Source organism: Azospirillum sp. UENF 112521, from assembly GCF_058780665.1.
Window position 1 is genome coordinate 867,501 of sequence record NZ_JBSNCI010000004.1, and the last position, 57,671, is coordinate 925,171.

General features: G+C 68.1%; 43 protein-coding genes (2 of these 43 cut by a window edge). 23 read left to right on the forward strand and 20 right to left on the reverse strand.

What is annotated here, in order from left to right:
- The 9 genes from asnB to ACWPN8_RS24445 form a co-directional block, all read right to left on the reverse strand.
- Positions 1–2,012, reverse strand: partial view of an asparagine synthase (glutamine-hydrolyzing) gene (asnB, locus tag ACWPN8_RS24405; protein ID WP_492242585.1) — the 5' portion only. It extends 28 nt beyond the left edge of the window; 2,012 of the gene's 2,040 nt are visible here — the first part of the coding sequence; it begins with the start codon at positions 2,010–2,012; its stop codon lies off the left edge, out of view.
- Positions 2,013–2,098: 86 nt separating this feature from the next.
- Positions 2,099–3,685 carry a class I adenylate-forming enzyme family protein gene (locus tag ACWPN8_RS24410; RefSeq protein WP_492242586.1) on the reverse strand — a complete coding sequence of 529 codons (1,587 nt, stop codon included), beginning with the start codon at positions 3,683–3,685 and terminating at the stop codon, positions 2,099–2,101.
- A 68-nt stretch (positions 3,686–3,753) separates the two neighbouring features.
- Positions 3,754–4,047, reverse strand: a complete 294-nt coding sequence (locus ACWPN8_RS24415) for a phosphopantetheine-binding protein (RefSeq protein ID WP_109445379.1) — start codon at positions 4,045–4,047, stop codon at positions 3,754–3,756.
- Positions 4,048–4,378: 331 nt separating this feature from the next.
- Positions 4,379–5,311, reverse strand: coding sequence for a polysaccharide deacetylase family protein (locus ACWPN8_RS24420; protein WP_492242587.1), 933 nt, complete (start codon positions 5,309–5,311; stop codon positions 4,379–4,381).
- A 78-nt stretch (positions 5,312–5,389) separates the two neighbouring features.
- Positions 5,390–6,559 carry a glycosyltransferase family 4 protein gene (locus ACWPN8_RS24425; RefSeq protein ID WP_211099162.1) on the reverse strand — a complete coding sequence of 390 codons (1,170 nt, stop codon included), beginning with the start codon at positions 6,557–6,559 and terminating at the stop codon, positions 5,390–5,392.
- Between the two features lie 375 nt (positions 6,560–6,934).
- On the reverse strand, positions 6,935–8,137 hold the full coding sequence (locus ACWPN8_RS24430) for a glycosyltransferase family 4 protein (protein ID WP_492242588.1): 1,203 nt from the start codon (positions 8,135–8,137) through the stop codon (positions 6,935–6,937).
- Between the two features lie 23 nt (positions 8,138–8,160).
- Positions 8,161–9,159: a glycosyltransferase family 2 protein gene (locus ACWPN8_RS24435; RefSeq protein WP_492242589.1), complete on the reverse strand. Its 999-nt coding sequence runs from the start codon at positions 9,157–9,159 to the stop codon at positions 8,161–8,163.
- 67 nt (positions 9,160–9,226) lie between these two features.
- Positions 9,227–10,573 carry an O-antigen ligase family protein gene (locus ACWPN8_RS24440; protein ID WP_109445375.1) on the reverse strand — a complete coding sequence of 449 codons (1,347 nt, stop codon included), beginning with the start codon at positions 10,571–10,573 and terminating at the stop codon, positions 9,227–9,229.
- Positions 10,574–10,821: 248 nt separating this feature from the next.
- Entirely contained in the window at positions 10,822–12,273 is a 1,452-nt protein-coding gene (locus ACWPN8_RS24445; RefSeq protein WP_109445374.1) for an exopolysaccharide biosynthesis polyprenyl glycosylphosphotransferase, read from the reverse strand.
- An 853-nt stretch (positions 12,274–13,126) separates the two neighbouring features.
- On the opposite strand from ACWPN8_RS24445, the gene ACWPN8_RS24450 reads away from it, so the two are divergent.
- Both ACWPN8_RS24450 and ACWPN8_RS24455 read left to right on the forward strand, forming a co-directional pair.
- Positions 13,127–14,605 (forward strand): lipopolysaccharide biosynthesis protein, encoded by a 1,479-nt coding sequence (locus tag ACWPN8_RS24450; protein WP_109445373.1) that lies wholly within the window; start codon positions 13,127–13,129, stop codon positions 14,603–14,605.
- A gap of 78 nt (positions 14,606–14,683) precedes the next feature.
- Positions 14,684–15,343, forward strand: a complete 660-nt coding sequence (locus ACWPN8_RS24455) for a serine acetyltransferase (protein ID WP_492242590.1) — start codon at positions 14,684–14,686, stop codon at positions 15,341–15,343.
- A 111-nt stretch (positions 15,344–15,454) separates the two neighbouring features.
- On the opposite strand, the gene ACWPN8_RS24460 is transcribed toward ACWPN8_RS24455, so the two are convergent.
- The 5 genes from ACWPN8_RS24460 to ACWPN8_RS24480 all read right to left on the reverse strand — a co-directional run bounded on the left by ACWPN8_RS24460 (position 15,455) and on the right by ACWPN8_RS24480 (position 23,944).
- A complete protein-coding gene (locus tag ACWPN8_RS24460) occupies positions 15,455–18,007 on the reverse strand; it encodes a cellulase family glycosylhydrolase (RefSeq protein WP_492242591.1) in 2,553 nt (850 codons plus the stop codon).
- Positions 18,008–18,229: 222 nt separating this feature from the next.
- Positions 18,230–19,195 (reverse strand): class I SAM-dependent methyltransferase, encoded by a 966-nt coding sequence (locus tag ACWPN8_RS24465; protein WP_109445370.1) that lies wholly within the window; start codon positions 19,193–19,195, stop codon positions 18,230–18,232.
- Positions 19,196–19,352: 157 nt separating this feature from the next.
- On the reverse strand, positions 19,353–20,633 hold the full coding sequence (locus ACWPN8_RS24470; RefSeq protein WP_492242592.1) for an endo-1,4-beta-xylanase: 1,281 nt from the start codon (positions 20,631–20,633) through the stop codon (positions 19,353–19,355).
- 125 nt (positions 20,634–20,758) lie between these two features.
- Entirely contained in the window at positions 20,759–23,116 is a 2,358-nt protein-coding gene (locus ACWPN8_RS24475) for a GumC family protein (RefSeq protein WP_109445368.1), read from the reverse strand.
- Between the two features lie 3 nt (positions 23,117–23,119).
- A complete protein-coding gene (locus tag ACWPN8_RS24480) occupies positions 23,120–23,944 on the reverse strand; it encodes a WecB/TagA/CpsF family glycosyltransferase (protein ID WP_109452584.1) in 825 nt (274 codons plus the stop codon).
- A gap of 422 nt (positions 23,945–24,366) precedes the next feature.
- Between ACWPN8_RS24480 and ACWPN8_RS24485 the strand changes: the two genes are divergently transcribed.
- Positions 24,367–26,661 carry a helicase-related protein gene (locus tag ACWPN8_RS24485; protein WP_109445367.1) on the forward strand — a complete coding sequence of 765 codons (2,295 nt, stop codon included), beginning with the start codon at positions 24,367–24,369 and terminating at the stop codon, positions 26,659–26,661.
- Positions 26,662–26,700: 39 nt separating this feature from the next.
- Here the strand turns inward: ACWPN8_RS24485 and gpmA are convergent, their stop codons facing one another.
- Positions 26,701–27,459, reverse strand: coding sequence for a 2,3-diphosphoglycerate-dependent phosphoglycerate mutase (gene gpmA / locus ACWPN8_RS24490; protein ID WP_492242593.1), 759 nt, complete (start codon positions 27,457–27,459; stop codon positions 26,701–26,703).
- Between the two features lie 281 nt (positions 27,460–27,740).
- Here gpmA and ACWPN8_RS24495 point away from each other — a divergent pair, with 281 nt between their 5' ends.
- The 4 genes from ACWPN8_RS24495 to ACWPN8_RS24510 all read left to right on the forward strand — a co-directional run bounded on the left by ACWPN8_RS24495 (position 27,741) and on the right by ACWPN8_RS24510 (position 32,706).
- Entirely contained in the window at positions 27,741–28,142 is a 402-nt protein-coding gene (locus ACWPN8_RS24495) for a MarR family transcriptional regulator (RefSeq protein WP_492242594.1), read from the forward strand.
- A gap of 19 nt (positions 28,143–28,161) precedes the next feature.
- Positions 28,162–28,506 (forward strand): hypothetical protein, encoded by a 345-nt coding sequence (locus tag ACWPN8_RS24500; RefSeq protein WP_109445364.1) that lies wholly within the window; start codon positions 28,162–28,164, stop codon positions 28,504–28,506.
- 553 nt (positions 28,507–29,059) lie between these two features.
- The gene (locus ACWPN8_RS24505; RefSeq protein ID WP_492242595.1) at positions 29,060–31,348 is read left to right on the forward strand and encodes an ATP-binding response regulator; all 2,289 of its coding nucleotides are present in this window, start codon (positions 29,060–29,062) and stop codon (positions 31,346–31,348) included.
- A gap of 62 nt (positions 31,349–31,410) precedes the next feature.
- Complete coding sequence (locus ACWPN8_RS24510) at positions 31,411–32,706, forward strand: pentapeptide repeat-containing protein (protein WP_109445362.1); 1,296 nt, start codon at positions 31,411–31,413, stop codon at positions 32,704–32,706.
- On the opposite strand, the gene ACWPN8_RS24515 is transcribed toward ACWPN8_RS24510, so the two are convergent.
- Entirely contained in the window at positions 32,703–33,992 is a 1,290-nt protein-coding gene (locus ACWPN8_RS24515; protein ID WP_492242596.1) for a hypothetical protein, read from the reverse strand. The genes ACWPN8_RS24510 and ACWPN8_RS24515 overlap by 4 nt on opposite strands.
- Positions 33,993–34,014: 22 nt before the next feature.
- On the opposite strand from ACWPN8_RS24515, the gene ACWPN8_RS24520 reads away from it, so the two are divergent.
- The 13 genes from ACWPN8_RS24520 (at position 34,015) to ACWPN8_RS24580 (ending at position 49,780) form a co-directional block, all read left to right on the forward strand.
- The gene (locus tag ACWPN8_RS24520; RefSeq protein WP_492242597.1) at positions 34,015–34,701 is read left to right on the forward strand and encodes a glycosyltransferase; all 687 of its coding nucleotides are present in this window, start codon (positions 34,015–34,017) and stop codon (positions 34,699–34,701) included.
- A gap of 117 nt (positions 34,702–34,818) precedes the next feature.
- The gene (gene pseI, locus ACWPN8_RS24525; RefSeq protein WP_492242598.1) at positions 34,819–35,874 is read left to right on the forward strand and encodes a pseudaminic acid synthase; all 1,056 of its coding nucleotides are present in this window, start codon (positions 34,819–34,821) and stop codon (positions 35,872–35,874) included.
- The gene (locus tag ACWPN8_RS24530) at positions 35,867–36,631 is read left to right on the forward strand and encodes a cytidylyltransferase domain-containing protein (protein WP_492242599.1); all 765 of its coding nucleotides are present in this window, start codon (positions 35,867–35,869) and stop codon (positions 36,629–36,631) included. The genes pseI and ACWPN8_RS24530 overlap by 8 nt, the downstream gene beginning before the upstream one ends.
- Before the next feature lie 32 nt (positions 36,632–36,663).
- The gene (locus ACWPN8_RS24535) at positions 36,664–36,897 is read left to right on the forward strand and encodes a phosphopantetheine-binding protein (protein WP_492242600.1); all 234 of its coding nucleotides are present in this window, start codon (positions 36,664–36,666) and stop codon (positions 36,895–36,897) included.
- Between the two features lie 135 nt (positions 36,898–37,032).
- Positions 37,033–37,788 carry an alpha/beta fold hydrolase gene (locus ACWPN8_RS24540; RefSeq protein ID WP_492242601.1) on the forward strand — a complete coding sequence of 252 codons (756 nt, stop codon included), beginning with the start codon at positions 37,033–37,035 and terminating at the stop codon, positions 37,786–37,788.
- Positions 37,789–37,795: 7 nt separating this feature from the next.
- On the forward strand, positions 37,796–38,044 hold the full coding sequence (locus ACWPN8_RS24545) for an acyl carrier protein (RefSeq protein WP_109445356.1): 249 nt from the start codon (positions 37,796–37,798) through the stop codon (positions 38,042–38,044).
- Positions 38,041–39,219 carry an AMP-binding protein gene (locus ACWPN8_RS24550; protein ID WP_492242602.1) on the forward strand — a complete coding sequence of 393 codons (1,179 nt, stop codon included), beginning with the start codon at positions 38,041–38,043 and terminating at the stop codon, positions 39,217–39,219. The genes ACWPN8_RS24545 and ACWPN8_RS24550 overlap by 4 nt, the downstream gene beginning before the upstream one ends.
- The gene (locus ACWPN8_RS24555; RefSeq protein WP_109445354.1) at positions 39,216–39,992 is read left to right on the forward strand and encodes an SDR family NAD(P)-dependent oxidoreductase; all 777 of its coding nucleotides are present in this window, start codon (positions 39,216–39,218) and stop codon (positions 39,990–39,992) included. Before ACWPN8_RS24550 ends, ACWPN8_RS24555 begins: the two co-directional genes overlap by 4 nt.
- 39 nt (positions 39,993–40,031) lie before the next feature.
- The gene (locus tag ACWPN8_RS24560; protein ID WP_492242603.1) at positions 40,032–41,090 is read left to right on the forward strand and encodes a 3-oxoacyl-ACP synthase III family protein; all 1,059 of its coding nucleotides are present in this window, start codon (positions 40,032–40,034) and stop codon (positions 41,088–41,090) included.
- 200 nt (positions 41,091–41,290) lie between these two features.
- A complete protein-coding gene (locus ACWPN8_RS24565; RefSeq protein WP_492242604.1) occupies positions 41,291–43,153 on the forward strand; it encodes a flagellin N-terminal helical domain-containing protein in 1,863 nt (620 codons plus the stop codon).
- 141 nt (positions 43,154–43,294) lie between these two features.
- Positions 43,295–43,741 carry a flagellar biosynthesis repressor FlbT gene (locus ACWPN8_RS24570; RefSeq protein WP_109445351.1) on the forward strand — a complete coding sequence of 149 codons (447 nt, stop codon included), beginning with the start codon at positions 43,295–43,297 and terminating at the stop codon, positions 43,739–43,741.
- Positions 43,738–48,096 (forward strand): tetratricopeptide repeat protein, encoded by a 4,359-nt coding sequence (locus ACWPN8_RS24575; protein ID WP_492242605.1) that lies wholly within the window; start codon positions 43,738–43,740, stop codon positions 48,094–48,096. The genes ACWPN8_RS24570 and ACWPN8_RS24575 overlap by 4 nt, the downstream gene beginning before the upstream one ends.
- A gap of 64 nt (positions 48,097–48,160) precedes the next feature.
- Entirely contained in the window at positions 48,161–49,780 is a 1,620-nt protein-coding gene (locus tag ACWPN8_RS24580) for a tetratricopeptide repeat protein (RefSeq protein ID WP_492242678.1), read from the forward strand.
- A 75-nt stretch (positions 49,781–49,855) separates the two neighbouring features.
- Here the strand turns inward: ACWPN8_RS24580 and ACWPN8_RS24585 are convergent, their stop codons facing one another.
- The 3 genes from ACWPN8_RS24585 to ACWPN8_RS24595 form a co-directional block, all read right to left on the reverse strand.
- Entirely contained in the window at positions 49,856–50,035 is a 180-nt protein-coding gene (locus ACWPN8_RS24585; RefSeq protein ID WP_109450190.1) for a YdcH family protein, read from the reverse strand.
- 233 nt (positions 50,036–50,268) lie between these two features.
- A complete protein-coding gene (locus tag ACWPN8_RS24590) occupies positions 50,269–50,952 on the reverse strand; it encodes a tetratricopeptide repeat protein (RefSeq protein WP_492242606.1) in 684 nt (227 codons plus the stop codon).
- Positions 50,949–54,500: a tetratricopeptide repeat protein gene (locus tag ACWPN8_RS24595; RefSeq protein WP_492242607.1), complete on the reverse strand. Its 3,552-nt coding sequence runs from the start codon at positions 54,498–54,500 to the stop codon at positions 50,949–50,951. Before ACWPN8_RS24595 ends, ACWPN8_RS24590 begins: the two co-directional genes overlap by 4 nt.
- 175 nt (positions 54,501–54,675) lie before the next feature.
- Between ACWPN8_RS24595 and ACWPN8_RS24600 the strand changes: the two genes are divergently transcribed.
- The gene (locus ACWPN8_RS24600; RefSeq protein ID WP_492242608.1) at positions 54,676–55,887 is read left to right on the forward strand and encodes a class I SAM-dependent DNA methyltransferase; all 1,212 of its coding nucleotides are present in this window, start codon (positions 54,676–54,678) and stop codon (positions 55,885–55,887) included.
- Positions 55,888–55,896: 9 nt separating this feature from the next.
- On the opposite strand, the gene ACWPN8_RS24605 is transcribed toward ACWPN8_RS24600, so the two are convergent.
- Positions 55,897–56,799 (reverse strand): tetratricopeptide repeat protein, encoded by a 903-nt coding sequence (locus ACWPN8_RS24605; RefSeq protein WP_492242609.1) that lies wholly within the window; start codon positions 56,797–56,799, stop codon positions 55,897–55,899.
- A gap of 211 nt (positions 56,800–57,010) precedes the next feature.
- On the opposite strand from ACWPN8_RS24605, the gene ACWPN8_RS24610 reads away from it, so the two are divergent.
- Positions 57,011–57,583 carry a hypothetical protein gene (locus ACWPN8_RS24610; RefSeq protein WP_492242610.1) on the forward strand — a complete coding sequence of 191 codons (573 nt, stop codon included), beginning with the start codon at positions 57,011–57,013 and terminating at the stop codon, positions 57,581–57,583.
- Between the two features lie 39 nt (positions 57,584–57,622).
- Positions 57,623–57,671: the 5' end (the start) of a hypothetical protein gene (locus ACWPN8_RS24615; RefSeq protein WP_492242611.1), read on the forward strand. 170 nt of this gene lie beyond the right edge of the window; only the first 49 of its 219 coding nucleotides appear in the window; its start codon is at positions 57,623–57,625; its stop codon lies off the right edge, out of view.

A 57,671-nucleotide genomic window follows, 5' to 3' on the forward strand; every position in this document is an offset into this window, starting at 1 on the left:
GTCCGGGCGTTGCCGGCCAGATCCTCCAGCACGTGAATTTCGGTGCGGTCCAGGGCGGCCCGCTGCTCGCGGATGCTCTGGGGCAGTTCGTCGTGGACGTACCGGGCCAGCATCTGCAGGGTCAGCGTGCCGACCAGCGCCATCTCCTCCCGCTCGCCGGCCATGCGGCCGTTCTGGCGGTGGGCCTTGTCGGCCAGGGCGGAGACGGCCGCGGCGTCGGTCAGGCCGTAGCGGGCGAGCGCTTCCGGCGACAGCAGGTCGCGGACATAGTCCGGGGCGCCGTCGCCGAACAGGGCCGTGGTCATCGGCGCCCGGTAGGGCCGCTTCGGTCTTTGGAAGATCTCGGCCGGCAGATGGCGGGCGGCGAGCCGGCGCAGGGCCAGCTTGTCGCGCAGGCCCAGCATCTTCACCCGGTCCGGCAGGGCGGCACAGAGGTCGTCCACCGCCGGGTCGAGGAAGGGGTAGCGGACCTCGATGCTGTTGGCCATGGCGACGCGGTCGCCCTGGGCCGACAGCAGGTAGGGGGTCATGAAGGTGGCGATCTCCGCCCACTGGCTGCGCGCCAGCGGCGACCAGCGCGACCAGCCGTCCGGCAGATGGGCCGCCACATGCGCCTCGAAGGCGGCATCGTCGGCGGTCGCCTGGACATCGGCGGACAGCAGGCGCTGCGACCAGCCGGTGTTCCGCCAGCGGGTACGGTGGGCGTAGAAGGTCTCGTCCGTCTCCATCATCCCGCGCTTGAAGAAGGCCTGCCACAGCGGGCTGTCCTTCTGGCCGTTGACGGCGGCGAAGGGATGGACGCGGCCCAGCAGCTTCGGCCGCGCCTTGCTGTCGGGCTGACGCGCCCAGAAGCGGCGGACCTTGTCCTCCTTGAAGATGTCGTAGCCGGCCAGCCACTCGTCGGCGCCTTCGCCGGACAGCACCACGCGGATGCCGCTCTCGCGCACCAGACGCGCCAGCAGGAACAGCGGGGCCGGGGCGGTGCGAACCAGCGGCGTTTCGCCATGGCGGATGACGTCGGGCAGGGCGGCCTGGATGTCCTGCGGGCTGCAGAGGATGTCGTGATGCTCGGTGCCGACATGGCCGGCGACCAGCCGCTGCTGCGGCGTCTCGTCGAAGCCGGCGTCGGTGAAGCGGACGCCGAAGCTGTGCATGTGGGTGGTGTCAAGCTTGCGGGCCAGCGCCGCGATCACCGAACTGTCGAGCCCGCCGCTGATATAGACGCCGACCGGCACATCGGCGCGCAGCCGCAGGCGGATGGCGTCGAGCAGCTTCTCCTCCAGCCGGTCGGCGGCCTCGTCCAGCGAAAGCTTGGCCAGCGACGGATCGGTCGCGAAATCGGGCTGCCAGTAGCGGTCGACATGCAGGGCCAGCGTGGAGTCGACGCGGATCGCGGTGGCGGCCGGCACGCTCTCCACGCGCTCGAACACGCTGCCGTGCGGCGCGGTGCTCCAGTGGGTGAAGACCTGGGCGAGGCGGGCCGGGTCGAAGACCGGAGCCACCCGGCCGCCGCCGAACAGCGACTTGGCTTCGGACGCGAAGACCAGATGATCGCCGCGGCGGGCGTAGAACAGCGGCAAAATGCCGAGCCGGTCGCGGACCATCCACAACTCGCGCTTGGTGGTGTCCCACAGGCAGATGGCGAACTGGCCGTTCAGCTTGGCCCAGGTGGCGGGGCCGTATTCCTCGAAGGCGTGGACGATCACCTCGGTGTCGGTCTGGGTGTAGAAGCGGTGGCCGCGCGCCTCCAGCTCCCGCCGCAGTTCGACATGGTTGAAGATCTCGCCGTTGAAGCTGATCCAGAGGGTGCGGTCCTCGTTGTGGATCGGCTGGAAGCCACCGGCCAGACCGACGATGCTGAGCCGCGCATGGGCAAGCCCGATCCGGTCGTCACGGTAGAAACCGTAACCGTCCGGGCCGCGATGGCCCAGCATGGCGATCATGCGCTTCAGCTCGTCCAGACCGGCCGGTTCGGCACGCGATCCTGCGAGAACTCCGGCGACACCACACATGAGCGTGCTCTCTGTCCTGGGGTGGGTAGTGTTCGTGGTGGTGTTCTGTATCGGGAGCGTTCCGCTCCCGTCCTGCCCCGTCCCCGCTACGCGGGAGAGCGGATGGATGCCGCGGCCGGACGTGCCGGCTTGCCGGTTTCCTCCACCAGTTCCGCTCGCCGGATTTTGCCGGAGTTGGTCTTCGGCAGGCTGTCGCGGAACTCGATGAACTTCGGCACGAGGTGGCTTTCCAGACGGCCGCGGCAGTGCTGGCGGATCGCCGCGTCCGACAGGGCCGCATTGTCACGGGCGACGAGGAAGGCCTTGACCGCCAACCCGTCGGCATCGTCGGGAACGCCGATCACGCAGGCCTCCAGCACGCCCTCCAGCTCGTACAGGGCGTTCTCGACCTCCTTGGGGCTGACCTTCTCGCCACGGCATTTGAAGACGTCGTCCTTGCGGCTGACGAAGTAGAGATGCCCCTCGGCGTCCTGTGTGAACAGGTCGCCGGTGAACAGCAGGGTCTCGCCCTGCGGGCCGCGGCGCAGGCGACGGGCGGTCTCCTCCGGCCGGTTCCAGTAGCCGCGCATCACATTGGCGCCGCGCACCACCAGCTCGCCGACCTGGCCGGGAGGAAGGCGGCTGCCCTCCTCGTCGGCTACGAAGGCTTCGCAGTTGGGGATGGCGCGTCCGACCGAAGCCGGCTTCAGGTCCAGTTCTGCAGGGTCGAGCGTGCTGATCCGCGTGCAGCACTCGGTCATGCCGTACATGGAATGGAAGACGGCCTGGGGGAAGCGCTCGCGCAGCCGGCGGAGATGGGCGGCCGGCAGCGGGGCCGCGGCGTTGGTCAGATAGCGCAGGCTGCCGAGATCGGCGGTCTTCGCCGCTTCCAGCCCCAGCAGGGTGGAGAAGACGGTCGGCACGCCGGGCAGGCCGGTGACGCGGTGCTGCACCATGCGCTTCAGCGTTTCCATCGGGAAGGCGAAGGAACGCTCCAGCACCAGGGTGAAGCCGATGCGGGCGCCGGTCAGCACCTGGGACAGGCCATAGCCGAAGGTCAGCGGCAGGATGCACATCACCACGTCGTCGGGGGTGTTCCCCAGATAGGTAGAGATCGCCCAGCTGGTGTTGACGTAGTTGGCGTGGGTCAGCATCACGCCCTTCGGCCGGCCGGTGGTGCCGGACGTGTACATGATGGCCGCCAGGTCTTGGTCTATCAGGCCCGGTTCGGCCGGTTGCCGGTGCGGAGCCGCCACCGCGTCTGCATAGAGCAGGCCGGTGGCACCGTCGGGCAGGCCGGCGCCCACCCACAGCACCGTCGGCTGCGTCTCTACCGTCTCCAGCGCGGGCAGGACCTGCCGGGCCAGAGCTGACGGCGCGATCAGGACCCGGATGCCGGCGTCGGCCAGCAGGTAGGTCAGCTTGTCAGCCTTGGTGGAGGGATTGACGGGCACGAACACGCCGCCGGCTTTCAGCGTGCCGAACAGGCCGGCGACATATTCGATGGAGTTCTCCAGCATCACCGCGACGCGGTCGCCGCGCGCGATCCCCGCCGACTGGAGCGCGCAGGCGACGGCGTCGCTTTCACGGTCCAATTCGGCAAAGCTGCGGCGGGCATCCCCGGCGATCAGCGCGGTGCGGGAGGGATCCCGCTTGGCCGTTTCGCTGAGGAACTGGTGAACAAGATGGGCCATGGTGGTGTCCTTCTTCGCCCGTCTTCGGTGCCCGTCTCTTGGCCGCTCGCCCTGGCGATCCTGCCGGATCAGGCGGCGTTGCGCAGTTCCTGCTTGCGGCCGACGAAGGCGGCGATGCGCTCCACCGATTCCAGGTTGTCGGCGACCATGTCGTCGTCATCCACGGCGATGCCGAAGCGCTCTTCCAGGAAGGCGACGACGTGCATGATGCCGGTGCTGTCGATAATCCCCGATTCCAACAGGGATTCGCTGTTGTCGAAGCCGGAGTCCTTGCCGAGCAGGAAATTCTCCACGATGAAGGCGCGGATTTCCGGCAGGGCGGGAGCGGTCAGGGTCGTGTCGGTCAGGGTGGCGGTCCGCATGTCTCTGAAAACTCCTGCTGGGTTCGGTCGACTTGGGGTGTCGTAAAGGGGGGTGTCGTAACGGGGGTTCGGTCGGTTTGAACGGGGAGCCGGGTGTTCGGCCGGGACGCTGTTGGGGGTAGGTCCGGCTACCCCCTGTCATGTGTCCCGCTGTTTTCCGGCTCCTTGTTCTCGCATCCGCCTGATATGCAATTTTATTGTGATGCTCGCGGTGGTTTGCGAGGGCTCAAAGGATAGGAGTGGATTGAAGTCTGTGGTTAGCCACTCTGTTGTCCCGTAATAGAGCTTGTCGCGGGACGCTTGACGTTCGGCTTGGCGTCGGCGCTCAGGGTCATACGCCTGCCGACTTCGGCTTTACCATCGAACCTGTCCATTCGGGCGTTGCTCCATTGGCCGAATCGCCGGTGCCCGCGGCCTTGCGCTTGCGCAGCCAGGCCGGGATGCCGGTCAGCTGGACGCTCAGCCACTCCACGGTGGCGTCGTCGGATACCGGGAAGGCCTTCAGCCGCAGGGGATCGCTGGAGGCGTCGTTGAAGCCGGGATCGATGGTGCGGGCGGTGCGGTAGCCGGCACGCCGGATCTCCTCCACCTCGCGGTCGCTGAAATCGCCGTTGGGGAAGGCGAAGTGCCGGCAGGACCGGCCCAACGCCTCCTCCAGCTCGGCACGGCACAGGGCGATCTCGTCGGAGCAGCGGTCGTCGTCGCATTGCAGAAGGATCGGATGGGTGCGGGTGTGGGCGCCGTAATCGGCGACATCGGTCATCCGCGCGATCTCGTCCCAGGTCATCGCCTGACGCTCGTCGCCATCCTTGTCGGGATCGTTGCCGGCCTCGGCCAGCAGGCGGCGGCGTTCCGGGTCGGGCACGCGCTTCAGCCGCTCCACCCCGATGCCGTCGGCGGCGGCGGTCTTCCACCAGTAGGGGCGGCCGGTGCCGACGATCTGGCTGCACAGGTAGATGGTCGGGCGCAGGTCGAATTCGCGGAACAAGGGCGCCAGCGCCGTGTTGTTCCGATGCCCGTCGTCGAAGGTGATGACCAGCGGATAGTCCGGCAGCTTGTCCCAGCGGCCGGTCTCCATCGCGGTGGCGACGGCATCGAGCGTGGTGAAGCCGTAATGCTTGGCGTACCAGCGCAGATGCTCGCGCAGCACCTCCGGGGCCGGATCGTGGTAGACGACGATGGTGACCGCGTTCCGCGCCTTCAGGAACCGCTGCATCGCACCGAATCCCGACCAGCGCACCAGATTGGCAATGGCGTTTTTCATGGTGCCCCTTCCTTCATGTCGATGCTCCCGGTCCTGGCTGGGTCAGCCTGAACCGGGAGAGGTCTGCCGCTTTTCGGGTCAGCCGGTGGTGCTCTTCGAATGGCCTGCCGGTCCGGCGGCCGGAACCGGGCCGGCGGGAACGGCGGGCGATGCGCTCAGGCTGCCGCGCGCGTTGCGGCGATAGATCTCCAGCAGCCGTTCGCGGAACACGGCGACGTCGAACTGGCGCTCCCACCGCGCGCGGGCACCGGCGCCGAGGTTGCGACGCAGGGTGCGGTCGTCGATCACCCGCGCCAGCGCATCGGCCAGCGCGGCCGTATCGCCCGGCGGAACGAGCAGTCCGGTCTCCCCGTCGGCAATGGCGTCGGGGACGCTGCCGACCGGGGTGGCGACGATGCTCAGCCCCTCCGCCATCGCTTCCAGCACGGACATCGGCAGGCCTTCGAACATCGAGGGCTGGACCAGCACATGGGCGCCGGCCAGTTCGCGCCGGCAGCCGGCCTGATCCAGCCAACCGGTGAAGCGCACGCGGTCGGCGATGCCCAGTTCCGTCGCGAGGCTGCGGTAGGTCTCCAGATCGCCGTCCCCGGCGATGGTGACCTGCCAGTTGCGGTCGCGGCAGGTGGGAGACGCCAGCGCGTTCAGCAGGACGTCGATGCCCTTCAGCTTGATCAGCCGGCCGAGGAACAGCAGGCGGACCGGACCGGCGAAGTCTTCCTCCGCATCGTCGCGCACCGGCGGCGATGCCGGACCCGGCACGGCGTTGTGGAGCAGGGTGGTGCGCTGCCGCGCCTCCGGCCCGAAGGCTTCGGCCACCCAGTCGCGCCAGAACTCGCCCAGCACGACGATCTCGCTGGTCATCGCCATCATGCGGCGGATCGCCCAGCGCATCACCGGACCGGCGTCCTTGAACTGCTTGGGGAAGCGCCCGCCATGCAGATGCAGGATCACCGGCACGCCGAAGGTGCGCGCCATGGCGATCAGGATGCCCTTGCGCAGGACACTGCCGTATTCCGCCATATGGATGTGCACGAGATCGGCCTTGCCGGCGGCGAAGCAACCGGCAAGCCGCGCGGTCGCCCGCGCGAAATAGAGGGGCATCAGGTGGAATTTGCCGGGGCCGTAGCTGTCGATCACCTCGAACTTCACGTCCGGGCAATTTTGCCGGAAGTCGGTCGTGAAGTTGTCGACCACACGGCCCATTCCGCCTTTCTCCTGGGTGCCGCCGGGGGAGACGATATAGATCATGTCCGCTCCTGATCCTTTCCCGGCCCGCCTTTCCTGCGTTGCGCCCCGGCTTTTACCGTGTGACGTCCGTCTCTCGACGGCTGCGGCGGGCTTGTTATGTTTTCGGCCTCTGGTCCTTGCCGGCCCGACGATCAGGCCGTGACAGGTGCGTCGCGGTGCGGCCGATAAGCTGCCGCCCTTTGGAACGCGTCGCAGCCGGAGGCCGGGCGGCGTTCGCGTGCAAGTTTACGCGATGCAGCATCCGTACGCTGTGGAGCGACCGAACGGGTTGGCCTGCCGGTATGGTTACCCAACCTGTGCATGTGCGTCTCCCTTTCGGCTATGCCCGCATTGATTGTTTTCTAACCCGATCATCGACATGTGGGTGACCATGGCCTACCGCCGTTTCGATGCGGTGGCGGCCGATCCGGCCAGCTTGTCCAAGTCCCCGGAAAGCTCGACGGCGCCGCGGTCCAGCTCCTGGTAGATCGCCAGAAGCGACTTGGCGTAGGCGTCGATGACGAACTGTTTCAGGAACAGGCGGCGGCCGTTCTCGGCGAGCCGGCGATAGAGGTCCGGGTCGTGCCCGACCTCGACGACGGCATCGGCGAGCGCGCCGGGGTCGTTCACCGGGATGATCCGGGCGGTTTCGCCGTCGGTCAGCACCTCCGGGATCGATCCCACCGGCGTGGTGATGACCGGCAGCTGCGCCGACAGCGCCTCCAGGATCACCATCGGCAATCCTTCATGGGTCGAGGGCAGCAGCAGCATGTCGTGCGACCGGATGTGCGCGTGCGCCTCCTCCCGGCCGATCCAGCCCAGGAAGCGGCATTCCTCCGCCACTCCCAGCTCTGCTGCCATGGCGCGGTAGCCGTCGACGTCGCCGCCGCCGCCGATGGTCACCCGGAAGGGCTGGCCGCGCTGCTTCAGCAGCGCACAGGCGCGCAGCAGCGAGCCGATGCCCTTGCGCTCGGACAGGTTGGCGAGCACCAGCAGGGACAGGACGGTGCCCGGCTCCGGCGCTGTCCGCGTGCCGAGATCGGCACCGACATCCGGCACGGCGTTGTAGAGCACCCGGATCTTGCGGGGATCGGTGCGGACCGACTGGACCAGGAAGTCGCGCCAGTTGTCGCCCAGCACCACCACCCGGCCGCAGCGGTTGAACAGCCAGCGGCTGATGCCGCGGGCGAACATGCCGCCTTCAAAAAACTCGACGAAGGAGGCGCCGTGCAGGTGGACGACAGTCGGGCAGGACATCAGCCCCGACACCAGCTGGACCGCCGCCTTGCGCAGGAAGCTCGCACGCTCCGACACGTTGATGTGCACGACAGAGGCCCGGCGGCGGGCGAGGATCCAGCCCAGCCTTGCCAGTGTTACGCCGAGATATAAGGGTGACAGCAGAACGCTACCGGTACCGCGAGTGTCGAGGATGATGGAGCGGGTCGTGCCCGACCTGTCGAACTGGTCGACCACATAGCCCGTCATGCGGCCGATGCCGCCGCCGCCGTCGAGTGCGCCCGGCGTCGCGAACACGACGACGGTCCGGGTGGGCGCATCCGGTTGGCCGGTGGGGGTGCGGATGTCGTTGGTGCTGTCCATAGGCGTCGGGGTCCTTTTCGTGCTCAGGCAGCGTCGGACGCGGAGAACAAGGCCTGCCGCAGGCGGCGGCGCAGGCCGACCGGCATCAGCGAATGCATGGTGAAGGTGGCGAGCGCCATCGGCGTCGGCTGGCCGTCGCGCAGCGCCGAATTCAGGATCCGCCAGCGCGTGCCGGCGGTGCGGGCGGCCTGCTCGCCGCCGGTCGCCTGCAACAGCAGGCTGGCATAGGCGCGCGGCGACAGGTGGTCGCGCATCGACTCCGCCCATTCCAGCGCCTGGTTGATGTTGTGGCAGGTCGACAGCGTGACGCGGTTGTTTTCCTCGGTGTAATGGACGGCCATCACATCGGGAATATGGACCAGCGCCACGCCATCGATCCGGCCGCAGGTGATCAGCCATTCCCAATCGTCGAAGCGGGATTTGGGGACCGGGTTGCGCAGCAGCAGCGCCTTGGGCGCCAGCAGCGTCGTGGTCGGGGCGAAGGTCTCGCCCTTGAACAGGCCGCGGCGGACGAACAGGTAATCGCCGATGGCGTCGGCCGGGGTGGCCAGACGCCGGGGCCAGGCGAAGGTGCCGCGGGCGGTCACCACCTGGCAGCGGCAGCTGACGATGGGGAAGCGGATGCCGGCCGGGCGGCCCGCCATCTGCAACTCCACTTTCTCCGGCATCCAATGGTCGTCGTCGTCCAGGAAGGCGATCCAGCCGCCACGTGCGGCGCGCACGCCGATATTGCGGGCCTCCGCGGCGCCGTGGTTCGTCTCAAGCTCCATCACGGTCAGCCGCGGATCGGCCAGCGTCGCCAGATGCGAGGCGGTGGCCGGATCCGGCCCGTCGATCACCACGATGACGTCGAGGTCGCGATAGGTCTGGTCGAGAGCGCTGCGCACCGCCCGCATCACCATGTCCGGGCGGTTGCGGGTGGGGATGACGACGGTAACCTGTTCGTTGGTCACCTGATCTTCGATCGCCTGTTCGCTGTTTGCCGGGCGGTTGCTGCTTGCCGGCTGATTCTTCGGGCTCATGGGTCTGCCTTCGGTCGAAGGGAAATGGGAAAGGTCGCAGGGGACGGGGTTCCGGAGCGCCCCGCCGCTAGTGCCGGGACAGGGGGCCGGGATAGGGGCCGGCATAGGCGGTCCGCCCGGCGTAAGCGGGGGAGGGCGCGGTGGCGGCGGCGTTCCGGCGCAGGCGGTGCTCTTCGGCCGCCCGGTCGTTCAGCAGGCGCTGCCAGCGGCTCTGCTGGATCAACCGGACGACGGCGATGGTGGCGATCACCCAGTTCATCGAATGGCGCTCGGCGAACACGCTCTCGGACACCGAAACCGCCAGCAGGGCGCAGCCGACGGCGAAGGCCCAGGCGGCCTCGGGCCGGCTGTTGCCATAGCGGGCGGCGAAGAAGCCCTGGAACAGCATGCGGCCAAGCACCGCCACCACCAGTGCCACACCGACGAGGCCGAGGTCGAGCGTCAGCTCCAGCCAGCCGCTGTGGGCCGAGGTGATGCCCCAGTCGCGGGTGAAGCTGGAGCCCGGTCCGTTGAAGCCGGACCAGTAGGCGGCATAGCCGTAGCCTTGCAGCGGCCGCTCGCCGACCGAGTGGACGATGTGTTCCCACAGCACGGTGCGGCCGGTCAGGGTCGGGTCGCGGCCCAGCGCATAGAGCACGTCGTACCAGAAAGTCGCGCCGGCAGTGACCATGATCACCAGCAGGGCCAGCAGCAGCGCCATGGTGGGGGCGAAGTTGCGGATGCTGCCGCGCAGCATGGTTGTCGACAGCAAGGCCACCGACACCAGGAGCGAGGTGACGAGGCCGGTGCCGGACCGGCTCATCACGATCAGCAGCATCGCCAGCAGGATCAGCGGCCGGGTGAGCCAGCGGCCCATCTCCTTCTGCCAGTCCAGCCAGACCAGCGCCAGAACCAGCCAGACCATCATGCGGCCGGTCACGTTCTTCTGGAAGAACACGCCCTTCCAGGCGCCGACATGCTGCGCGCTGTCCAGGCCAATGGCCGGCATCGCGAAGATCATGAAGAAGGAGACGAACATCAGGAACGACAGCCCGACCACCAGCAGCCGCATGATCTCCGGGAAGCGGAAGCGCAAGGCGAGCCAGATGCCGAACACCGTCGTGAACATGAAGGCGATCGACCGGCGCAGCGTGATGTCCGGGAACAGCGACCACAGCGCGGTCAGGAAGGCGAAGGCGATCATCGCCGTCAACGCCGGGCTGGCGAAGGGTATCTGGAAGGCGATGGACGGCCGCAATGCGATGGCGGCCAGCACCAGAACGTAGAGACCGCCATACAGGATGGTGACGCCGGCCGATTCCAGATCGCCCGCCAGTGGGTCGCCGCCGGTCAGCATCAGCGGAAGCACCGAGCCTCCGAAGGCGATGATGCCGATGACGGCGATGCTTTTTTCCAGAAAATCCAGGATTTTCATCGGCTTTCCCTTAGGCTGCCGTACCGTGTTCGGCTGTGCAGCACTGAAGATGCGGACGACACCCCACATCTCGTAGCCGGGCGGTGGCATTAGACCGAAGGAGGCCAAGCCCGAAAGAGGTAGCCGCTTTCGCGCTTCCCCCTCCCTTTGCCGCCCGAAAAAGGGAATGGATGCTGAGTTTCCAATAAAAAGACCCCCGCGCGAGTGGCGCGGGGGTCCGGCTGGCATCCGGTTCGGGTGGGGTAGGGTTACGACCCGTCGCCCTTCAGGACCATCACCGCGGTCTTGCACAGGATGAAGAAGTCGAACAGCAGGCCGCAGTTGCGGACATAGAAGACGTCCATCGACACACGCTCCTGGAAGGTGGTGCGGTGGCGTCCCGACACCTGCCAGTAACCCGTCAGGCCCGGACGGACGGTGCCGATCACCGCGGCGGAGTCACCCACCTCCGGCAGTTCCTTCGGCATGTAGGCGCGCGGGCCGATCAGGCTCATGTCGCCCATCAGGATGTTCCACAGCTGCGGCAACTCGTCGAGCGAGGTCTTGCGCAGGAAGCGGCCGAGCGGGGTGATGCGCGGGTCGACCGTCAGCTTGTGGTAGGTCATGTACTCTTCACGGGCGACCGGGTCGTTCGCCAGCAGATGCTGCAGCTGCTCTTCCGCATCGACATGCATGGAGCGGAACTTCAGCAGGTCGAAGGTCTGCTTGCCGCCGGCCCAGCGCTTCTGGCGGAACATCACCGGGCCGGGGCTGTCAAGCCTAATGGCGACGGCAAGGCCCAGCATCAGCGGCGCCACCAGGACCAGCAGGATCGCCGACAGGACGATGTCCATGGCGCGGCGGATCCGCAGGTAACCGGTCGGCGGACGGACGCTGACGCGCAGGGCCAGCGAACCGTGCAGGTTGTGGTACGTCGCGTCGACGGCGCTGACGTTGCCTTCGCCCAGCACGCAGTAGACCTGTCGGAAGGGCAGGGTGCGGACCAGGCCGGTCAGGTCGCTGCCGTGGCGGCCCATGTCGGCGACGATGGCGGCGCTGGCCTGGCCGGCGACGGCGGGCGACTTCGCCAGCAGTTCCACCGGACCCATCACCGGCAGGCCGGCGACGCGGGTCTGCCACAGGCTGTCGTCGTCATCGACGAAGCCGACAGGCCGCATGCCGAGCCAGGGCAGGCGCTGCAGCTTCTCGGCGATGGCGGCACCCTGCGGGCCGGCGCCGACGATCATCACCGGGGTGCGCCAGTCCAGCGCGCTGGACAGCAGGCCCTGGATCAGCAGCAGATCGGCGACATAGGTGACCGCGAAGCCCAGCAGCGCGATCGACAGCGCTTCCACGAAGAAGGAGCGGAAGCCCTCCATCACGATGAACGGCACCGCCAGCACGGCGCAGCACAGAAAGGCCGCCTGAAAAGTCCGTCTCGTGCGTTCCATGTAGTCGAAGCGTCCGAGCGTGTAGATGCCGAACACCGACTTCACCAGAGGCACCAGCATCAGGCCGGTCACCAGCGACCGCTGCCAGGCGGCGGCTTCCATCGGCTCGGTCAGCGCATCGGCGCCGAGGAAATGGTTGAGCGTCCACCCCACCAGGGCGAGGACCAATCCATCCGAGAGTGCAAGCAGCAGCCCGGGGGCGATCGTGGGGATCGTCGCCTTTTTCGCCGAGGTCAGATCGATGACCACTTCTGGGTCCAGTTTGCTCATCGCAGGTCCCGTGGTTGAAGGGAATGCCAGCCACCGCACGGCCATTCGTGCGGATGGTCGCTCGTCATCAGCGTCTCTTGGGATTCGGCCGGTCTTTACTTTGCTGCGCCCCCGCATCGGCAGGTGCGCATTTATGTAAAGAACACTCTTTCATGATTTTGGTCGGCCGATCCGCTGTTCGTTGAGGACGAATTAGGATGAGGAAGCTCGGCCAGCAACAGTGCATACGGACGTTGATTTCGCGTCCGCGATACCACCGGTGTTTCGAAGGGTACGGGGGGCCGAATATTAATGGGGATACTTTCGGATGCCGTCCCCAGCGGGGATAGCGTTTCGGGTTAACGGCAAGGTGGTGCCGCACCCCCGACGGCACCCGCGATCGCCGCAATTTTTAGGTATATGCCACGGAAATCTCCCCCGACCGGGCGTAAAGCGGCAGCGCGAACGGGGGTGATCGCCGAACTTGCGGGGTGGGCCCGCCAGCCGGATCGACCGAAGGGAGCGCCGGAGCAATTCCGAGCGGGGAGGTGGCGCGAACGCACCCTTGCCTGTTGCAGGGCGCAAGAGGCAGCGTGCGAACTTGCCGGAAAGCATACTCGGAACGTCCAGGATGTCTGACCGAAGCCGTGCTGACTAGCACCGAAGAGTGTTCCCGTCGCTTCAAGGCCGAATTGACGCTGTCCCGACCTCCGCCAAGATTTGGCGCGTTCTTCTTCCTTATCTGCGCCCGTGCGGCACGCCCATGAGAAGCGGGTCCATGCGACATGGACCCATGCGACAGGGCGGACGCGATGCTCTCCCCAGCAGGCGAGACCGGAAGAAGAAGCGGATTACAGGGGGCGAAGGAAACCGGATGGCTGTCGAAGCTGGTACGATCATCAAACATGGCTGGATGTTCATGGTGGCGAACGTGGTCAACCGCGCTGCGGGACTGCTTCTGCTGCCGCTCTATGCGAAGGTCCTGTCACCGGCGGAGTTCGGCGTCTATGCCCTGATCAGCGTCGTCGGCGACATCGTTGCGGTCATGCTGATGATCGGCATGATCAACGCCTTCACCGTCGTCTATTTCGAACATCCCGACGACCGCAGCCGGTCCCGCGTGGTCAGCACCACGATGATCGGTCTGTGGGCCGCCTCGCTGGCGCTGCTGGCGGTGGCCCTGCCGGCCGGCTGGGGCGCCAGCGACCTGCTGTTCGGCGGCACCGACCAGGGGCCGATCATCGCCTTCGCTTTCGCCGGCATCGCCTTCAGCGCTGTGTTCGAGCTGGCGCTCGCCTATTACCGGGTCCACAAGCGGTCTGGCACCTGCCTGCTGATCTCGGTCGGCAAGGCGGTGGGGCTGATCGGCCTCAACCTCAGTTTCCTCCTGGTGATGGATCTGGGGGTGACCGGCATCTTCCTGGCCAACGCCATCACCTTCGTCGGGCTGGGCATCGCGCTGACGGTGGCGATCCTGGCGGCCAACGGCGTCGGCTTCTCCTTCGGCATCCTGAAGCGGGTGACGGTGCTGGGCCTGCCCTTCATGCCGCAGACCATGCTGGACATGGGCAACCAGTTCGCCATGCGCTATCTGGTCAATCTGCTGATGGGCGTCGCGGCGGTCGGCGTGCTGTCCTTCGGCCTGCGGCTCGCCACCATGCTCTACATGTTCCTGACCGCCTCCTTCCTGCAGATCTGGTCGGTCAGCCGGATCGAGGCGCAGGACAGCACCGCTGGGCGCGACCAGTCGGAATTCGTCTTCTACCTGTTCGTCGTGCTGCTCTCGGCGGCGGCGCTCGGCATGGCGCTGACCGCGCCGGAGGTGCTGTGGCTGATCGCCTCGAGCGAGTACGAGACGGTTCTGCCCTGCATGCCGCTGCTGGTGCTGGCCTATGTCGTCCATGGCGTGCGCATGCATGCCGAGGTCGGGCTGGTGAAGACCAAGAAGGTCGGCGTGCTGCCGGCGATCTCACTGGGCGGGTTGGCCGTCGGCACGCTGGTCATGGCGGTGACGCTGGGGCCGCTCGGCCTGATGGGCGGTGCCATCGGCGTGCTGGTGCGCGAGCTGGTGATGCTGGGCGCCACGGAGGCGATGTGCCGCCGTCTCAGCCCGAACGAGCCGCCGCTCAGTGCGCTGCGGGTGACGGGCATCCTGGCGCCGGCCGCCATCGCCTATCTGGCCGGCCTCGCTTTATTCGGGTTCGAGGTGAACCCGACCTTCGCCGCCGCCAAGGTCGGGCTGACCATGCTGTTCGCCGTCGCCGCCCTGTTCGGGCCCAGCTTCGGCAAGGCCGACCGCGCCATGCTGTTCCGCATGACCGCCCGATTTCGTCGCCGGCCCCAGACGGCTTGAGAGCCGCTCGGACAACCAGCGTGAGAGCCAGCCCGACAGCCGGCGTGACAATGCTTGAACGGAGAGGATGACACCGCGATGCAGGACGCTCCGCACTACACATTTCGGCAGACGGTTGCGGCGGACGCCACCCGTTACGGCGGGGGCTCCGGCCTCGGGGCGGTGCTGAAGCTGCTGGCGGGCAACCGCATGTTCCGGGTGACCTTCACCCTGCGCAGCTGTCAGGCGCTGAACCGGATGGGCGGGCCGCTTGGCAAGCCGCTGCGCAAGCCGCTGCTCGCCGCCTGCCGGCTGCTGCACCGCTGGACCCAGCATTCCGCCGCCATGGATCTCCCCTGGGAAACCCAGGTCGGACCGGGACTGCGCATCCTGCACGGCTGGGGACTGGTAGTGAACGCCAGTGCCCGGATCGGTGCCAACGTCACCCTGTTCCATGGCGTCACGCTGGGCCAGAAGGACGACCTGCTGCCCACCGGCCGCGTCACCCATTACCCTGAGCTGGGTGACGGCGTCTGGGTCGGGCCGCATGCGGTGGTGATCGGCGTCAGCATCGGCGACGAGAGCATCGTCGCCGCCTCCTCCGTCGTCACCAAGCCGATGCCGCGGCGCAGCGTGGTCGCCGGCAACCCCGGCAAGGCGGTGGCCGAGGTCACCATTCCCGACATCCCGCATCCGGCCCAGGTCGGGCGCGCGTCGGCCATGATGCCCGGCACCGCCACCTCGCCGATGCCGGGCTGACCCGCCCTTTTCCATCCCTGGAGACGGAGAAGGGGTCCGGCAGCAATGCTGACGGACCCCTTCTCCTTCAGGCATTCACCCGGCCGGACGAACCGGACAGGTCAGGTCAGGTCAGGCGGCGTGCGCCAGGCTGCTGTCGGTCGTGTGCAGGTCGTGATAGGTGTCGAAGGTGACGCCGATCACTTCATGGCTGGCAAGACGCTGCATCGTCGCCAGGTCGGTGGCCGTAGCCACGGCGGCGGTGGTGTCGGCCGTGTCGTTGGCGGTGCTCATGGTGTGGGCCAGCAGGTCGGCCGAGCTGAGCGAAGCGGCGGCGGCCTTGGCAGCAGAGGCGTCGATGATCGTGCCGGTGCCGGTGGCGTCGGCGATGGTCGCGGCGGTGGCGTTGGAGATCTTCAGGCCGAAGGTCTCGTTGCCTTCCGTCACGCTGTCGCTCAGCACCTTGACCGTCACGGTCTTGCTGGTTTCGCCGGCGGCGAAGGTCAGCTTGCCGCTGGTGGCGGTGTAGTCGGAGCCGGCCTTGGCGGTGCCGTCCACCGTGGAGTAATCCACCGTGACCGGGGTGCCGGAGGCGGACGACAGCTTCACCGTGAAGGTGGCGTTGGCGGTGTTGGCGGTGGTGGTCGGGGTATCGAACACCGCACCTTCCATGGCGCCCTTCACGATGGCGGCCTTGGTCGGGTTGATGGTCTTGTAGTCGTCCATCAGCATGCCGCCGACGTCGCCCGATTCCGGGGTCCAGGCCCAGAAGGTCCAGCTCATCCCCTTGTCGCCGGCCGCGATGTCGCTCTTGCCGTCCAGGTTCCAGTCGCCGTTCAGGTACTTGGCCATGGTCTTGGCCCAGGTCTGCTCGGCGGAGCTGGTGAACTGGCCGCCCCATTCGCCCAGCAGGATCGGCGCGGTATCGTTCTTGTACAGGTATCCCCACATCTTGTCGTACTGGGCCGGCAGGTTGTTGGGGTAGTTCGGATCGTTCAGCCAGCTGAACTGCCCGACGCTCTGGCCGTAGGCGTGCGGCGAATAGACCAGCTTGTTGGGGGTGTCGAAGTGGATCGGGCGCGCCTGCGCACCGGCCAGCGTGCTGCTCCATTCGGTGCCTTCGACGAACAGCAGCCAGTCCTTGTTCACCGTCTGGATGGCGTTGCCGATGCGCTCGGCGGCCGAGGCCCAGTCGGTGGCGGCGCTGCCGCCCCAGGTGGCGCTGACGCTTGGCTCATTGTGAAGGTCGGCGCCGATGACGGTCTCGTTACCGGCATAATGCTTTGCCAGCATCTTCCAGTTGTTGATCACCGTCGATTCCGGGTGCTTGTCGGTGTACCACAGCCCGTGTTCGTTGGTGCCGGCGCCGCCGTCGTTGCGGTGGTGGTCGAGGATCACCTTCATGCCGAGCTTGCCGGCGTAGTCGATGACCTTGTCATAGACCTGCAGGCGGGTCAGGCCGGCCAGATCCGGGTTCTTCGAATAGTCGATGCCGTTCGTCACCGCGGTGTTGTCGAACATCTCGTCCGACATGGTCAGGCGGATGGTGTTGAAGCCGACCGACTTCATCTTCTCCAAGTGGCCCTGGTAGCTGTCGGCCCACAGGCCGGCGGGTACGTAGTTGTAGCCCTCGCCACCGAACCAGTTCACGCCGGTCAGGCGGACGGTGTTGCCGGCCTCGTCGACGATCTGATTGCCCTGGGTGTGCAGGAAGCCCTGGATGCCGCCGGCGGTCTTGGTGCCGGTCGGCTCCGTCACCGTCACATCGCTGACCGACAGGCTCGGCTGGGTCGGCGTGGTGGGGTTGGACGGGTTGGTCGGGTTGGTGGTGCTGCCGGCGAACCAGGACTTGTCGGCCTTCACCTCCATGGTGCCGTTCCACCACATGGCCTGCTGGCCGGCGACGACGTCCTTGCCGTCTAGGGCGCCCTTGTCGATCGACACGATGCTGTCGGTCGGGTTCACGGCGTGGCCGCCGATGGTGATCTTGTTGACGTACAGGTTGCGGTCGACACCGTTGACCACAGCGTCGTTGTCGTACTGGATCTGGACCTTGTGGGCGACGTCGGCGCTGACATTCGCGTTGAAGGTGAAGTCCTTGGCGGCGGTGCCGGCCGTGCCTTCACCGATCATCTTGCCGTCGACCAGAACCTTGAAGTGGGCGTTCACGCCACCGGCCGCATTGCCGTAGGCATTCACGACGATCGGCGTGCCGCCGGTGGTCGGGGTCGTCGGCGTGGTCGGCGTCGTGGGGGTGGTCGGAGTGGTCGGGGTCCCGGTGGAGCTGGCGAACATGTCCTTGGACATGTTGAAATCGAGCGAGCCGCTCCAGGACAGCATTTCGCGGCCGGACATCGTGCCCTGACCTTCAGCGGCGTAGGAGACCGTCGAGCTGTTGGAAGCGATGGTCTTGCCGTTGACTTCGATCGACTTGACGATCAGGTCACGGTACATGCCGGCCTTGTCGGTCGACAGCCAGTCGTTGTCATAAACGACCTGGACCTTGTGGGCGACGTCGGGAGCCACCTTGGTGGTGAAGCTGTACCGGCCGGCGCTGGTGGAATTGACCGTCGCCTGGCCGACGGCAACGCCATCGACGAGGAATTTGAAATGCGGCCAGACTCCTCCGGCAGTCACACCCGAGGCATTGACGACGAAGGTCGTATCGACGGGGCTCGTTGCCATTGGAAGTATCCTCTTTTCCGTGAATTTCGCTGAAACCCAATCTGGCCGGAAAAGGTTAACGAGGTATTTCAAATTTTAGCGAAATGCGGCTCTAATGCCACTATCACTTGTGAAAAGAAAGAGACACGAAAAACCCCTTTGTCGATGCATTGCAGCAACAAAGGGGTTCGGTCTGTCTGTAAGTCTTTGATTTAGCGCCTTTTTGCAGCGCTCAAACGGGTATCACCTGGGCTTGTGGGCCACCACGAACACCTCGGGCCGGAACAGATAGAGCTGGCCAACCCTTCCGAGCTTGCGATTAAGGGTTAATGGCATCCGTCCCAAAAATGCCTCAACCAGCTTGGCATAGCCCAGGTAGGCGCGGCTGGCGAAATGCAGGTTCATCCGGCGGCGCACCGCCATCGGCAGGATGTAGACGGCCTCGACGCGGCCGAAGCCCGCCTGACGCAGCATCGCTTCCGTCTCGCCCCAGCCATATTCGCGCAGATGCATGCAGATCGGCTCGTTCAGGCCGAACACCTCCGACAGATCGGCCGGACCGGCGTATTTGTGCGGCATGCTGAGGATGTACTTGCCACCCGGCTTCAGGATGGTGCGGACATTCTCCATGTGGGTCAGGACGTCTTCCGGATGCATGTGCTCCACGACATGGGTGGAGATCACGCTGTCATAGCGGTCGGCCGCCTCGAAACGGGAGAGGTGGATGCCGTCGCTGTTCTTCCAGGTGACGTTGGAATCCTGTTCTATCCAGGTCGCACCGCGCTCGCGCGTCACCTCGGTGGCGACGCAGCGGTAGCCGTGGCGGGCGAGGTAGCGCAGAAGCCGGGCCTTGCCCGATCCCACCTCATAGACGTCCTGCGGCCCGCCCAGCAGGGTCAGGAAATGGCGGAAGTCGAGGTCGTCGTTGCGGGTGTGCGCATCGTCCTCCGCCTCGTTCAGCCACGGACAGCTGGTGTAGAGCGTCGTATAGGCCTGCTCGAACACGTCCCAGCGCTCGTCCGGCTTGCTGTCCAGCAGCTCGCGGGCAAGGCGACGCTCCAGATCCCAGTGGCGCTGCACCATCTCGGCCGTCAGCGGGTAGGTCGGCGAGAGGTGGAACTTCCGCCGGTAGCGCTCGACGAGCGCCTCGTCCGTCGCACGATCGGCGGGCAGGCGATCCATCGGCAATGTGTCGGCTGTGTTCTGCACGATCGACCTCTCCATCAGATGGGTACAGGACGCATTGAGGGACTCTAAACGGGAGCGGCACCGGACGCGCGCGCGCGAACGAGAAAGTGCGCGGGCCTATCGCAGGGGGTGGATGGCGCCAACGGCTTACCCCCGCGGTACGTCATCCGGAGCGCTGTCAGCCCGACCGCGCCTTTCCGGTGCGCGCCTTCTCCCGCAGCGTCTCCACCACCGCCGTGTAGAGCGGCAGGGGCCGGGACTCCTCGTCGTAGGGGGAGGGGTGAGCACCCAGATCCGGATGCTCCCGCGCGATGAAATTCAGGTCGGAGCGCAGGTGCCACCAGCACAGCTCCTCCACCCGCGCGTTGTCCAGCATGTCGGCCAGATACTGCCGGGCCAGCTGGGCCATCGCCCGGTCCTTCTCCGCCCGCGACCAGGAGCGGGGCAGGCGGGTCTCGTCCACGTCCATCTCCGTCAGATGGACGGACAGGCCCAACTTGTCGACCGCGCGGAGGAATTTGCGCATGCCGGTGCTGTCATAGGGCTTGCCGCCGATCAGGTGGCTTTGCAGCCCGATGCCATGGATCGGCACGCCGCGCTTGACCGCCCCGGTCAGCCAGTCGAGCAGATAGGCACGCTTGCGCTGCTGCCAGCCCTCGTCGATCTCGATGCCGAACTCGTTCAGCACCAGCTTCGCCTTGGGGAACGCCTTGTGCACATGGTGGAAGAAAGGATCGAGCCACTCCGGCCCCTTCTCCGCCCCGCCGGCCGCCACCCACCACATGCCGCGGCGGAAGCCGTAACGGTCCTGCTCCTTGGGATGGCTTTCCACCGTTTCCCAGAAGAAGACCTCGTTGGCGACGTCGATGCGGTAGAAGACATCGCCGTAACGTTGCCGCACCGCCTCCACCACGCCGGTGAAGCGCGGCCAGACATTGTCCGCGCTCAGCGTGCCGTCCGGCGAGAAATAGGCGCTTTCCGAGATGCCCAGCTCCGCCTGCCGTCCGGCGGGAAGCTTCATGTAGGGCGGCATGCCCATATGCTGCCAGATGATCGTGTGCCAGTTGGGCGTGGCGCCGATGCCGCGCGCCAGCTCCACCGCGGCGTCGAAGCGGCGCCAGTCGTAATTGCCCTCGGTGTGCTGGAAAACGCCCCATTTGCCGCCATTCTCCGGGGTGACGACGTCGCATTCGCGCGCCATCAGCCGGTCGAGCATCGGGTCTTCCGGATCGATGAAATGGTCGCGGGCGGCACCATGGCGGATGCCCAGCGCCCGGCAGGCCTCGCGCAGGGTCACCGCCGGCTCCGCCGCCCGCGGCTGGGTGGCGGCGGCTTCCGCCGTCGTCGGACCGCTGGCGCCGCGGCAGCTCGCCAGCACCGCACCGGCGGCGGCGGTCCACAGCAGGTCGCGCCGGCTGGGGCGCCATTGGGAAAGGCCGGGCTTCGGAGGCGTGATCATGGGGAGGGGCTTCTCCTCTGGTCGCGGTAGCCGGTCATGGAGAGGCCCCTCCCTCCGGGCGCCGCAGCGTCCGGAAGGAAAGGGCCTCTGGGTCGAAGGAGCTTCAGGTCACCCCGGCTTCCCGTTTACGGGGCGGTCCGCAGGGTGGTGTCGCCGTAGTATTTCCGGGTCGCCATGTAGCTGTTGTAGGGACCCTGGTAACCGCGCGAGGCCGCCTTCTTCAGGTTCACGTCGGTCATCACCGCGACGAACTTGCTGTGGTCGATCGGACCCAGGTCGGCGACCGCCTGCAGGTCGCTGGCCGTGGTGTGGCCCCAGCGGCTGACGAACAGGACCTTGGAGGCGGCGCCGCAGACGATGCGGGCATCCGACACGGCCAGTGCCGGGGCGGTGTCGAACACCACCAGATCGAAGTGCGGCGACAGGCCGGCCATCAGGTGGATCAGGCCGTCGACGTTGAAGCGGTCCAGCGTCTCCGGCATCAGGCGGCCGGCGGGGATCATCGCATAGGGCGCGTCCTCGCTGGTGTGGACGATCTCGTCCAGGGTGGCGGTGCCGGAAACCCAGTCCGACAGGCCCTTCTTGGCCGACAGGTTGAACAGTCCGTCGATGCGCGACCGGCGGAAGTCGGTGTCGACCACCACCACGCGGCGGCCGGCCTGGGCCGCGACCTGGGCGACGGCGAGGCTCATCGAGGTCTTGCCGTCCTGCGGGCGGGCCGAGGTGACGGCGATGGAGCCGACCGGACCCAGATCCGACAGGTGGTTGCGGAACAGGGCGCGCATCGATTCCGAGAACAGCGAGAACGGATGGTTCTGGAAGATCTGGTCGAGACGGCCGCGGGTGCCGCGGGTGGAGTGGTGCGGGACGATGTGGACCGTGCCCACGCCCAGGATGCGGCGGACGGCTTCCGGGGTGCGGATGCGGCGCTGGAACAGCTCGATGCCGAAGACGATGAAGATGGCGACGGCGAGCGAGGCGACGAAACCGGCCATCAGCATCAGGATGCGGAACGGACCCGACGGCTCATGCGGAACCTGCGGCGCCGAGACCAGCTTGACGGCGGTCGGGAAGGCACGGTTGTCCTGCTGGGCCTGCACCTCTTCCAGACGGCCGAGCAGGCTGTCCAGCAGCTGGCGCTTGGCCTGGGCCTCGGCCTCCAGCGTGCGCAGCGGAACCGCTTCCTCGGTCATCGTCTGATAACCGGTTTCCAGCTTGGCGATCATCGCCTTCAGGGCGTTTTCCTGCTCGATGGCGACGTTGGCCGCCTCGCGGACGCCGCCGATCTCGTGGCGGACCTCCTGCTGCAGCGAGGAGTTCGCCTCGTTCAGGCGGGCCTGGAGTTCCTGGATGCGCGGGTGCTTCGGACCGTACTGGCGCGACAGCTGGGCAAGCTCGGTGGAGATCGAGGCAACGGTGGCGCGCAGCTGGGCGACGACGGGCGAGGCGAGGCTGCCGCCGTTGCCGGCGCTGCGTTCCAGCGTCTGGGCCTGGGCGACGGCGCGGGCGCGGGTGGCGGCGGCCTCGGCCAGACGCAGTCGGGCCTGCTCAAGCTCGGTGGTGGCCATCAAGCCGTTGGTGCCGTTCTTGACCAGACCGGCCTTGAAGCGGACGGCGTCGACCTTGGTGTCGGCGGCGGCGACTTCCTTGCGCAGGGTGCCGATGCGGTCTTCCAGCCAGGCGACGGCGCTGGTGGACAGGTCGCGGTCCATCTGCTGGCGGGTTTCCATGTAGCGGCGGACGACGGTGTCGACCACCTTCTGGGCGATCTCCGGGTCGCCGGCGGTGTAGCGGACCTGGATGACGCGCGACCGGCCGACGACGCCGACCTCGAGGTTGCGGCGCACGCGGTCGAGCACGCCGTCGATGCTGTCGGCGGCACGGGTCTCGCGCAGGTGGGTGTCCTTGGTCATGTTGTCGCCATGGGCCAGGACGGCCTGGACGACGCCCGGCAGTTCCGGACCGAAGACGGCATGGGCCTGCTCGCGCGTCCAGGCGGTGGCGCGCTCGACGAAGGGCTTCGTCTCGTCGGCCTGGACCGGCGGGTTGTATTCCTGGTTCGTCGCCAGCTTCAGGTCGGTGACGGCCTGGGACAGCACGGCGGTCGACTTCAGGATTTCGATCTCGCTGAGGATCGCGCCGTCTTCCGGCGTGATCGAGTTCAGCGCCTGGTCTTCCGCACGGACGACGCGGACCTGCCGATTGTCGACCAGCAGAAGGGCTTCGGAGGTGTACTTGTCCTTCATCAGCGAGACGGCGAAGGCCGACAGGGCGGTCAGCGCCAGCACGATCAGGATGATCAGCGTCTTGTGCGCCGCCAGCACCCGCAGGATGAAGCGGAAGTCGGGGCCCATCGCCGGAGCGGGGCCGTCGAACTCACGCGGCGCATGGTGGCCGACCTGGGTGGGCCACGCCTGAGCCGGCAGGCCGCCATGGCTTCCAGGGCCGTGGCCTCCGTTGTTGATCTGGGGAAGGTTTTCCACGTCTCAAAGCTCCTTCTGGATAGGCGACCGCCGGATCGGTGACGGAGAGATCCGGGTGGAAGCGGGCGCTGCGGCGCCCGTCCCGCGGGTTCGGAGGGATGCGGCACGGCGAAGGCGATAAGTGCTCCAGGCGAAGCCGAAGGCACCGATGCAATAGCGGCGGAACAGGCGGCGGGGCTCCTGCGCCAGACGGAAGGCCCATTCCAGGCCGGAGCGCTGGACGGCCTCGGGAGCGCGCTTGAAACGGCCCGCCAGGAAATCGACGATGGCGCCGCCGTTGACGATCAGCACCGGATGATCCAGCGCGCGCTTCAGCTCCGCGGCGACCTGCTCCTGCTTGGGCATGCCCATGGCGAGAAGGATCACGTCGGGGCGGTTGGCCCGCGCCTGGGCGATGTAATGCTCCACCGGGTGGAAGCCGTGCTGAAGGTCGGCATAGCGGTGCGGCGTCTCCGTCTCCAGTGCTGCGCGGGCGCGGTCCAGCCACGGGGTGGCCGTGCCGTAGATCGCGACCTTGCGGGGGCCGAGGGTCTTCAGCAGCAGCGGGATGAAGTCGGTGCCGTTCATGTTCAGGCCGGACGGCATGCCCAGCACCGGCAGAACCGCCTGCAACCCGATCCCGTCGCGCAGCAGCACGTCCGACGCGCCGAAGGCGGCCAGTGCCGCGTCCGACGTCATGCAGACGTTCAGCCCGTGCGCGTTCAGGAAGGACAGCACCGTCGGACGGTCGACCGCGCCCAGCCGTTCGATCAGGGCCCGGCGCTCGCCGTCGCTCGAAATGCACCGCATGCGCTCGATCAGTTCCAGGACCTCACGAGGGTTCGGCATGCGCATCTCCCAAAAAAATTGATCGGAACAAAGCGTTGAGCGTTACACGACCGATCTGGCGGCCGGTCCGGCTTGACCCGGTGCCGGGCCTGTCCGCCGGGCGGCGGCGGCTAACCCGTTGGGATCGGACCACCAAACCTGCGTGGCTCTATGTGGCCGTGCCTCCCCCCTTTTCGCACGGGCGAGATCGGAGAAACGGCGACGGAATTGAATTAGCCCGGGCTTGCTCCCATCGGGGGATTCGGCTTGCCGAATTGGCCGGTCAGACCCATAAAGTGAGGCCCCGGCCATAAAGAGAGACCCTGGCGCTCTATGGCTGTTGTCTGATGGCAGGGCCTAACGGCCTTGCCGGACCGGCCGCCCGGCCGATATGACCGGCCGAAGCGCTTGCATCACCGGGGCAATCTCAAGAAAAGACGATCATGACCGACGACACTTCCGACAACGCCCGTTCCGGCCGTACCCCCGGCACCGCCGACGAATTCGACCGCCGCGACGCCCTGCGCGCGGTGGCCGCCGTGGTGCGCGGCGACGGGATCGAGGTGGATGCCGACAGCACCCCGGCGCGCTGGACGGTCGCGGTCAACCATGTCGTCCAGATCCCCGGCACCGACCGCAAGCTCAAGTTGCGATTCAAGGTGGCGCTCGGGCCCCTTCCGGACATCGAGGCCGACCTGTGGGGGCTGCTGACCATCGAGGAGGGGTTCGGCCGGCCGCAGGCCAAGGCGCTGGGCAAGCGGGTGAAGGGCGCGTGCCTGTCCTCGCCCGCCATTGCCAAGGCGAAGGACCGCGTCGACGGCTGGGTCGCCTCGATGGCGCAGCGGGCGGCCGGCTTCGGCGACTCCTGGCGGCCCAAGGGCTTCGCCGACGAACTGGGCCGCGTCGTCGGCTTCGGCGGCCGGATCCCGCGTTTGCAGACCCTGCTCGATGCGATGGAGGAGGCCTTCTCCACCGCAGCATCCCGTGCCGGCTTGAAGGTGCGGCGGGAGCGGCTGGAGAACGCGTCCGGCATGGGCGTCTATCTCGACAGCTTCGCCACCGCCCGTGCGATGATCCGCAAGCTGCGGCTGTTCGTCGGCCCGACCAACTCGGGCAAGACCCACGCGGCGATGGACCGGCTGGCCGAGGCGGAAAGCGGCTGCTATCTCGCCCCGCTGCGTCTGCTGGCGCTGGAAGGGCAGGAGGCGTTGGAGACGCGCGGCCGGCCGTGCAGCCTCGTCACCGGCGAGGAGCGCGACGTGCGGCCGGGCGCCGCCTTCACCTCTTCCACCATCGAGATGGTGAACACCAGCAAGGTCTGGGGTGCCTGCGTCATCGACGAGATCCAGATGATCGGCGATCCCGACCGCGGCTGGGCCTGGACCCAGGCGGTGGCCGGCGTGGCGGCGCCGGAAATCCTGATGACCGGCTCGGCCGATGCCATTCCCTACGTCAAGCGTCTGGCCGACGCGATGGGCGAGGAGTTGGAGGTCGTCGAGTTCACCCGCAAGTCGCCGCTGCGCGTCCAGGAGGAGCGGGTGAAGCTGGAGGAGGTGAAGTCCGGCGACGCGCTGATCGCCTTCTCGCGCAAGGACGTGATGGCTCTGCGCCACGACCTGCTGGGGCGCAACCACAATGTCGCGGTGATCTACGGCGCCCTGTCGCCGGAAGTCCGCCGGGCCGAGGCGCGCCGCTTCCGCGAGGGCACCGCCGACGTGCTGGTGGCGACCGATGCCATCGGCATGGGGCTGAACCTGCCGGTCGCCCGCGTCGTGCTGTCCACCACCCGCAAATATGACGGGCGCGAGGAACGCGAGCTGACCGCGTCGGAGATCCGCCAGATCGGCGGCCGGGCCGGCCGCTTCGGCCTGCGCGAGGAAGGCCGCGTCGCCGTGCTGGACGGCGAGAGCATCAACCCGGTGCGCCGGGCCCTGACCTCGCCGCCGGTGCCGCCGGAAGATCCGCGCTCGTGGATTTCGCCCAACCTCAGCCATGTCGAGGCCATCGCGCGCGAACTGGACACCGACAGCCTCGCCAAGGTGCTGCGCACCGCCGGTCAGGAGCTGCTGCGCGCCAACCAGACCTTCCGCATGACCGACCTGGAGCAGCGCATCCAGGCTGCAACAGCGGTGGACCGCGCCAAGCTGCCGCTGGCCCAGCGCGACATGCTGGCCCGCTGTCCCATCGACACCCGCGACCAGAACAACCTGCGCCTTCTGGGCGGCTGGGCGGTCAACCAGGGCAGGGGCATCCCCAACGCCGCCCCCGACGCCGCCGAGCGGTTCCGGCACAGCGTCGGCACCGATGTGGAGCTGGAGAAGGCCGAGCGCGCGGTTAAGGAACTGACCGCCTACGCCTGGCTCGCCTACCGCTTCCCCGACGCCTATCCCGAGATGGATTTGTGCCAGGAGCGCCGCGCGCACCTGAACGCCTTCATCGAGCGGACGCTCGCCGAGCGCTCGCTCGCCCGCGCCTGCCCGGTCTGCGGCACGCGGCTGAAGGCCAACCACCGCTTCCGTGTCTGCGACAACTGCTACAGCAGCCGTGTCGACGAGCGCCGCGGCGGCCGGCGCGGTCCGCCGGAGCGGGGCAATGGCGAGAAGCCGGCGCACCAGCACCATTTCCACCATCCGGTGGCGAAGGAGGGTGCCCCGGCCGGTCGCGCTCCAGGCCGGAGTGGCCCCCGCAGCGGCCCCCCTGCTGGTCGAGGCCCGAAGCGGCGTGGCGTGACGCCATAAAAGCACTCCTGTCTCTCTCCAGCCTCGGGAAAGAGACAGTCACGCCGCCGCGCTATCCCGCTTCGTTCCCTCGCGCTTCGGCCAGCCGATCTCCTCGACCGTGCCGTTCTCGCCCAGGAAATAGCGGCGAAGCGGCGTCAGGTCGGCGCCCAGTTCATAGACCAGCGGGCGGCTGGTCGGGATCTCGAACAGCGGGATGTCCTGGTCGTTGACATTGTCCAGATGCTTGACCAGTCCGCGCAGGCTGTTGCCATGGGCCGAGACCAGCACCCGGGCACCCAGCCGCAGCGCCGGAGCGATCTCGTCGCGCCAGAAGGGGATGACGCGCTCGGTGGTGTCCTTCAGGCTCTCGCCGCGCGGCAGGTTCGCCTTGGCGAGGCCGGCGTAGCGGCGGTCGGTAACGGCTGACCGCGGGTCGTCCGGCTCGATGGCCGGCGGCGGCACGTCCCAACTTCGCCGCCACTGGAACACCTGCTCGGCCCCGTGGCGCTCCGCCGTCTCCGCCTTGTTCAGCCCTTGCAGCGCGCCGTAATGCCGCTCGTTCAGGCGCCAGTGCTTGTGCACCGGCAGCCACAAGCGGTCCATGTCGCGCAGGACGAGGTGCAGCGTCTCGATTGCCCGGCTCAGCACCGAGGTAAAGGCGATGTCCACGTCGATGCCGGCCGCTTTCAGCAATTCGGCAGCCTTGCGGGTCTCTGCGATGCCGCGCTCGGTCAGCCCGACGTCGGTCCAGCCGGTGAAGCGGTCTTCGGCATTCCACACGCTCTGGCCATGGCGCAACAGAATCAGGCGGTGCATGGCGGCTCTCCCTTCCAACTTCGGCGCTCGATCGCCGGGCATATGAAAGGTGAAACAGGGCTGTAACCGGCTCGGTTCCCGCGACAAAACGGCACAGCATCGGGCGATTCCGGATCGGCGACGGGCAGCTTGCGGTTTCAATCCGATTTCATGATTGCTTCCACAGACACCAATTATGTCAGCGGCGAAATCGTGGCGACATACGCGAACAATAATCCCGCGGTACGGTCATCTCATTCGAACACGCCGGCCTCGCCGGCCACAGCGGAAGGGAAGGGCCGATGACGCAACCGAACACGGAATCGCAGACTTCAGCCGGCACCGCGGGCCTGCGGGGCGCAACGCTGAACCATTCCGATTATCGCCCCAGCAACCTGACAACCTTGCGTACCGAGGCCACGATGCTGCATCATCATGACGTCATCTCCAGAGCCGTTTCGACCGACCGCGAGATCACTCTGGAGGCGCTTCGTGTGTTCACCTATCTGAGCCGGAGGCTCCATTTCGATCGCTCCGTTCCGGTGCTCCAGTCCGAACTGGCTGATGCGCTGGGCATGCAGCGGCCCAATGTGAACCGGGCCATCAAGCTGCTGGAAACCAAGCAGATCCTTCTGCGGGAATCCAAACTGGGGGGCGCGATCACGTTCCGGCTCAATCCGGGACTGGAGGGCGGCCGGGCGTGAGTGTTTGGTCAGGGATGGAATGATCGTCGAGACACGTGAACTGTTCTTCACCAATTCCGCCCTGAAGAAAGCCCTCGCCTGGTACCAGAAGGCTCCGAACCAGACGGATTTGCCGCTGGGCGTCGTCACCATGGTGACGCCGACGTCCGATGGCGGCCTGTCGGTCCAAATCCAGCAAAGCGGCGCCTCCAGGTCGCGGGAGGTCGTCTTCACCCCCAGCAAGACGCTGGCGCTGCTTCTGCTGTTCTGCCGCCGCCAGAAAGTCCCGATCCCCCGCGATGCCGGCAAGGAGATCGAGGCGGCGGATGATGGGCTGATTCTCATCGTACGTGGCGAGACGCAGACGTCCGCCCCTCCTCCCTGATCTGACCGCCCCGTTCCTGTGACGCCGCCGCGCCTCCCGCGCGGGCGGCCCATTTGCGTTTCCGGCGCCGGAAATGCATCCGGCAAGAATGGTGGCGCACTTAATCTAAAGTAGCGAACAAACCCACAATTGCGGTCGGAAGGCTTCATCGTTCCGTTCAATTCGACCTGACCTAATGGGCAGGTGATTACGATGTTTGTCATAGTCGCCAAGACTGATCGCGGGACATTTCTTCCTGTGATATTGTTCCTCTGGCTAATGGGGCTAAGCTTTAGTTCCACACCGTCAACCGAACGGGGAACTGCGGGTTGATTCGTCATTCAAACATTCGGAAAAGTTGAAACTTACTCTTGGCTGTTTCGCCCAACTCGATTGTATCGCAGTCGCTGGCGACCCGGTCGCTCTTCCGTCACCCGCCCAGTTCCGCCACCGCCCAGGATTGCCCGCCGATGACCGTCCCCCACCAGTCGCCGACGCTTTGGAAGGAGCTTCGGCATTGTCTGCCGCTGCTCCAGCCAATGCCCGTGTGACCGGGCCGATGTCATCGCCGCAGATGCCTCCGCCTTCCCTGTCGTTGGCCGGCCCCGGCCGTCTCGCCCCCTCTCCACGGATGCTGGTCGCCTTCCTGTGCGCGCTGTTGGCGCTGCTGGGGACGGCCTCCTGGGCCACCGTCACCGCGCTCGACTATCGTGACACGCTCGATCGAGCCGAGAAGGACGCACGGGAAGCGGCCGCCCTGTTCGACAGCCATGCGCGCGGCGTGCTGGAGGCCAGTGTCGGCCTGCTGGAGCAGGTCGCCGGCCGGATGGACGGACGTGGCCTGGCCTCCTGGGGACAGCGCACATTGCCCGAGGCGATGGCTGTGGAGCGCAACGGCCGGGTCACGCTGCTCAGTGCCGACGGAACGGCGCTGTACGGTCCCACCATCGCTTTCGCCGAGCCGGAAACCAGCGACGGCCTGTCGCTTCTGGTCCGCCCCTTATCGCCGGAGGAGGAACGTCGGATTCTGCCGGCCTTCGGGCATGTGGCAGGGCAGCCGGCCATTCTTCTCGCCCGCCGCATCCACACTGCGGCGGGCGTTTTCGACGGTGCGATCCTGGTCGCCGTACCGCTGGCGGCCCTGGATCCGGTGCTGAAGCCCTTCGACGCGAGCGCCCGCTCGGTCGGTCTGTACCGACCCGACGGCGTCCGCCTCGCCGGGTCGGGCGCCCCGTCGCTCGGCCCGCTGCCACGGCTTGACGCCGGAACCATCCGGGTCGATGCGCAATGGATGGTGAACGGCAAGCCGTCGATCCTCGGATTGAAGCGGATGGCCGGCCTGTCGATCCTGTCGGCGGTGACGATCCCGCGCACCAGCGTGCTGGAGCCCTGGTATGTCCGGATGGAACGCGGCCTTATCGTGGTTGTTGCCGGCGTCGCCGCACTGGCCGGCCTTTCCCTGCTCGGCGCCGCCAGCCTGCAGAGGGAGGCGCTGGCCCGTCAGGCCCTGACGGAGGCGAACGCCCAGCTCGAACAGGCCAATGTCCAGCTGGAGCAGCGGGTGGAGGAGCGCACAGCGGCCCTCAGCGCCCTCAACGTGAAGCTGAGCCGTGCGCTGGAGGAAAAGGAACGGGCAAATCAGGCCAAGGGCCGTTTCCTGTCGGCGGCCAATCATGATTTGCGTCAGCCTTTCCAGGCCTTGCGGCTTTTTCATCATATTCTGATGGAACGCCTCGCCAACACCCGCGACCATGCGATCGCCGAGAAGATGGGCGAGGCGCTGGACGCCGGCGAGAAGCTTCTGCATGCCCTGCTGGAGGTGGCGACGCTTGATGCCGGCGTGGTGCGGCCGCAGCTGGCCGACGTGCCGGTGTCGGCGGTGTTCGAGGATCTGCTGGCCGAATTCCGCGGCATGGCGGCGGAAAAGGGGCTGGTCCTGCGCGCGATGCCCACCCGGATGGTGATCCGCACCGACCGCACGCTGCTGACCCGCATGCTGGGCGATCTGGTGCGCAACGCCATCCGCTTCACCGACGAGGGGCGCGTCACCATCGGCTGCCGCCATCAGGGCAATCGTCAGGGCCGGTGGCTGCGCATCGAGGTGTGGGACACCGGAACCGGCATCCCGCCCGAACAGCTCGACAACATCTTCGAGGACTTCGTCCAGCTCGGCAATCCGGAGCGCGACCGCCGCCAGGGCCTCGGCCTCGGCCTCGCCAAGGTGCGCCGCAAGGCGGCTCTCCTGGCCCATGCGGTGGAGGTCCGGTCGCTCCAGGGCCGCGGTTCGGTCTTCGCGGTCAGCGTGCCGGTGGTCGGAACCGAACGGGCGCCGACCGCGGCGCCGGTGAAGGACGCCGATCCGGTGGTGGCGGGCGACCGGTTGATCCTGGTGGTGGAGGATGACCCGATCCAGCGCGATGCCGTGCGGCTGCTGCTGGAAAGCTGGGACTATCGCGTTGTCGTCGCGGACGAGGGCGAGACTGCGCTGGCACTGATCGGCGGGACCAGGCTCCAGGCCGGCTCCCCCAAGGCCGGTACCCCCAAATCCAGTTCCATGCCCGACATGCCCGACATGCCCGTTCCCGACCTCATCGTCAGCGATTTCCGCCTGCCGGGCCGGCTGACCGGCGTGCAGATGGTGGCGAAGGTGGGGGAGCGGCTGGGCCGTCCGGTGCCCGGCCTGATCCTGACCGGCGACACCGCGCCCGAACGCATCCGCGAGGCGGTCGCCACCGGCTGCCGGCTTCTGCACAAGCCGGTGTCGCCGGAGGATCTGCGCGGGGTCATCGCTTCCATCCTTTCGGAACGGGGCCGCCCGGCCGACGGCGGGGAAGCGGCCATGGAGAACGAGTCCGCAGCATGAGTTAACCCTTTCTGAAGCCGGCCTGCCGCACACTGGCGCCGGGAAAGGGAGTTCACGGGACCATGGTGCAGAATCGCGCGCTCAGGCGCTTCGACCAGGCGCAGCTCGATCAGGCGGTGCGCAAGCACGAGATGTTCCGCAACGCCCGTGTCGGCGGGGCGCGCGCCAATCTCTCCTTCTGCGATCTGTCCGGCCTGGATTTATCGGGGCGCGATCTGGCCCATGCCGATTTCGTCGGCGCCAGCCTGCGCGGCGCCGACCTGTCCGGTGCGCGGCTCGACTGCGCCTCCTTCTTCGTCGCCGACCTGCGGCAGGCCAATTTCGACGGCGCCAGCCTGATCAAGGCCGACCTGCGCGGCGCCTGCCTGCGTGGCGCCATCCTGGTCGGCGCCAACCTGTTCGAGGCGGATCTGCGCGACGGCTCCCTGGCCGAGAAGGACCGCTCCGGCCATCTGCACATGGTGCAGATCGAGTCCAGTCCGGCGGACGCCGACGGTGCCGATCTGTCCGGGGCCAACCTGACCAACGCCCGGATGTCGGGCATCATGGCGGTCCATACCGACTTCTCGGACGCGGTGATGCGCGGGTGCAAGCTGGTGCGGGCAACCATGCGCGGCGCCAATTTCACCGGCTCCAACCTGGAAGGGGCCGACCTGTCCGGTGCCGATCTGCGCGGCGCCTGTCTGCGCGGCGCGGTGCTGACCGGCGCCACCATGGTGATGGCCGACCTCACCGACGCCGACGTGGAAGAGGCGCTGACCGACAAGCCGGTCGGCCGGGTGGTGGCCGAACTGGGGCGATCCCTGGAAGACCTGCTGGCCGACCATATGACCTGGGTGGGGTCGAGCGGGGCGCAGGGCGCGATGCTCGACCTGTCCGGTTTCGACCTGCGCCATGCGCCGTCGCTGGCCCACATGTGCCTGACCATGCTGCGCGCGGCCGGGGCGACGCTCTACGGCCTGGACCTCTCCGGCGTGCAGATGCAGGCCGCGGTGCTGGACCGCGCCGACCTGCGCGGCGCCAAGCTGACGGACGGCGACCTGCGCGGCATCAGCCTGCGGAACGCCAAGCTGAACAATGCCGATCTGCGCAACGTCAACCTGCGCCCCCTGGTGTTCGACGAGCAGCGGTCCCGCCCGGCCGACCTGTCGGGAGCCAAGCTGCGTTATGCCGATCTCAGCGGCGCTTGCCTGCGGTCGGTCAATCTCGGCAATGCCGATCTGTCCTTCGCCAACCTGCGCGGCTGCGACCTCGCCAGGACCGATCTGACCGGCGCCAAGCTGTTCGGCGCCAAGCTGGAACGCCGTGCCCTGGACGAGGGGGTGATCCTGGACGGCGTCGCCGGGCTCAAGACTTAGGCGGCCGCCCGCGCCAGCTTCTGGGTCAGCCGGCGCAGTTCCAGGGCGGCCCGGTCGGCGATCCGCTGCGCCTCCACCAGCACGCCGGTGAGGTCGCCGACCTCCGGCGCGATCTCGGCCGCTGCATCGGACATCGCGTCCAGTTCGGCAGCGGCCTTTTCGATCAGCCCGGTCACGACGCCGGCGGCACCGGCGGTGGAGTCGAAGCCAGCCATCTCAGTTTCCCTTTTAAAAATATGGGTATTCGGAGTGTGTCGCAATCCGCCTCCTTGCGCAACGGCTTCTGCCGCGCTGCACCCATCGCCGATGGATTGCCGGGGGAAGTGCCCGCTTGCACGGCCTGCTGTGGCGGCGGTACACACGGGAAGGCTGCCTGGAGTGGAAGGGTCAAGACGATGCCGGGAACGGTTCCATCCGACCGCGTGACCGCGGCCGCCGCAGCACTGACGGTCTTTCTCACCGACCGGCAAATCGACGCCGGCAAGCTCAACCGCTTCACCGCGCTTTGCGACGAGATCCGCCGGGCCATGGAGTTCGACGGCCGGATGGAGCTTGCCGAACGGCTTGAGCGCGACACGCCGGTGAACGACACGATCCGGCTGCGTTCCGTGCTGTTCCATTTGACCGGCGATCTCTATCATCTGGAGCGCATCCTTCATTACCTGATCCTTGGCGGCGACAGCGCCGATCCGGCGGCGCTGCACTACACCCACTGGTGCATCTCGCGGCAGCTGTTCCTGGGAACCGCCAGCGGCGAGAAGATGGCGACCTTCGTCGCCTGCGACCTGTTCCGCTATTACACGGCGATGGTCAGGCAGATCGCGCGGCGCTGGGGGTTGACACCGGCGCGGGCGGCCTTTCGCGACGGGCCGATCCGCCGCGTCGCGGTGGTCACCAACCAGTTCACCAACCAGGGACACCAGCCGACCCGCGATTGTTTCGATTTCGCCGCCCGCATGCAGGACGATTTCGGGCTGGACGTCGCCATCATCAACGTCAACGGCATGCCCGCCAGGGTCGAGAATGTCTTCATCCCGCCGATGGTGGCAGAGGTCGCGGCCGATCTGGACGGCGTCTACGCATTGAAGATGTTCGGCCGGCAGGTGAAGGTCGCCTCCTTCACCGAACCGGCCTTCAGCCAGGACAAGCTGCGCGTCATCGTGGACGCCATCGACGGCTACGATCCGGATCTCATCGTCGCCTTCGGCGGAATCCAACATCGTCGCCGACCTGTACGCGGAGGCCGATGCCCGGCCGGTCGTCGCCATCCCCACGACCTCCAGCATCACCGTCTCGCTCGCCCACATCGTGCTGGGGTACGAGGAGAACGACCATACCCGCTCCATCCCGGCCCTCTACCGCGCGCCGTTCGCCCGCCGCTTCCGCCCCTTCACCTTCGGTTTCACGCCGCCGCCGTCCGACGGCAAGCGCGTCGAAACCGGCTTCCCCGACGACACCGTCCTCTTCGCGGTGGTCGGCACCCGTCTGGACCTGGAGGTGGGGGAGGACACTCTGGAGCTGTTCGACGAGATCCTGGAGCGCTGCCCGGACGGCGCTCTGGTCTTCGCCGGCGAAGTGAAGGAACTGCCGGGCCGCCTTGCCGCCTTGCGCAATCGGGACCGCATGCGCTGCCTCGGCCATGTCCCCGACATCCGCGCCTTCTATGCCCGCTGCCATGTCTTCCTCAATCCGCCGCGCCAGGGCGGCGGCGGCGGCGCCTCCTATGCCCTGGCGGAGGGGGTGCCGGTGATCAGCTATGGCTCGGGCGACGTCGCCAGCAATGCCGGCCCGGCGTTCTGCGTGCCCGACCGCGACGCCTATCTGGCGCGTGCCGTGGCGCTCGCCACCGATGCCGAGGCCCTCGCCGAGGCCAAGCTTGCGGCCAAGGCGCGCTTCGTCGAGATCGGCGACCGCACCCGCTGTGTCGAACGGCTGCTCGCCTATGGCGAGGAGGCGCGGGCCCTGCTGCGCGGCGGACCGGCCACCGGAAATTAACCTTCCTTCATGATTTCGTGAAAGACTGGGTCCGTCAGACCGATCCGATTGGAATACCTGCCCGTGTCGAATGCCGCTCCAGGCCATGCCAACGGCCGTCTCCCCAGCCGACCGCCGATGTCCATCGCGGGGCGCCCGATTGGGCAGGGTCATCCGCCCTACCTGATCGCGGAGATGTCGGGGAACCACAATGGCGACCTCGGCCGTGCCCTGGCGCTGGTGGACGCGGCGAAGGAGGCGGGGGCCGACGCGGTCAAGCTGCAGACCTACACCGCCGACACCATCACCATCGCCCATGACGGTCCCGGCTTCCGGCTGGAGGGCGGGCTCTGGGACGGACGCACCCTGCACGACCTCTACCGCGAGGCGCACACCCCGTGGGATTGGCATGCGCCCCTGTTCGAGCGGGCGCGGTCGCTCGGGCTGACCATCTTCAGCTCTCCCTTCGACGAGACCGCCATCGAACTGCTGGAGGATCTCGACGCCCCGGCCTTCAAGATCGCCTCCTTCGAGGTGATCGACCTTCCCCTGATCCGCCGCGCCGCACGGTCCGGCAAGCCGCTGATCATCTCCACCGGCCTTGCAACGCTGGGCGAGATCGAGGAGGCGGTGGCCGCAGCGGGCGATGTCCCGCTCGCCCTGCTGCACTGCGTCAGCGGCTATCCCACCCCTCCGGAGGATTGCAACCTCCGGACCATCGCTCACCTGGCCGAGGCTTTCGGCGGCGTCACCGCCGGCCTGTCCGACCACAGCCAGGGCATCGCCGTGCCGGTCGCCGCCGCGGTCATGGGTGCGACGGTGATCGAGAAGCACTTCACCCTGTCGCGCGCCGACGGCGGTGTCGACAGCGCCTTTTCGCTGGAGCCGGCGGAATTCAGGGCGATGGCCGACGCCGTGCGCACGGCGACCGCCGCCATGGGCCGCGTCGATTACGGGGTGAAGCCCAGCGAGGCCGGCGGTCGCGACTATCGCCGTTCCCTCTATGTCGTTGCCGACGTCGAGGCGGGGGAGCCGCTGACCGCCGCCAATGTCCGCTCCATCCGCCCCGGCTTCGGGATGGCGCCCAGGCATCTGCCCGACGTGCTGGGCCGCCGCGCCGTCCGCCGCCTGCACCGGGGAGAGCCGCTGGGCTGGGACATGCTGGCACCTCCAGGGGAGGGGCCGCATGGCTAAGACCCCGAGCAAGCAGAGGACCGTCGCCATCTCGCAGGCGCGCATGACCTCGACCCGGCTGCCGGGCAAGGTGCTGATGCCGGCCGCCGGCCGCCCGCTGCTGGCCCATCATCTGGAGCGGCTGTCCCGCGCTCCCGGCCTGGATGCGGTGGTGCTGGCGACGACGGTGAATGCCGCCGACGACCCGGTGGTGGAGTGTGCGCAGGGACTTGGCGTCACCGTCTTCCGCGGCGACGAGCAGGATGTGCTGGGCCGCTTCGCCGGTGCCGCCGCATCGGCCGAAGCCGATCTGGTCGTGCGCGTCACCGCCGACTGTCCGCTGATCGACCCGGCGCTGGTCGGCCGCCTGATCGCCGCCTTCCAGGACGGCCAGCCGCTGGACTATCTGTCGATCGACAGCACGCGCTATCCGCGCGGTCTGGACGCCGAGATCTTTCCGCGCCGTCTGCTGGACGAGGCAGCGGCGAACGCCACCGACCCGGTGGAGCGGGAGCATGTCACCCCCTACCTCTACCGCCGCCCCGACCGGTTCCGGCTGGGGACGGCGCTGGTGCCCGACCTGCCGCTGGACAGCGATCTGGAAGGCCAGCGCTGGTGCGTGGACGAACCCGCCGACTACGAGCTGGTGCGCCGCCTGCTGGAGGCGCTCCTGCCGGCCAACCCCGTCTTCGGCTGGCAGGATTGTTGCAAAACTCTTCGTGACCACCCCGATTGGGTGGACATCAACCGCTCGGTCCGGCAAAAGTCGCTGCACTGACCCGGTCTCGGTTCGACCAAGGAGAAAAACTGATGGATCGCAACGAATTCCTGCTCGCTCTTGACGAGATGCTCGAACTGGATCCCGGTACGCTGAGCGGCGAGGAGGCCCTGGAATCGCTGGAGGCCTGGGATTCGCTGGCGGTCATCAGCTTCATCGCGCTGGTGGACGAGAAGACCGGCGTCGTGGTCGAAGGCGAGAAGCTGGCCAAGGCCAAGACGGTGGGCGATCTGCTGGCCCTGGCGGGTGCGCCGGTCACGGCCTGAGCGGTGCCCATTCCCCGGCCTGTCTCAGCCCGCCCCGTTTCGGCCGGTCCTGTATCGGAAGGAAGCCGCCTGCGCGCCGGTGTCGCCACCGTCGCAGGCGGCCCAGCCGCTTATCTTTCGGTGGGCAGCGGCGGCGTGCCCGTGCTGCTTCTGCATGGCTTCGCCGGCGACCGCCTGACCTGGCAGTTCAACCTGTCGGCCCTGTCGTCGCGGCGGCGTGCCATCGCCGTCGACCTGCCGGGCCATGGCGGATCGACGCCCGATGTCGGCAGCGGCCTGGTTTCCGACTTCGCGCCGTGGCTGGTCGAATTCCTCGACGGGCTGGAACTGCCGCGCGTGCATGTGGTCGGCCATTCGATGGGCGGCTATGTCGCGCGCGAGCTGGCGAGGCTGGCGCCCGACCGCGTAGCGAGCCTGACCCTGCTGTCCAGCGCCGGCCTGGGCACGGCTTTCGATCTGGACTTCCTGCGTCGGGCCATGGCTCCCGCCGACGTGGCGGAAGGACGTGCCTGTGCCGAACGGCTGTTCGCCGGCCCCTCGCCGCTGATTCCCCGCTTCGGCGAGGTGCTGCATGCGCAGGGCGCCGACCCGGTCCGCCGCGCCGGATTCGAGCGCATCGTCGCGACGTCCTTCGCCGCCCATGCCGGCGGTGGAGCGCCGGTGGACTGGAGCGCCTATCCGATGCCGATCCAGGTGCTGTGGGGCCGCGAGGACCGCATCATCCCGATGCCGCCGGCCGACTGGCTGCCGCCGGACGCACCCTACCGGGTGTTCGACAAGGCCGGCCACCTGCCGCATATCGAGGCCGCCAGCCCGGTGACCGCCGCCATCCGCAGCTTTCTGGACGGCTGCGACGACGGTCGATCCGGGCCGTCCGATCCGTTGAGTTGAACCGACCATGACCGACAGCATCTTCGCCCTGATCGCCGAGGAACTCGGCCGCATCGCCGCCGACAAGGGGGAGGCGCTGCCGCCCCTGACGGCGGACAGCCGTTTCCTCGACGGCGATCTGCCCATCGATTCCCTCGACCTCGCGACGCTGCTGGTGGTGCTGGAACAGCGGACCGGCCAGGATCCCTTCCGCGAGGGCTTCCGCCAATTCACCACCGTCGGCGAACTGGCGGCGCTCTACACCGTCCCGGCATGACCGGCCGCCGCCCCGACTGGCTCCACCCCGCCTTCCGCCTGATCGAAGGGGAGGACAGCTTCGTCTGGGCGGATCTCGCCGAACTCCCGGTTCCGGCGGGCGGCGTCGTGCAGGCCGACCGGCCGTCGCGCGTGCTGGCCGCTCTGGCGGCGGCCGAAGCGGCGGGGCAGGGCGTTCTGCTGGCCCGTGGCGCAGCGGATCCGGAGGGTTGGCAGCCGGGGCCGGGCTTCACCGTCACGCTGGAGAGTTCCGGCACCACCGGCACGCCCAAGCGCCTGCGCCATTACTTCGCCGGTTTGCGCGGCCGGCTGCGCGGCGCGACGGAGGGGGGCGCGCGCTGGCTGCTGACCTACGATCCCGGCGCCTTCGCCGGTCTTCAGGTGATGCTGACCGCAGCGGCGGCCGGGGCTCTGCTGGTCGCAGTGCCCGGTGGCAGTGGCGGCACGGTCGCCGCCCTGGCGCAAGCCGCGCGCCGCCATGCCGTGACCCATGTCAGCGGCACGCCCAGCTTCTGGCGGGCCTTCCTGATGGCGCTCGGCGATGCGGAACTGCCGCTGGCGGCGCTGACGCTGGGGGGCGAGGCCGCCGACCAGCCGCTGCTCGACCGGCTGGCGGCGCGGTTCCCCGATGCCCGGCTGCGCCATATCTACGCGTCGACCGAGGCCGGTGCGTTGTTCGCCGTCGCCGACGGCCGTGCCGGCTTTCCCGCCGCATGGCTGGACGATGCGCCCGACAGGTTGGCGCTCCGCATCGTCGACGGCGTGCTGGAGGTGCGCAGCCCGCGCGCCGCCTCCGGAGCGGCCGACTGCGAGGGCTGGCTGTCCACCGGCGATCTGGTGGAACGCCAAGGCGACCGTGTGCTGTTCGCCGGCCGTCTCGACGGGCTGGTCAATGTCGGTGGTGTGAAGGTCTCCGCCGAAGCGGTGGAACGCCGCCTGCTCGCGGTCGACGGGGTGGCCGATGCCATGGTCGTTGCCGTGCCGAGTCCGATCACCGGCCATCTGCTGACCGCCACCATCGTGGCGGCACCGGGCGTGGACGAGGCGACGTTGCGCACCGGCCTGCGCGCCGCCGCCGCCGATCTGCCCCCTGCTGCCCGCCCGCGCGCCCTGACCTTCGCCGACCATATCCCGCTGAGCGCGGCGGGCAAGAAGAGCCGAAAGGGACCACAATGACCGCTGCCCATCCGACCGTGGAGGATGGCTCCCGGACCAAGCGGCACATCATCGTCACTGGTGGCAGCCGCGGCCTCGGCCTTGCGTTGGTTGAGGCGTTGCTGGCCGACGGCTGCCGGGTCTCCACCTGCAGCCGCGCCCCGTCGGAGGCGCTGGAGCGGCTGGCCGGCCCCGACCTGTTCTGGCACCCCTGCCGGATCGGCGATGGGGCGGAGGTCCGCGCCTTCTTCGACGCCGCTGTCGCCTGGGGCGGCAATTCGCCGCTGTGGGGGCTGGTCAACAATGCCGGCATCGCCCGCGAAGGCGTGCTGGCGACCTTTCCGGAGGTCGATGCCGAGGCGGTGATCCAGACCAACCTCACCGGGGCGCTCCAGGCGGCCCGCGCCTTTCTGCGCGCTAAGCTGGCGGCCCGCGGGGCGGGCGCACAGGGTGGTCGCATCGTCAACATCTCCTCCATCATCGGACAGCGCGGCTATGTCGGTCTGGCCGCCTATTCGGCGTCGAAGGCCGGGCTGGACGGGCTGACCCGGGCGCTGGCACGGGAGGTCGGGCGGCGGGCGATCACCGTCAATTCGGTGGCGCCGGGCTATCTCGACACCGAGATGTCGGGCAGCCTGTCCGACGGGCAGCGCGACCAGATCGTGCGCCGCACGCCGCTGGGCCGACTGGGCACTGCGGCGGACGTGGTGCCGCTGGTCCGTTTCCTGCTGGGCGACGGCGGTGGCTTCATCACGGGTCAAACCCTTACAGTGGACGGCGGCATCACCTGCTGAGGCCGCATGTGACGCTGCAGGAAAACGGGGGAGGCGGAGATGGTCGCCAGCCGGATCGACGGCGTGTGCGTACGCGGCATCGTCGGCTGCGTGCCGGAGGGGCGTGAGACGGTTGCGGATCTCGCCCGCCGGTTCGGCGAGGAGGGGGCCCGCAAGGTCGCCGCCGCCACCGGGATCGAGGAGCGGCGGATCGTTGCCCCCGGCCAATGCACCAGCGACCTTGCCGAGGCCGCCGCCCGCCGCTTGTTCGACGGGGTGGGGTGGGAGCCCGGCAGCATCGACCTGCTGGTTCTGGTGACCCAGACCCACGACCAGACGCTGCCCGGCACAGCGTCGCTGCTGCACCGGCGGCTCGGGCTGCGCAAGGGCGCGGCGGTGCTCGACATCACCCATGGATGCTCCGGCTTCGTCTATGGGCTGTGGGTCGCCGGCGGGATGCTGAAGCCGGCCGGACGGCGGGCGCTGCTGCTGGTCGGCGACACCACCTCGCGGCTGATCGACCCGGAGGACCGGGCGGTCGCTCCGCTGTTCGGCGATGGGGCAGCTGCGGTGGCGCTGGAGCTTGACGACAGGGCGGACCCGATCTCCTTCGACCTGGGCAGCGATGGGGCCGGCGCACCCTATCTGGCGGCCGACGGCGGGGCGATGCGCCATCCGGACCGGCCGGCACGCCTGTTCATGGACGGGACCCAGGTCTTCGCCTTCACCCTGCGCGAAGTGCCGGGAAGCGTGCGTGCCGCGCTCGACGATGCCGGCTGGACCACGGACATGGTCGACCACCTTGTCCTGCATCAGGCCAACGCCCAGATGATCCGCCATCTGGGCCAGAAACTTGGCGTTGCCGCCGACCGCACCGTCGTCGCCCTGCGCGAGGTTGGCAACACCAGTTCCGCCTCCATTCCCCTGGCCCTTGCCGCTTCGCTGGCCGACAGCCTGACCGCCGGCCCTCGCCGTCTCCTGCTGTCCGGCTTCGGCGTCGGCTGGTCCTGGGGCAGTGCTGCGCTCGTCGCCGGGCCGCTGGCTGTGTGCGAAACGGTTGTCCTGCCCGGCAGGAAATGCCCGGCAGAATCTGCCGCCCCGGCAAGCCCTGCCGCCTGACCGGCAGAATTTGCCGGAAGCTAGGCAAAATTTGCCGGGTCGCTTCCTGCCCACCGGCACGGATTGCCAAGGAAACCCGGCAAATTTGAACTGGCCCGCTTTTTGCCTACCCCTTTGGCGGGGGAATTAGTCCCCTTCCGGTTCAAGCGCCTCGAAAGCAGTGCGCTTCCGGACATTGATCCTCCAAAGGAGTGGCTACCATGGCCGGCAACGTTACCCTGTCTTCTTCCATGCGGACCAACCTCCTGCAGCTGCAAAGCACGCAGGAGCAGATCAACAAGAAACAGAACATCCTGTCGACGGGCAACAAGGTCAACACCGCCCTCGACGGCCCGACCGCCTTCTTCTCGGCCAAGGGTCTGAACCAGCGCGCCGGCGACCTGACGTCGCTGAAGGACGCGATGGGCCAGTCGATCAGCACCATCCAGGCCGCCGACAAGGGCCTGACCTCGATCAATTCCATGGTCGACCAGGCCAAGGGCCTGACCACCGCCGCCTATGCGGCGCTCGGCAACGATGCCGCCTCCGTCGCCACCCGCAAGTCGCTGGCCGCCCAGTTCAACACCCTGCGCGGCCAGATCGACAAGCTCGCCGCCGACAGCGGTTACGGCGGTAAGAACCTGATCGCCGGCAACGGCATGAGCATGGAAAGCACCAGTGCGTCCCGTGCCGCCGTGAACAGCATGACCGGCGTCGACAACGCCCGCGTCACCAACGTGCAATCGGCCGACACCTACTCGATCCGCGTCAAGGGCGACGGCTCGATCGAAGGCAAGACCGCCGACATCTCCAGCGCGGAAAATGCGCACGGCTTCACCGGCCTGAAGCTGTCGGGCACGATGTCCGGCTCGTCGGGCAGCTTCTCCGACGTCCAGATCGAGGTGCGCGGCGCCAACGGCCGTTCCCGCGACTTCATCGTTTCGGACGGCACCGAGAGCCGCACGATCTCCTACTTCGACAACACCCAGACCACCTCGACCGCCCTGACGACGGCCGCCAAGACCGGTTCGGCCCAGGTGTCGACGGTGAATATCGGTGGGACCATCGAAGAAGGCGACATCTTCACCATCACGGTGGAAGGCCAGTCCTTCAGCTACACCGCCACCAAGGGCGACGTCGCCGTCGGCCAGAACGCTTCGGCCCAGGTGGCCACCCAGCTGCGGGCCTCGATCAGCACGGCCCTGACCGGTTCCGGCCGCCTGGTCGGCAAGGACGTCGCCTCCGCAACCGTCACCGCAACCGGCACGATCACCCTCACCGGCAACGCCACGGCCGGCGCGGTGACCGACTTCACGCTGACCTCCAGCGCCACCAACGCGCTGACCAAGAAGATTTCGGAAAGCTTCGCGTCGGGCACCATCGTGTCCTTCACGGTCGACCGCCGCCTGCTGGAAGCGGCCAACAACCAGGGCAACGGCATCTCGACCATCGAGAAGAAGGTCGACCTGCAAATCCAGGTCACCAACTCCAACGGTGCCCAGGTCACCCGTGACGCCATGAACGACAAGGGCGACGGCAAGCTGACAGGGGGCGATCAGGCATTCGCCTTCGACAGCGGCACGGTGCACATGGACATCGATGCGAAGACGATCAAGAAGGCGGCTTCGGCCAACTGCTCGGCCAACATCGTCACCAAGCAGATTTCCGACGCCAACTCCAAGAACGACATCACCGTCCAGCTGAACGAGACGAACACGAACGCGATCACGGTGAACGCGGTCAACCTGACCACCAGCGGTCAGGGTCTGAAACTCGACGAAGCGCAGAACGGCTGGACGGACCGCGCGGACATCGACAAGGCGGTGGCCGGCCTCGACAACGCGAAGGCGACGATCCGTTCGGCCTCGCAGAACCTGTCGACCAACCTGAACATCATCACGACCCGCGAGAACTTCACCAAGGAGTTCAGCGACGTGCTGACGGAAGGCGCCAGCAAGCTGACGCTGGCCGACCAGAACGAGGAAGGCGCCAGCCTGCTGATGCTGCAGACCCGCCAGCAGCTGGGCACCATCGCCCTCTCGCTCGCCAACCAGTCGCAGCAGTCGATCCTGCGTCTGTTCTAAGGCGTAGAGTTCCGACGGCAAGTTCGGGTAGGATCACGCCCGGCGGGCGGCGGCATCAGGCCGCCGCCCGTTTCTTTTTGGGCCGGACCGGTCCGGCAAAGGCCGGACGGCAACGGCCTACAAGCCCCGGGTTCCCCACTCATGCCACTCAAGTTCGTGCTTCGTCCCAACGAGAAGGTCATCATCAACGGTGCCGTCATCGGTGCCGGCGACCGTCCGGGTTCGTTCTTCCTCTACAACACCGCCAATTTCCTGCGCGGGCGTGAGGTTCTGAAGGAAGAGCAGATCGATTGCATCGAGAAGAAGCTCTATTTCGTCATTCAGCTCGTCTACATCTTCCCGGAAGATTCGACGCTGAATCTTCAACGCTTCGCTTCGATCTTGGACGAAACCCGCGAGGCGCGGCCGGACGCTTCCAAGACGTTGGACGAGATCACGCGTCTTGTCGAAAGCCGCAATTATTATCGGGCGCTCAAGCTCTGCCGCAAGTTGTTCAAAACGGCGGATGGCGGATCGCTGGATGGCGGTCTGGCCGACAGTGCCGCCGGCGACGATGAAGACCCACCGACCACCGATCGGACGCCGTGACCGTCGCCGAGCTGCTCGACGCCGCATTGCCGCTGCATCGCGCCGGCCGCCTTGCCGAGGCGCTGGCGCATTACCGCCGCATCCTGACCGATGATCCGGCGCATGCCGACGCACTGCACCTGTCGGCGATCATCGCCCACCAGACCGGCCGTACCGCGGAGGCTCTGGCCAATCTGGGGGCCGCGCTGGCGGTGCAGCCCGGCTTCGCCACGGCCTACAACAGCCTCGGCAATGTCCTGGCCGATCTCGGCATGCTGGAGGAGGCGCTGGCCGCCTATGTCGTCGCAATCCGGCAGAACGACCGCTATGTCGAGGCCTACAACAACCGCGCCACCGTGCTTCAGCGCCTCGGCCGGCGGGATGAGGCGGCGGAGGCCTATGCCCGTGCGCTGACCATGGGGCCGGACAACCTGACGGCACGCTTCAATTACGGCGTGCTGCAACGGGAATTGGGCCAGATTTCTCCGGCAGCCAACGCCTTCTATGCGGTGGTGCAGGCCGACCCCTCCCATTCCGCCGCATGGCGGCACCTGGCGGTCTGTTTGCGGAACTTGGGCCATCCCGATGCGGAGGCCTGTCTGCGCCGCGCGCTGCAGGATGCGCCGGGCGATAAGGAACTTTCGCTGGAACTGGGCGCCCTGCTGAACAGCCGTGGCGACCACGAGGCGGCCCGCGGCATCCTGGCTGCGGCGGTTGCGGCACATCCCGGCAATGCGCAGCTGCACTTCAGCTACGGCACCGCCCTTCAGGGCACGCGGTGCCTGAGGGATGCGGTGGTGCAGTTCCGTCTGGCGCTGGACCGCGAACCGGCGATGCAGGGGGCCTGCAACAATCTGGGCGTGGCCTTGCTCGAACTGGGAGAGATGGGCCCGGCGACCCTGGTGCTCCGCCGGGCGGTGGCGCTCAGTCCCGGCGATGCCATGGTGGTGAACAACCACGGTACGTCGCTGGAAAGCCGCTACGACCTGGAAGCCGATTCCGAAAGGCCGGCGCGCTGGTATCGGCGAGCCCTGCGGCTCCGTCCCGATTATGGAAAGGCTCTGGTCAATCTTGCCGGCATCCATATTTTGCGGCGCGAACTCCACCATGCCGAACGTCTTTATCACAGCGCGGCAGTGGCCGACCCGCGCAGCGTGGAAACCTTTGTCAATCTCGGCGGCCTGCTGCTCGACCGCGACGACCTTTCCCAGGCGGGTCGGATGTACCGGCGAGCCCTGGCGATCAACGCCGGCAACCCTGCCGCGCTGACCGGTTACGGTCTGGTCCTGCAAAGGCTCGGGCGCATCGGCGAGGCGGAGGCCGCGCACCGGCGTGCACTGGAGATCGACGGGAGGCATGCGGAGGCGGCCGGCAACCTCGGCATGATGCTCTGGCAATGCCATCAGGACGATACCGCGGCCGAACCCTGGATGGACCTTGCCCTGTCGGTCAATCCGTCGCTCAACACCGCGCATCTCAACCGCGGCATGCTGCGGCTTTCCCGCGGCGATCTGCCCGGTGGCTGGGACGGCTACCGTCGGCGGTTCTGGGCGAAGGGCTATGTGAACCGGCGGATCGCCGCCCCGCTGTGGCAGGGGGAAAATCCCGCCGGGCGCCGCCTGCTCGTCTGGCGGGAACAGGGGGTCGGCGATGAGATCATGTTCGCTTCCTGCTACCCGTCGCTGATCGGACGGGCCGGGCATGTGGTGATCGAATGCGACCGCCGGCTGGTGCCTTTGTTCGCGCGCTCCTTCCCCCAGGCGACAGTCAGGGCGGAATCGGTCGATGCCGCCGGCGGTGAAACCATCCAACCGCCGGACGTCGATGCCCATATCCCGGCGGGCGACCTGCCGTGTCATCTGCGCGCCAGCCTGTCCGGTTTCGACGGGCAAACGCCCTGGCTGTTGCCGGACCCGACGCTGGTGGAACAGTGGCGGGAGCGGCTGGCGGCGCTGGGGACTGGCTTGAGGGTCGGCATCGGCTGGCGCAGCCAGATGATGACGTCGGAGCGCACGGCCGCCTACGTGATGCTGGAGCACTGGGGGCCGCTGTTCGCCGTGCCCGGCCTGGTCTTCGTCAATCTGCAGTATGGCGAGTGCGAAGAGGAGATCCGGGCGGCGGAGGAGCGCTTCGGCGTGACCATCCACCGCTGGGCCGATCTGAACCTGAAGGACGATTTCGATGGCGCGGCGGCGCTGACCGTCAACCTCGATCTGGTGATCTCGCCGGCGATGTCGGCGGGGGAGCTGGCCGGTGCGCTGGGGGTTCCGATCTGGCGCTTCGGTGCCCGCGACTGGACCCAGTTGGGCAGCGGGGTTCGGCCCTGGTTCCCGACCATGCGCCTGTTCCAGCCTACTCCCGGCGAAGCTCTGGACGGGACGCTCGCCCGGATGGCGAAGGAGTTGCAGCGCATGGCATCCGGCAGGCCGCCGGTCCAGCAGGCAGCCCGGCAAACGGCCCCGCAAACGGCCATGCTGGCGCCCGCCAAGCCGGATCCCGACGGCGACCGGAAGATGGCGGAAGCCATCGCCCAATACCGTGCCGGCGACTTTGCACTGGCGGAGGCCCTGGTGCAGCAACTTCTCGACAGGGTACCTGGCCATTCGGTCGCCCTGCATCTGGGCGGTGTGCTGGCCAAGCGGCACGGTTCGCTGGAGAAGGCGCAGGATTTGCTGGTCCGGGCTTCCGCCGCCGACCCGCACAACGCCTCGGCCCATGCCGCCCTGTGCGAAGTCCAACAGGGGATGGGCCAGTTGGAAGCGGCCGACCGTGCGTCCCGTGCCTGTGTCGCCGCACAGCCGGACGGTGCCGGCCATTGGGTAAACCGGACGGCGCTGCTCCGCCGCACCGGGCAGGTGGCGGCCGCCCGGTCCGCCATCGTCCGCGCATTGCGCCTGCGCGCCGATCTGGCGCCCGCTCTGGGGCATCTGGCCGAACTGGCCGACACCCCTGGGGATGCGGTGAGGGTCCATCGCATTGCGGTCAGCCTGACGCCGGGAACGGCCGATGCCCTCAGCAATCTCGGCGGCGCCCTCCACAAGCTTCTCCGCTTCGACGAGGCGGCGCGAATGCTGGAGCGTGCGACCCGCTGCGACCCCGGCCTTGCCGTTGCCTGGACCAACCGCGGCAATGCCCTGGAAGCGATGGGCCGGATTGCGGAAGCGGAGAACTGCCACCGGACCGCCATCGAGCTTGCGCCGTCATTGGCCGATGCGCACGGCAACCTTGCCTATCTGTTGAAACGGCATGGCCGGCGGGAGGAGGCACTTGCCGCCTTCGATGCGGCACTGGAGGCCGACCCCAAGCACGCGCAGGCGCGATACAACCGCTCCCTTCTGTTGCTGGAAACGGGCGCCTTGCGTGCCGGCTGGGCCGATCATGACTGGCGCTTCGCCACGCCGCAGTTCCAGGACCAGCGGCGCCGGCTGACCATGCGGGCGTGGCGCGGCGAGAACATCGCCGGGCGACGGCTGCTGGTGTGGCGGGAGCAGGGGGTGGGCGACGAGATCCTGTTCGCCTCCTGCTATGAGGAGGCGATGCGGCGCGCCGGTCGCCTAGTGATCGAATGCGACCGCCGGCTGGTGCCGCTTTTTGCGCGGTCCTTCCCCGGCGCCGATGTCAGGCCGGAGAGTGCCGACCCGCGCGACGCCGATCTCCAGATCGCCGCCGGAAGCCTGCCGCGCCTGCTGCGTGCCGACCTGAAGCGCTTTCCCGCCCGAACATCCTGGCTGGTGGCGGACGCGGCGCTGGTGGAGCGGTGGCGGCAGCGGCTGGCGGCGCTGGGTCCGGGCCTGCGGGTCGGTATCGGCTGGCGCAGCCAATTGATGACCGCCGACCGCAAGGCTTCCTACGTGATGCTGGAGCATTGGGGACCGCTGTTCGCCGTGCCCGGCCTGACCTTCGTCAATCTGCAGTATGGCGACTGCGAGGCCGAGATCCGGGCGGCGGAGGAGCGCTTCGGCGTGACCATCCACCGCTGGACCGATCTGAACCTGAAGGACGATTTCGATGGCGCTGCGGCGCTGACCGCCAACCTGGATCTGGTGATCTCGCCGGCGATGTCGGCGGGGGAACTGGCCGGTGCGCTGGGGGTTCCGGTCTGGCGCTTCGGCGGCCGCGACTGGACGCAACTTGCCACCGGCGCCCGCCCCTGGTTCCCGGCCATGCGGCTGTTCCAGCCCAATCCCGGCGAAGGGCTTGAGGCCGCGATTGCCCGGATGGCGAGTGCGTTGCGTGCCAACGCGACACCACGGGGCAGGGCGCCCAGTCCGGCAGTAATCGGGGCTGGGGAGGGTGACTCCGGGACCGCCGACGCCACAGAATCCGGACCCCGACCCGGACAGGCTCCTGGAACTTGCGGTCGGCGCCCACCGTAGCGGTGCCTGGGAGCAGGCAGCTCCCCTCTATGAACGAGTGCTGGCAAGCCGCCCACGCGACCCGGTGGCCTTGCACCTCTCGGGCCTGCTCGCCCACCAGTCGGGCGCGTCGGCGCGAGGGGAGGGGCGCATCGCCGCTGCGGTCGCCGAGGCCCCCGAGTATGCGACGGCGCATATCAGCCTGGGGAATGTCCGTCTGGCGCTCGGGCGGGTGGAGCAGGCGGCGGCGAGTTTCCGGACCGCTCTGGCGGTCCAGCCCGACAGCGCGGCGGCCTTGACCAACCTCGGCAATGCACTCGACGCGCTGGAGCGGAGCGCCGCCGCGGCTGACCTTCATCGCAAGGCGGTCGCGGCCGACCCGGCTCTGGCGGAGGCACACGACAATCTCGGCGTCGCCCTCGCCCGGCTGGGCCGCTGGGCCGAGGCGGAGCGGGCGCATGCACAGGCGCTCCGTCGGACACCGGGTCTGGAAGCGGGGTGGATGAACCTGTCGGTGGCGCTTCGCCGCCTCGGCCGGCTGGATCCGGCGGAACGGGCAGGGCGCCGTGCCTTGGCGCTCGCCCCCGCCCTCGCCGACGCAATGGCGAACCGTGGCCGACTGCTGCGCGAACTGGGGGATGCCGCCGCGGCAGGTCCATGGTGCGCCCGCGCGCTGGCGGTTGAGCCCGGCCACGCGGCGGCGGCCTTCAACGGCGGATTGCTGGAGCTGACGGCCGGCCGGTTGGCGGGGGGCTGGGATGGCTATGACCGCCGCTTCGACACGCGCGACATGGCGGCGGCATTCCGGCGCCCCGGTGCCCCTCTCTGGGACGGCGGGCCTCTGTCGGGGAAACGCATTCTGGTCTGGCGTGAGCAGGGCATCGGCGACGAGCTGATGTTCGCACAGCGTTTGCCGGAGCTGGTTGCCCTGGCCGACCATGACGGCGGCCATGTCGTGGTCGAGTGCGATCCCCGCTTCGTGCCGTTGTTCGCCCGCTCTTTCCCAGAGGCAACGGTGCGTCCGGCCCCCGCCACGCCCGGCGAGCCGTCGTCCGACATCGACGCCCATGCCCCCATCGGATCGCTGTCGCGCCGATTGGGCGGCACCTTGCCCGACTTCGCCGCTCTGGGACCGGCCTTGCGCGCCGACCCGGCAGCAATCGAGACATGGCGGCGTCGCCTGTCCGGATTGGGTGACGGCCTGCGGGTCGGCATCACTTGGCGTAGCAGCCAGCTCGATCCCGACCGCATGCCCGATTACACGCGCATCGAGGATTGGCGGCCGGTGCTGACCTTGCCCGGCCTGATCCCGGTCAACCTGCAATATGGCGACTGCGAAACGGAACTGGCGGCGGCGCGCAGCACTTTCGGCTGCGCGCCGCATGACTTTGCCGACATCGACCTGCGCGACGATCTCGACGGTACGGCGGCGCTGATGTCGGCCCTGGATCTGGTGATCGCTCCGGCGACCTCCACCGGCGAACTGGCCGGAGCGCTCGGCGTGCCGGTCTGGCGGCTGGGACGCACGGGCGATTGGACGGCGCTCGGCACCGGTGTGCGGCCTTGGTTTCCGTCGATGCGGCTGTTCTGGACCGGTCCGGGCGAACGGGTGGCCGACCTCCTTCCCAAGGTGGCGGTGGAGCTTGAACGCTTCCGTCGGACCGGCGGCGGTTTCCGGGATCCGGACGTCAAAAGGCCGGGGTGAGGCGGTCCACCTCAACCCGGCCTTTAACCCCTATTCAAGGGTGAAGATCAAAGGTCGCTGCTGTGATTGGGGGGATCAATTCATCGGGCCGGGGCGCGTCAGGCGATCGATCTCTTCCTTGACGTGCAGCTTTTCGAGTTTGAGGCGCTTCACTGCGCTCTCATCCGGCCATGAGCGCTTCTCCTCGTCGAGGATCGCCCGGTCCAGACGCATGTGCTTTTCCTGCAGAGACGAAAGGCGAGCTTCAGTGTGCATGAGTCGCTCTCCATGTGATCAGTCCGCGTCCCGCCTCAATGTGACGGTCCGGTAACAGCAGTGTTCACCCATCCGAACCGCCGAACAACCTAAATCTTGCGTTTTATGCGGTCAAACCATGCGAAAAGATGCCTCAACCGTTCAGACGTATGACAGTGGGTCGCAGGGGTGGGGTCTTGAAATCACTTCGCGCACCACCATCCGGAGGCCAACAGACCCTTTGGACCAAAGGGTTATGCCACCGGTGGCAGGGCAACGGCCGGTCCGGCGATGCCGGAAAGCGCCCTGCGCACCTCGTCACGGCCAGGCTGAAGCACCAGCGCACGGCGATACCAGCCGGCAGCCTCGCTCCTGCATCCCACCCGCTCGAGGATCGCGGCGAGCCTGACGGCGACGGAGGGAACCGTGGGATCGAGGCGAGCGGAGCGTCGCAGCGCCTCCGCCGCGGCCTCGGGCCGACCGAGGCTCTCCAGCGCGATGCCCCATTGATGCAGCACTGCCGCACCGGTGTCGAGCCGTGCCGCCCGGCCATAGGCTTCCGCCGCCGCAGCGGTATGGCCGGCTTCGCGTTCGGCATGGCCAAGCCCCTCCAGCGCCGTCAGCAGGGTGGGCAACAAGGCCAGGGCATGGTGGAACCGGCGGGCGGCATCCTCCGGCCGGTGCAGGGCGCGCAGGATTTTTGCGTGGTTGACCGCCACCTCGGTCGCTCTCGAGTCCAGGGACGAGGCACGGGAGAGCAGCCCGTCGGCCTCCTCCAGCCGGCCCACCTGCGCGACCAGCAGGCCATAGCGGTGCAGGGCTTCGGCCTCCGCCGGTTCACGGGCGAGGATGCGGCGGTAAAGACGCTCCGCCTCGTCGAAGCCGCCGGACTGGTGACGGTCGAACGCCTCGGCAAGCAGGTGATGGCCGGCGCTCATCCGGTCGGAGCCAGCGCCGCCAGCGCATGCACCGCCCGCCGGGCCGCGTCGGCCAACCCCTGGCCGTCCTGCGGCTGGATCAGGCGCATGGCCGGGAACCAGGGCCGGGCGCCGGTGCCGATCTGCGTCCAGTCGCGGGTGCCGAGCCGCCACACCGGCGTGCCCAGCGCGCCCGCCAGTTCGCCGACCGCCGTGGCCGGCGATATCACCAGATCCAGGTTGGCGATCAGGGCGGAAACGCCTTCGAAATCATCCTTCAGATTCAGGTCGTCCCACCGGTGCAGCCGGCGCGTTGCCGTCTCCACCCGGGCCAGTTCGGCGGTGCAGTCGCCATATTGCAGCATCACCACGCTGACGCTGGGCATGTCGAGCAATGCCGCCCAGTCGGCAAGGCCGGTGTAGGCGGCGGCACGCTGGGCGGTGACGATCTGGCTGCGCCATGCCAGCCCCACCTTCAGGCCGGGCAGGGCGGCGAGGCGCTCGCGCCACCGGGTGACGAGGCCGGGGTCGGGGCGCAGATAGGCCGGACGGTCCGGATAACGTGCCACCCTGTCGCGGACCAGGGCGGGCAGGTTTCCCGCCGGCATTTGCAAGTCGCAATCCGGCGGATCGATCGTCTCCCGCCCGGCGGGGTCCGCCGTCTCCGCCCGTACCGCCACCCAGGGAAAGGAGCGGGCGAACAGGCTGACCAGCCGCCGGTCGCACTCGACGGTGACCGGCCCGTCCAACCCGTTCAGGGCGTCGAAGCAGGAGGCGAAGAGAATCTCGTCGCCGACACCCTGTTCCGACCAGACCAGCAGTCGCCGGCCCTGCAACGCCTCGCCCATCCAGACCGGCCGGTCGATGCGGCGCGCCCGCTGCAACTGCCGGGCGGAGAAGCGACGCGAATAGCCGGCCCAGCCCTCGGCAATGCGCCCGTCGGCGAGATCCATCAAGCCGAGATTCCAGGCCGCCAGCGCAAAGCCGGGATCGACCCGCAGCGCGCGGCGCAGATGGCTCTTCGCCTCGTCCAGCCGGTTGGCCAGCGTCGCCATGGTGGCAAGGTTGTTGTTGGCCTCGGCCGACTCCGGTTGCAGGGCAAGCGCACGGCGGTAATGGCCGGTCGCCTCCACCGTCTGTCCGGTCAGTTCGCAGGCATGGCCGAGATTGGCATGGGCCGGAATATGGTCGGGCTGGATGGCGATGGCGCGGCGGTGCAGCCGCATGCCCTCGGCCGGCCGGCCGCCGATCTGATGGACGAGGCCCAGATGGGTCAGCGCCTCCGGATAGGCGGGGTGCAGGGCCAGCGCGCGGGCGAAGGCGAAGGTAGAGTCGGCGTGGCGCTTTTCCATTTCATGCACCAGACCCAGATGGTTCCAGGCCTGGGGAAAGGCCGGGTCGATGCGCAACGCCTCGCCGATCAGGGCGAGGGCATCGTCGTTCCGCCCGGTCTGGTGCATCAACAGCCCAAGCAGATGCAGGGCGTCGGGATGGCCAGGAGCTTCGCGGCGGGGATCGGCGGCGATGGCGGCACGGTAGGCCGCTTCCGCCTCATCCGTCCGGCCGCTGCGGTGAAGGTCGGCGGCATGGTTCAGCAGCGCATCGAAATCGGCGGGCTTTTCCGGTTCGTGGGCCGCCTTCTCCTCGGAAGCGGGCTCGGGCTCCGGCATCATGGCGCGCAGTGCCTCGGCGATGGCTCCGATGATCGAGTCCAGCGCTTCGCCCGGCCTCGGCTGGAACAGACGCATGGTCGGGAACCAGGGGCGGGCGCCGGTGGCAAGTTGCGTCCAGTCGCGGCCGCCGAAGCGCCAGACCGGAACCCCCAGCGCACCGGCCAGTTCCCCCGCCGACATCGCCGGCGAGATCACCAGATCCAGGTTGGCGGTCAGCGCCGCCGCGCCATCGAAATCGTCCTTCAGGTTCAGATCGGTCCAGTGGTGGATGGTCACGCCGAAGCGCTCCTCTGCCGCCCGGATCTCGGCCTCGCAGTCGCCATACTGCAAATTGACGAAGGTCAGGCCGGGCACGGCGAACAGCGGTCCCCAATGCTCCAGCATCACGTAGGAAGCCTTGCGGTCGGCGGTCATCAATTGGCTGCGCCAGCCGATGCCGACCCGCAGGCCCGGACCCAGCGCCGCCAGCCGCTGCCGCCACCGCTCCACCAGCGCTGGGTCCGCCACCAGCCAGGGGCCCTGCGGCTCGAAAGCGGACAGGCTGCCGCGCAGCAGTTCCGGCAGGTCGCCCGCCGCAACCTGGAGGTCGCAGTCGGGCGGATCGATGGTTTCGCGCAAGGGCTCGCCGAAAGCGTCACCGGTGCAGCTTTCAGCCCGCACCGTGGCTTTCGGAAAGGAGCGGCGGAACAGCGGCACCAGACGCGGATCGCATTCGATGGTGACCGGTCCGCCTGCCCAGGCGACGACGTCCGGATAGCAGGAGGCGAACATCATCTCGTCGCCAACGCCCTGTTCGCGCCAGATCAGCAGCCTCTTGCCGCGCAGCACCGCTCCATCCCAGCGCGGAATCGGGAAGCGCCGGTTCGGCACCGCCTCGCCGGCGGCGAAACGCCGCTCGTACCCGGCCCAGCCGCGCGCGATGTCGCCGTGAAGAAGCGCCAGCAGAGACAGGTTGTAGGTGGCGGTGGCGAGGTCGGGCTGCTGAGCCAGTGCCTCCTCGAAGCAGGCCGCCGCCTCCTCGTAGCGCCCCTGCGCCTGCAAGGCGTTGCCGAGATTGTAGCGCGCCTCCACAAACTCCGGGTGCAGGTCCAGCGCCTGCCGGTGGCACAGCTCCGCCTGATCGGGACGGCCCAGCCGCTTCAGGACGCTGCCCAGATTGTTCAGCGCGGCGCTGTGGCGCGGGTTGCGTTTCAGCGCCTGACGATAGGCGATCTCGGCACTCTCGAAGGCGCCCTTCTGTTGCAGGACGGCGCCCAGATTGTAGAAGGCGGTGGCATCGTCGGGCCGGTGCCGGGTCACCAGCCGGTGCTGTGCGATGGCCTCGTCCAGCCGGCCGGCCATCGCCAGAGCGTCGCCGAGATTGTTGTGCGCCTCCACCATGCTCGGCGCCAGCCGCACCGCGCGGTCCAGCGCCGTCACCGCCCCGTCATAGCGGTGCAGTGCGGCATGGCCGTTGCCGAGATTGTACCAAGCCTTGGCATAATCCGGCTTCAGCGCCAGCGCCGTGGCGAAGGCCCGCTGCGCCTCGTCGTGACGGCCAAGGGCTGCCAGCGCATTGCCCAGATTGTGCCGCCGCTGCGCCCCCTGCGGGTCCAGGATGGTGGCGTTGCGGTGGGCCTGCGCCGCCTCGTCCGGCCGTCCGGCGGCGAACAGCGCGCTGCCCAGATTGTCCCAGTAATCGGCGACTCCCCTGGCCTGCGCCAGGGCCTTGCCGATCAGGGTCACCGCCTCGTCCGCATGGCCCGATTGCAGGGCCAGCACCCCCAGCAGATGCAGCGCGTCGGCGTTGCGCGGGTCGGCGGCCAGCACGTCGCGATAGCCGCGCTCCGCCTCGGCGACACGCCCGGCCTGATGGTGTGCCACTGCCTGCGCCAGCATGTTGGTGTGCTTCGCCACGTTCCGGCCCCGTCCCTGACTGCCCGCACCCTCAAAGGGAGTGCCATCATCGGTGGATCACGGTAAAGATGCCATTGATATCGGCGGGGAATCGACCTGCGGGAGAAGGGGGGAACACGCGATGGCAGGGTCACGCTCGTCCTTGCGGGGCGGGGTGCGCAGGGGACTGGCGGGAATGGCCGTGCCACCCGCGGTGAAGCTCAGCCGGCAGGCGGACGCTCTGGCCGCGGCCGGTAACGCGGCGGGGGCGGAGCCGCTCTATGCCCGGGCTCTGGCCGCCGACCCGACACTCGCGGGCACCCACAACAACCACGGCAACGCCCTGCGCGCGCTTGGCCGTCTGGACGAGGCCGCCGCCGCCTACCGGGCCGCCGTCTTCCACGGCCTGCATGAGGGGATGGCGCACTACAATCTCGGCTCCGTCCTGCGTCAGGCGGAGCGGCCGGTTGAGGCGGAAGCCGCCTTCCGTCAGTCGCTGGCCCTTCGCCCCGACCATGCGGAGGCGTGGAACAACTGCGGCAACCTGTTGCGCGACCTCGGCCGCTTCGGCGGGGCGGCGGTGGATTACCGCCGGGCGCTGGGCCTTCGGCCGGACTGGGCCGATGCCCATGACAATCTCGGCGCCGTGCTCTATCTGCTGCACGAACAGGGCGGGGAGGAGGATGCCGCGGCGTTGGCCCGGCTGTGGCGGCGCGACCATCCTGACAACCCGCTGGCCCGCCACATCGGCGCCGCCATCGCCGGTGAGGAGGCCGACCCGCGCGCGCCCGACGACTATGTGCGCCAGACCTTCGACCTGTTCGCCGATGAGTTCGACCGCAAGCTGGCCGAGCTGGATTACCGGGCGCCGGCCCTTCTCTCCGGTCTGCTGTCCGACGAAGAGCCTGCCGGCGACCTCGACGTGCTGGATGCCGGCTGCGGCACCGGGCTGTGCGCGCCAGCGCTCCGGCCCTATGCCCGCCGGCTGGTCGGTGTCGATTTGTCGGAGGGCATGCTGAGCCGCGCCCGTGCCCGCGGCCTGTATGACGGGCTGCATGAGGCGGAACTGGTCGGCTTCCTGACGGCGCATCGGCTGGCTTTCGATCTGATCATGGCGGCAGACGTGTTCTGCTATTTCGGCATCCTCGATGACGCTCTGGCTGCCGCCTGCGCCGCGCTGCGCCCCGGCGGCCGGCTGGCCTTCACGGTGGAGGCGTTGGACACGGCCGACGGACGGCCCCACCGCGTCGCCACCCACGGCCGCTATGCCCATGCCGACTCCTACATCCGCACCGCGGTGGCGAATGCCGGACTTGTGCTGCGGCGATGCGACCACGACCGGCTGCGCTTCGAGAGCGGCGAACCGGTGACCGGGCTGGTGGTGCTGGCCGAGCGGCCGGCGTTTTAGGCCAAAGATTTAGGAACGCCGGCGCGGCCGGCGGAACGGAGCGGGCTTGGGATCCGGTTTGGCCGGCGGCGGGGCTGGCGGCGGGCGGACCAGCGCGTCAGCCTCCTCGGCATGGCCCAGCGAACGCAGTGCGAGGGCCAGCGTGTCGCGGGGCGCCGGATGGGCCGGGTCGATGCGGACGGCATGGCGGAGCGGGGCCAGCGCCGTGGCGGCATGGTTGGTCGCGGCCAGCGCGATGCCGAGATTCAGCGCCGCCGACAGGAAGTCCGGCACCAGGGCCAGGGCGTTGCGGAAGGCGATCACCGAATCCGCGCGCAGCCCGGCGGCGAACAGGGCATTGCCCAGAAGGAAGGCGATGTCGGCATCTTGCTGGTCGAGTACCGCGGCCCGGATCAGGTCGGACAGCGCCGGCGTCGCCTGACCGGACTCCAGCCGCAGCCGGCCGCGCGCATGCAGCAGACCGACAAGCCTTTCCCTCGCCGGATCCAGCGCCGGCTCGATCCGCAGGGCGCGCTCCAGCATCGTGGCGGTGGCGTCGATGGCGGCCGGATCGCCGCGGCCATGGCGGGCGAAGGCGCGGTCGGTCCAGGCCTCCGCAAAATCGGGGCGCAGCGCCAGCGCGCGACGGTAGGATGCTTCCGCCTCGTCCGGCCGGTCGAGCCCGCGCAGCAGATTGGCACGGTTGGCGTGAATGTCCGCTGCCTCGGGCCGCAGGAGCAGCGCCTTGCCTATCAGCGTCAGGCCGAACTCTCCCCGGTCGATCTGTCCGGCGAGGACGCCCAGATAATGCAGGGCGTCCGGCTGCTCCGGCTCGACATCGAGGATGCGGGTGTAGAGTTCCTGCGCCTCGCCGAAACGGCCGACGAGATGCAGGTCGAGCGCCAGCGTCAAGGCTTCGAGGATGGTGGCCATGGCTCAACGCTTTAGGACGACCGATGCCGCCACCGCAAGCCTGTGGAGGGGAAGATCTTAGTTTTCGACATAAATATTTTCCCTGCTGGAAATCCCTTTCCCCCATATGGGTTAGAATCCCCACTCCAAATAAGTGTAAAGAAACTCTTTACGCACAGTCCAGGTTAAGGTAATTTAATGTTCGATATTCACCGATCCGGACAATCTGGTCATGAACGTGGCGGTGGCCACATCGACGGTCTCGCGGCCGTTCGCCTTCATGACGCCCCGCGGCAGCGATGCCGTCGAACCAGGGGCTGGCACCCGGACTCCGGCCTCCAGCCCCCTCCCTCAGGCGGACGCCGACACGACCGGTGGAACCGATCCGCTGGTCAACCGCTTCCCGACCATCGCCTTCAGCTATGACACTGACGCTTCGCGGCTGGTGATGCTGTACCGCGACCCCGCCAACGGAAAGACCGTTTCGCAGATTCCGACCGAAGCCGCCCTGAAGCAGTACAAGGAAGCCCAGCAGAAGGAAAAGGACGCGGAGCGTGCCTCGCTGCTGAAGCTGACCGTCGGCGACAGCGGTCAGGGCGGCCAAACGGAAGGGCAAGCTGGCGGGCAGTCTGCGGCTTATGGGCGCGGTGCGACCGATAGGTCGGCGACGGCCGGCACCGCCCCCCGGACCGCAGCCCCGGTCACGTCGACCGCTTCCGCCGCCGCGGCATTTGTGGCACACTCCGCTTCGGTCACAGCGTCTTCCGCCGGCACATCCGCCGGTCGGGTTAACGTCGTGATCTGAGGACGCCCTGTTTCAAGGGCACGGTTTGCAGGGGGCAGGATGGCCATGGATGTCACGTCATCGACCGCCGGCGCGGCAATGTCGCTGA

What these genes read in the sequence shown, in the direction of transcription:
- ACWPN8_RS24410 (WP_492242586.1), bottom strand. Translation starts at nt 3,685, where the DNA reads ATGGCCCATCTTGTTCACCAGTTCCTCAGCGAAACGGCCAAGCGGGAT.
- ACWPN8_RS24445 (WP_109445374.1), bottom strand. Translation starts at nt 12,273, where the DNA reads ATGAGCAAACTGGACCCAGAAGTGGTCATCGATCTGACCTCGGCGAAA.
- ACWPN8_RS24450 (WP_109445373.1), top strand. Translation starts at nt 13,127, where the DNA reads ATGGCTGTCGAAGCTGGTACGATCATCAAACATGGCTGGATGTTCATG.
- gpmA (WP_492242593.1), bottom strand. Translation starts at nt 27,459, where the DNA reads ATGCACCGCCTGATTCTGTTGCGCCATGGCCAGAGCGTGTGGAATGCC.
- ACWPN8_RS24585 (WP_109450190.1), bottom strand. Translation starts at nt 50,035, where the DNA reads ATGCACACTGAAGCTCGCCTTTCGTCTCTGCAGGAAAAGCACATGCGT.
- ACWPN8_RS24510 (WP_109445362.1), top strand. Translation starts at nt 31,411, where the DNA reads ATGGTGCAGAATCGCGCGCTCAGGCGCTTCGACCAGGCGCAGCTCGAT.
- ACWPN8_RS24425 (WP_211099162.1), bottom strand. Translation starts at nt 6,559, where the DNA reads ATGATCTATATCGTCTCCCCCGGCGGCACCCAGGAGAAAGGCGGAATG.
- ACWPN8_RS24415 (WP_109445379.1), bottom strand. Translation starts at nt 4,047, where the DNA reads ATGCGGACCGCCACCCTGACCGACACGACCCTGACCGCTCCCGCCCTG.
- ACWPN8_RS24550 (WP_492242602.1), top strand. Translation starts at nt 38,041, where the DNA reads ATGACCGGCCGCCGCCCCGACTGGCTCCACCCCGCCTTCCGCCTGATC.
- ACWPN8_RS24420 (WP_492242587.1), bottom strand. Translation starts at nt 5,311, where the DNA reads ATGAAAAACGCCATTGCCAATCTGGTGCGCTGGTCGGGATTCGGTGCG.
- ACWPN8_RS24460 (WP_492242591.1), bottom strand. Translation starts at nt 18,007, where the DNA reads ATGGCAACGAGCCCCGTCGATACGACCTTCGTCGTCAATGCCTCGGGT.
- ACWPN8_RS24600 (WP_492242608.1), top strand. Translation starts at nt 54,676, where the DNA reads ATGGCCGTGCCACCCGCGGTGAAGCTCAGCCGGCAGGCGGACGCTCTG.
- ACWPN8_RS24515 (WP_492242596.1), bottom strand. Translation starts at nt 33,992, where the DNA reads ATGCTGGAGGTCGTGGGGATGGCGACGACCGGCCGGGCATCGGCCTCC.
- ACWPN8_RS24555 (WP_109445354.1), top strand. Translation starts at nt 39,216, where the DNA reads ATGACCGCTGCCCATCCGACCGTGGAGGATGGCTCCCGGACCAAGCGG.
- ACWPN8_RS24435 (WP_492242589.1), bottom strand. Translation starts at nt 9,159, where the DNA reads ATGAGCCCGAAGAATCAGCCGGCAAGCAGCAACCGCCCGGCAAACAGC.
- ACWPN8_RS24470 (WP_492242592.1), bottom strand. Translation starts at nt 20,633, where the DNA reads ATGATCACGCCTCCGAAGCCCGGCCTTTCCCAATGGCGCCCCAGCCGG.
- ACWPN8_RS24430 (WP_492242588.1), bottom strand. Translation starts at nt 8,137, where the DNA reads ATGGACAGCACCAACGACATCCGCACCCCCACCGGCCAACCGGATGCG.
- ACWPN8_RS24570 (WP_109445351.1), top strand. Translation starts at nt 43,295, where the DNA reads ATGCCACTCAAGTTCGTGCTTCGTCCCAACGAGAAGGTCATCATCAAC.
- ACWPN8_RS24500 (WP_109445364.1), top strand. Translation starts at nt 28,162, where the DNA reads ATGATCGTCGAGACACGTGAACTGTTCTTCACCAATTCCGCCCTGAAG.
- ACWPN8_RS24530 (WP_492242599.1), top strand. Translation starts at nt 35,867, where the DNA reads ATGGCTAAGACCCCGAGCAAGCAGAGGACCGTCGCCATCTCGCAGGCG.
- ACWPN8_RS24485 (WP_109445367.1), top strand. Translation starts at nt 24,367, where the DNA reads ATGACCGACGACACTTCCGACAACGCCCGTTCCGGCCGTACCCCCGGC.
- ACWPN8_RS24610 (WP_492242610.1), top strand. Translation starts at nt 57,011, where the DNA reads ATGAACGTGGCGGTGGCCACATCGACGGTCTCGCGGCCGTTCGCCTTC.
- ACWPN8_RS24455 (WP_492242590.1), top strand. Translation starts at nt 14,684, where the DNA reads ATGCAGGACGCTCCGCACTACACATTTCGGCAGACGGTTGCGGCGGAC.
- ACWPN8_RS24495 (WP_492242594.1), top strand. Translation starts at nt 27,741, where the DNA reads ATGACGCAACCGAACACGGAATCGCAGACTTCAGCCGGCACCGCGGGC.
- ACWPN8_RS24565 (WP_492242604.1), top strand. Translation starts at nt 41,291, where the DNA reads ATGGCCGGCAACGTTACCCTGTCTTCTTCCATGCGGACCAACCTCCTG.
- ACWPN8_RS24590 (WP_492242606.1), bottom strand. Translation starts at nt 50,952, where the DNA reads ATGAGCGCCGGCCATCACCTGCTTGCCGAGGCGTTCGACCGTCACCAG.
- ACWPN8_RS24505 (WP_492242595.1), top strand. Translation starts at nt 29,060, where the DNA reads ATGCCTCCGCCTTCCCTGTCGTTGGCCGGCCCCGGCCGTCTCGCCCCC.
- ACWPN8_RS24560 (WP_492242603.1), top strand. Translation starts at nt 40,032, where the DNA reads ATGGTCGCCAGCCGGATCGACGGCGTGTGCGTACGCGGCATCGTCGGC.
- ACWPN8_RS24545 (WP_109445356.1), top strand. Translation starts at nt 37,796, where the DNA reads ATGACCGACAGCATCTTCGCCCTGATCGCCGAGGAACTCGGCCGCATC.
- ACWPN8_RS24440 (WP_109445375.1), bottom strand. Translation starts at nt 10,573, where the DNA reads ATGAAAATCCTGGATTTTCTGGAAAAAAGCATCGCCGTCATCGGCATC.
- ACWPN8_RS24535 (WP_492242600.1), top strand. Translation starts at nt 36,664, where the DNA reads ATGGATCGCAACGAATTCCTGCTCGCTCTTGACGAGATGCTCGAACTG.
- ACWPN8_RS24605 (WP_492242609.1), bottom strand. Translation starts at nt 56,799, where the DNA reads ATGGCCACCATCCTCGAAGCCTTGACGCTGGCGCTCGACCTGCATCTC.
- ACWPN8_RS24480 (WP_109452584.1), bottom strand. Translation starts at nt 23,944, where the DNA reads ATGCCGAACCCTCGTGAGGTCCTGGAACTGATCGAGCGCATGCGGTGC.
- pseI (WP_492242598.1), top strand. Translation starts at nt 34,819, where the DNA reads ATGTCCATCGCGGGGCGCCCGATTGGGCAGGGTCATCCGCCCTACCTG.